Annotated in this window: 52 protein-coding genes (1 of these 52 cut by a window edge); 26 read left to right on the top strand and 26 right to left on the bottom strand. The window is 36.1% G+C overall.

Annotation, left to right across the window (positions count from 1 at the left end; all coding sequences use genetic code 11):
- Positions 1-954, bottom strand: the 5' portion of a protein-coding gene (locus ABN763_RS03200) for a TonB-dependent receptor (RefSeq protein WP_410483970.1). Its footprint begins 498 nt before the window's first position; only the first 954 of its 1,452 coding nucleotides appear in the window; its start codon is at positions 952-954; its stop codon lies beyond the left edge, outside the window.
- An 88-nt stretch (positions 955-1,042) separates the two neighbouring features.
- Here ABN763_RS03200 and ABN763_RS03195 point away from each other — a divergent pair, with 88 nt between their 5' ends.
- The 3 genes from ABN763_RS03195 (at position 1,043) to ABN763_RS03185 (ending at position 3,254) form a co-directional block, all read left to right on the top strand.
- Positions 1,043-1,804 (top strand): MBL fold metallo-hydrolase, encoded by a 762-nt coding sequence (locus tag ABN763_RS03195; protein WP_410483969.1) that lies wholly within the window; start codon positions 1,043-1,045, stop codon positions 1,802-1,804.
- The gene (locus ABN763_RS03190; RefSeq protein WP_410483968.1) at positions 1,805-2,296 is read left to right on the top strand and encodes a hydrolase; all 492 of its coding nucleotides are present in this window, start codon (positions 1,805-1,807) and stop codon (positions 2,294-2,296) included.
- A gap of 160 nt (positions 2,297-2,456) precedes the next feature.
- Entirely contained in the window at positions 2,457-3,254 is a 798-nt protein-coding gene (locus tag ABN763_RS03185; protein ID WP_410483967.1) for a type II CAAX prenyl endopeptidase Rce1 family protein, read from the top strand.
- Between the two features lie 88 nt (positions 3,255-3,342).
- On the opposite strand, the gene ABN763_RS03180 is transcribed toward ABN763_RS03185, so the two are convergent.
- From ABN763_RS03180 to ABN763_RS03120, 13 genes are all read right to left on the bottom strand, one after another.
- Positions 3,343-3,690, bottom strand: coding sequence for a hypothetical protein (locus tag ABN763_RS03180; protein WP_410483966.1), 348 nt, complete (start codon positions 3,688-3,690; stop codon positions 3,343-3,345).
- A 68-nt stretch (positions 3,691-3,758) separates the two neighbouring features.
- Entirely contained in the window at positions 3,759-4,415 is a 657-nt protein-coding gene (locus tag ABN763_RS03175; RefSeq protein ID WP_410483965.1) for an alpha/beta hydrolase, read from the bottom strand.
- A 77-nt stretch (positions 4,416-4,492) separates the two neighbouring features.
- Positions 4,493-5,749, bottom strand: coding sequence for a dihydroorotase (locus ABN763_RS03170; RefSeq protein ID WP_410483964.1), 1,257 nt, complete (start codon positions 5,747-5,749; stop codon positions 4,493-4,495).
- A complete protein-coding gene (locus tag ABN763_RS03165; RefSeq protein ID WP_410483963.1) occupies positions 5,746-7,671 on the bottom strand; it encodes a BatA domain-containing protein in 1,926 nt (641 codons plus the stop codon). Before ABN763_RS03165 ends, ABN763_RS03170 begins: the two co-directional genes overlap by 4 nt.
- Positions 7,672-7,892: 221 nt before the next feature.
- Complete coding sequence (locus ABN763_RS03160) at positions 7,893-8,897, bottom strand: glycosyltransferase family 2 protein (RefSeq protein ID WP_410483962.1); 1,005 nt, start codon at positions 8,895-8,897, stop codon at positions 7,893-7,895.
- On the bottom strand, positions 8,887-9,366 hold the full coding sequence (locus ABN763_RS03155) for a GNAT family N-acetyltransferase (protein ID WP_410483961.1): 480 nt from the start codon (positions 9,364-9,366) through the stop codon (positions 8,887-8,889). Before ABN763_RS03155 ends, ABN763_RS03160 begins: the two co-directional genes overlap by 11 nt.
- Positions 9,353-9,727 (bottom strand): DoxX family protein, encoded by a 375-nt coding sequence (locus ABN763_RS03150; RefSeq protein WP_410483960.1) that lies wholly within the window; start codon positions 9,725-9,727, stop codon positions 9,353-9,355. Before ABN763_RS03150 ends, ABN763_RS03155 begins: the two co-directional genes overlap by 14 nt.
- A gap of 20 nt (positions 9,728-9,747) precedes the next feature.
- The gene (locus tag ABN763_RS03145) at positions 9,748-11,238 is read right to left on the bottom strand and encodes a S10 family peptidase (protein WP_410483959.1); all 1,491 of its coding nucleotides are present in this window, start codon (positions 11,236-11,238) and stop codon (positions 9,748-9,750) included.
- Between the two features lie 125 nt (positions 11,239-11,363).
- Positions 11,364-13,073 (bottom strand): cytochrome-c peroxidase, encoded by a 1,710-nt coding sequence (locus ABN763_RS03140; protein WP_410483958.1) that lies wholly within the window; start codon positions 13,071-13,073, stop codon positions 11,364-11,366.
- A gap of 98 nt (positions 13,074-13,171) precedes the next feature.
- Positions 13,172-14,668: an alkaline phosphatase PhoX gene (locus tag ABN763_RS03135; RefSeq protein WP_410483957.1), complete on the bottom strand. Its 1,497-nt coding sequence runs from the start codon at positions 14,666-14,668 to the stop codon at positions 13,172-13,174.
- Between the two features lie 186 nt (positions 14,669-14,854).
- Positions 14,855-15,619: a TIGR02757 family protein gene (locus tag ABN763_RS03130; protein ID WP_410483956.1), complete on the bottom strand. Its 765-nt coding sequence runs from the start codon at positions 15,617-15,619 to the stop codon at positions 14,855-14,857.
- On the bottom strand, positions 15,616-16,173 hold the full coding sequence (locus ABN763_RS03125; RefSeq protein ID WP_410483955.1) for a type II CAAX prenyl endopeptidase Rce1 family protein: 558 nt from the start codon (positions 16,171-16,173) through the stop codon (positions 15,616-15,618). Before ABN763_RS03125 ends, ABN763_RS03130 begins: the two co-directional genes overlap by 4 nt.
- Positions 16,173-16,835 carry an ABC transporter ATP-binding protein gene (locus ABN763_RS03120; protein ID WP_410483954.1) on the bottom strand — a complete coding sequence of 221 codons (663 nt, stop codon included), beginning with the start codon at positions 16,833-16,835 and terminating at the stop codon, positions 16,173-16,175. Before ABN763_RS03120 ends, ABN763_RS03125 begins: the two co-directional genes overlap by 1 nt.
- 157 nt (positions 16,836-16,992) lie before the next feature.
- On the opposite strand from ABN763_RS03120, the gene msrA reads away from it, so the two are divergent.
- The 3 genes from msrA to ABN763_RS03105 are packed head-to-tail and all read left to right on the top strand — an operon-like array spanning position 16,993 to position 18,501.
- Positions 16,993-17,541 (top strand): peptide-methionine (S)-S-oxide reductase MsrA, encoded by a 549-nt coding sequence (gene msrA, locus ABN763_RS03115; RefSeq protein WP_410483953.1) that lies wholly within the window; start codon positions 16,993-16,995, stop codon positions 17,539-17,541.
- 14 nt (positions 17,542-17,555) lie between these two features.
- Positions 17,556-18,152 carry a GTP cyclohydrolase I FolE gene (gene folE, locus ABN763_RS03110; RefSeq protein ID WP_410483952.1) on the top strand — a complete coding sequence of 199 codons (597 nt, stop codon included), beginning with the start codon at positions 17,556-17,558 and terminating at the stop codon, positions 18,150-18,152.
- A gap of 46 nt (positions 18,153-18,198) precedes the next feature.
- Positions 18,199-18,501, top strand: coding sequence for a hypothetical protein (locus ABN763_RS03105; protein ID WP_410483951.1), 303 nt, complete (start codon positions 18,199-18,201; stop codon positions 18,499-18,501).
- Positions 18,502-18,513: 12 nt separating this feature from the next.
- On the opposite strand, the gene ABN763_RS03100 is transcribed toward ABN763_RS03105, so the two are convergent.
- Positions 18,514-19,407, bottom strand: a complete 894-nt coding sequence (locus ABN763_RS03100) for a lysophospholipid acyltransferase family protein (RefSeq protein WP_410483950.1) — start codon at positions 19,405-19,407, stop codon at positions 18,514-18,516.
- A 55-nt stretch (positions 19,408-19,462) separates the two neighbouring features.
- Here ABN763_RS03100 and ABN763_RS03095 point away from each other — a divergent pair, with 55 nt between their 5' ends.
- Both ABN763_RS03095 and ABN763_RS03090 read left to right on the top strand, forming a co-directional pair.
- Complete coding sequence (locus ABN763_RS03095) at positions 19,463-20,113, top strand: rhomboid family intramembrane serine protease (RefSeq protein ID WP_410483949.1); 651 nt, start codon at positions 19,463-19,465, stop codon at positions 20,111-20,113.
- 82 nt (positions 20,114-20,195) lie between these two features.
- Positions 20,196-20,843, top strand: coding sequence for an SIMPL domain-containing protein (locus ABN763_RS03090; protein WP_410483948.1), 648 nt, complete (start codon positions 20,196-20,198; stop codon positions 20,841-20,843).
- A gap of 150 nt (positions 20,844-20,993) precedes the next feature.
- Here ABN763_RS03090 and ABN763_RS03085 read toward each other — a convergent pair whose 3' ends face one another.
- From ABN763_RS03085 to ABN763_RS03075, 3 genes are all read right to left on the bottom strand, one after another.
- The gene (locus ABN763_RS03085; RefSeq protein WP_410483947.1) at positions 20,994-22,115 is read right to left on the bottom strand and encodes a redoxin domain-containing protein; all 1,122 of its coding nucleotides are present in this window, start codon (positions 22,113-22,115) and stop codon (positions 20,994-20,996) included.
- Positions 22,116-22,203: 88 nt separating this feature from the next.
- Entirely contained in the window at positions 22,204-22,698 is a 495-nt protein-coding gene (locus ABN763_RS03080; protein ID WP_410483946.1) for a hypothetical protein, read from the bottom strand.
- A 94-nt stretch (positions 22,699-22,792) separates the two neighbouring features.
- Complete coding sequence (locus tag ABN763_RS03075; protein ID WP_410483945.1) at positions 22,793-23,320, bottom strand: hypothetical protein; 528 nt, start codon at positions 23,318-23,320, stop codon at positions 22,793-22,795.
- Positions 23,321-23,454: 134 nt separating this feature from the next.
- Between ABN763_RS03075 and ABN763_RS03070 the strand changes: the two genes are divergently transcribed.
- Positions 23,455-26,373: an FAD-binding and (Fe-S)-binding domain-containing protein gene (locus tag ABN763_RS03070; protein WP_410483944.1), complete on the top strand. Its 2,919-nt coding sequence runs from the start codon at positions 23,455-23,457 to the stop codon at positions 26,371-26,373.
- Here ABN763_RS03070 and ABN763_RS03065 read toward each other — a convergent pair.
- Both ABN763_RS03065 and ABN763_RS03060 read right to left on the bottom strand, forming a co-directional pair.
- Positions 26,370-27,677 (bottom strand): hypothetical protein, encoded by a 1,308-nt coding sequence (locus ABN763_RS03065; RefSeq protein WP_410483943.1) that lies wholly within the window; start codon positions 27,675-27,677, stop codon positions 26,370-26,372. The two genes, ABN763_RS03070 and ABN763_RS03065, sit on opposite strands and share 4 nt — an antisense overlap.
- Positions 27,678-27,727: 50 nt before the next feature.
- Positions 27,728-28,561 (bottom strand): UDP-2,3-diacylglucosamine diphosphatase, encoded by an 834-nt coding sequence (locus tag ABN763_RS03060; RefSeq protein WP_410484171.1) that lies wholly within the window; start codon positions 28,559-28,561, stop codon positions 27,728-27,730.
- Positions 28,562-28,790: 229 nt separating this feature from the next.
- On the opposite strand from ABN763_RS03060, the gene aroC reads away from it, so the two are divergent.
- The 5 genes from aroC to ABN763_RS03035 all read left to right on the top strand — a co-directional run bounded on the left by aroC (position 28,791) and on the right by ABN763_RS03035 (position 34,403).
- Positions 28,791-29,855: a chorismate synthase gene (gene aroC / locus ABN763_RS03055; RefSeq protein WP_410483942.1), complete on the top strand. Its 1,065-nt coding sequence runs from the start codon at positions 28,791-28,793 to the stop codon at positions 29,853-29,855.
- A 66-nt stretch (positions 29,856-29,921) separates the two neighbouring features.
- Positions 29,922-31,244 carry a dicarboxylate/amino acid:cation symporter gene (locus ABN763_RS03050; RefSeq protein ID WP_410483941.1) on the top strand — a complete coding sequence of 441 codons (1,323 nt, stop codon included), beginning with the start codon at positions 29,922-29,924 and terminating at the stop codon, positions 31,242-31,244.
- 138 nt (positions 31,245-31,382) lie between these two features.
- Positions 31,383-32,414, top strand: coding sequence for a glutathione synthase (gene gshB, locus ABN763_RS03045; protein WP_410483940.1), 1,032 nt, complete (start codon positions 31,383-31,385; stop codon positions 32,412-32,414).
- Positions 32,407-33,234 (top strand): N-formylglutamate amidohydrolase, encoded by an 828-nt coding sequence (locus ABN763_RS03040; protein ID WP_410483939.1) that lies wholly within the window; start codon positions 32,407-32,409, stop codon positions 33,232-33,234. The genes gshB and ABN763_RS03040 overlap by 8 nt, the downstream gene beginning before the upstream one ends.
- Before the next feature lie 8 nt (positions 33,235-33,242).
- Positions 33,243-34,403 (top strand): flavohemoglobin expression-modulating QEGLA motif protein, encoded by a 1,161-nt coding sequence (locus tag ABN763_RS03035; protein WP_410483938.1) that lies wholly within the window; start codon positions 33,243-33,245, stop codon positions 34,401-34,403.
- 30 nt (positions 34,404-34,433) lie between these two features.
- Here the strand turns inward: ABN763_RS03035 and ABN763_RS03030 are convergent, their stop codons facing one another.
- The 4 genes from ABN763_RS03030 to ABN763_RS03015 all read right to left on the bottom strand — a co-directional run bounded on the left by ABN763_RS03030 (position 34,434) and on the right by ABN763_RS03015 (position 38,689).
- A complete protein-coding gene (locus ABN763_RS03030) occupies positions 34,434-35,339 on the bottom strand; it encodes a hydroxypyruvate isomerase family protein (RefSeq protein ID WP_410483937.1) in 906 nt (301 codons plus the stop codon).
- A 64-nt stretch (positions 35,340-35,403) separates the two neighbouring features.
- Entirely contained in the window at positions 35,404-36,453 is a 1,050-nt protein-coding gene (gene mltG, locus ABN763_RS03025; protein WP_410483936.1) for an endolytic transglycosylase MltG, read from the bottom strand.
- 12 nt (positions 36,454-36,465) lie between these two features.
- On the bottom strand, positions 36,466-37,353 hold the full coding sequence (locus ABN763_RS03020) for a carbohydrate kinase family protein (RefSeq protein ID WP_410483935.1): 888 nt from the start codon (positions 37,351-37,353) through the stop codon (positions 36,466-36,468).
- Entirely contained in the window at positions 37,343-38,689 is a 1,347-nt protein-coding gene (locus ABN763_RS03015; RefSeq protein ID WP_410483934.1) for a sugar porter family MFS transporter, read from the bottom strand. Before ABN763_RS03015 ends, ABN763_RS03020 begins: the two co-directional genes overlap by 11 nt.
- 263 nt (positions 38,690-38,952) lie before the next feature.
- On the opposite strand from ABN763_RS03015, the gene ABN763_RS03010 reads away from it, so the two are divergent.
- Positions 38,953-40,275, top strand: a complete 1,323-nt coding sequence (locus tag ABN763_RS03010) for a hypothetical protein (protein ID WP_410483933.1) — start codon at positions 38,953-38,955, stop codon at positions 40,273-40,275.
- Between the two features lie 8 nt (positions 40,276-40,283).
- Here ABN763_RS03010 and ABN763_RS03005 read toward each other — a convergent pair whose 3' ends face one another.
- Positions 40,284-41,525: a mechanosensitive ion channel family protein gene (locus ABN763_RS03005; protein ID WP_410483932.1), complete on the bottom strand. Its 1,242-nt coding sequence runs from the start codon at positions 41,523-41,525 to the stop codon at positions 40,284-40,286.
- A 152-nt stretch (positions 41,526-41,677) separates the two neighbouring features.
- Between ABN763_RS03005 and ABN763_RS03000 the strand changes: the two genes are divergently transcribed.
- From ABN763_RS03000 to ABN763_RS02990, 3 genes are all read left to right on the top strand, one after another.
- Complete coding sequence (locus ABN763_RS03000; RefSeq protein ID WP_410483931.1) at positions 41,678-42,793, top strand: hypothetical protein; 1,116 nt, start codon at positions 41,678-41,680, stop codon at positions 42,791-42,793.
- A gap of 38 nt (positions 42,794-42,831) precedes the next feature.
- A complete protein-coding gene (locus tag ABN763_RS02995) occupies positions 42,832-43,875 on the top strand; it encodes an Ig-like domain-containing protein (RefSeq protein WP_410483930.1) in 1,044 nt (347 codons plus the stop codon).
- Between the two features lie 123 nt (positions 43,876-43,998).
- Positions 43,999-44,352 (top strand): Dabb family protein, encoded by a 354-nt coding sequence (locus ABN763_RS02990; protein ID WP_410484170.1) that lies wholly within the window; start codon positions 43,999-44,001, stop codon positions 44,350-44,352.
- 9 nt (positions 44,353-44,361) lie between these two features.
- Here the strand turns inward: ABN763_RS02990 and ABN763_RS02985 are convergent, their stop codons facing one another.
- Positions 44,362-45,567 (bottom strand): multidrug effflux MFS transporter, encoded by a 1,206-nt coding sequence (locus ABN763_RS02985; RefSeq protein WP_410483929.1) that lies wholly within the window; start codon positions 45,565-45,567, stop codon positions 44,362-44,364.
- Positions 45,568-45,719: 152 nt separating this feature from the next.
- Here ABN763_RS02985 and ABN763_RS02980 point away from each other — a divergent pair, with 152 nt between their 5' ends.
- The 8 genes from ABN763_RS02980 (at position 45,720) to ABN763_RS02945 (ending at position 56,976) form a co-directional block, all read left to right on the top strand.
- Positions 45,720-46,175, top strand: a complete 456-nt coding sequence (locus ABN763_RS02980) for a hypothetical protein (RefSeq protein WP_410483928.1) — start codon at positions 45,720-45,722, stop codon at positions 46,173-46,175.
- 10 nt (positions 46,176-46,185) lie between these two features.
- Positions 46,186-47,595: a phage tail sheath family protein gene (locus tag ABN763_RS02975; protein ID WP_410483927.1), complete on the top strand. Its 1,410-nt coding sequence runs from the start codon at positions 46,186-46,188 to the stop codon at positions 47,593-47,595.
- Positions 47,596-47,745: 150 nt separating this feature from the next.
- Positions 47,746-48,117: a BlaI/MecI/CopY family transcriptional regulator gene (locus tag ABN763_RS02970; RefSeq protein WP_410483926.1), complete on the top strand. Its 372-nt coding sequence runs from the start codon at positions 47,746-47,748 to the stop codon at positions 48,115-48,117.
- Complete coding sequence (locus ABN763_RS02965) at positions 48,114-50,747, top strand: ankyrin repeat domain-containing protein (protein WP_410483925.1); 2,634 nt, start codon at positions 48,114-48,116, stop codon at positions 50,745-50,747. Before ABN763_RS02970 ends, ABN763_RS02965 begins: the two co-directional genes overlap by 4 nt.
- Before the next feature lie 31 nt (positions 50,748-50,778).
- A complete protein-coding gene (locus ABN763_RS02960; RefSeq protein WP_410483924.1) occupies positions 50,779-52,845 on the top strand; it encodes an amidohydrolase family protein in 2,067 nt (688 codons plus the stop codon).
- A gap of 213 nt (positions 52,846-53,058) precedes the next feature.
- Positions 53,059-54,720, top strand: coding sequence for a tetratricopeptide repeat protein (locus ABN763_RS02955; RefSeq protein WP_410483923.1), 1,662 nt, complete (start codon positions 53,059-53,061; stop codon positions 54,718-54,720).
- Between the two features lie 79 nt (positions 54,721-54,799).
- Positions 54,800-56,167 carry a CotH kinase family protein gene (locus tag ABN763_RS02950; protein ID WP_410483922.1) on the top strand — a complete coding sequence of 456 codons (1,368 nt, stop codon included), beginning with the start codon at positions 54,800-54,802 and terminating at the stop codon, positions 56,165-56,167.
- Between the two features lie 86 nt (positions 56,168-56,253).
- Positions 56,254-56,976: a hypothetical protein gene (locus ABN763_RS02945; protein WP_410483921.1), complete on the top strand. Its 723-nt coding sequence runs from the start codon at positions 56,254-56,256 to the stop codon at positions 56,974-56,976.
- The last annotated feature ends 695 nt before the right edge of the window (positions 56,977-57,671 follow it).

Below are 57,671 nucleotides of genomic sequence, written 5' to 3'. Positions count from 1 at the left end.
TAGGCGAGCACGGTCCATAAAATCCTGTTCGTCAATTTCACCCTCCGCACGTAAGTTGGATAAGGTAATTTCAAAAATAACTTCCGTTTTTGCCTCGTCAACCTTACTTTCTTGAATAAACATTTCGTATGATTTTTGGTACATATCCATGTTTACTTTGGTAACAGGTCTAAAACTACCTCGTAACGCCAGTATATTCTTTTTGTAAAGTAAACTAGCCGGCAAAATATTGTTCCCGTCGGGACCAAACATGACAGCTTCAGTAAATCCATTCTTTACTAGCTGTAAACTCATTAATCTATTGTCGACGGTCTCAAAACGTGGACCTGAAAAGTTGATGGTGTCAATTTCTAATTGATCTTTGTCTAAGTGATCATAAAGATATTTAAGCAGCTTTTTTGGACTGTTGTATTTGTAGAACGCGCCATAAATAAGATTAACACCTAACTTACCTAATGTTTCCTGCTGTAACTTCGCATCTTTCTCTTTAAAACGTATGTGAAGTACTATTTCATTATAATCTTCTTTAGAATCGACTTGATATCGAATACCAACCCAACCATGGCCCATATATTTTTTTGCGAAATCAATGGTCGCTACAGTATTAGCATAGGTAAAAAACATTTTGTCAGGATGCTTTTCTCTAACAATTCTGTTTTCGATAAGCATCGTTTCATGAGCAAGCATTTTCTTAAGACGCTTTTCAGTTACATAACGTCTATCGTCTTCGATTCCATAAATAGCATCACTAAAATCTTTATCATATGCAGACATTGCCTTTGCAATTGTTCCGGAAGCACCACCTGCTCTAAAAAAGCTCCTTACCGTTTCCTGGCCTGCACCAATCTCTGCAAAGGTGCCGTAAATATGTTCGTTTAGGTTGATTCTTAGTGCTTTATCCTTAATAGAGGGGATCATGTCTATGGACTTATCTCCCTTTAACGTAATTGCCATTTTCTAAAGAATTAGTGTGTTACAAAAATAATTATTTGTGCAACCAAAAAGAAAAAATCAACCTATTTTTGTGTTAAACAATTTCTACTTGAAAGTTACTTTTTTAGGTACAGGAACCTCTCAAGGAATTCCCATTATCGGGAGTACGCACCCCGTATGTTTAAGTGATGATTTTCGTGATAAAAGACTTCGTGTATCAGTCATGATTGAATGGGATTCATACCGTTATGTTATTGATTGTGGTCCTGATTTTCGTCAACAAATGTTGGCCAATAACGTAAGGAATATTGATGGCATCATCTTCACTCATGAACATAGTGATCATGTTGCTGGACTAGATGATATCCGACCTTTTGTTTTTATGCAAGGTGATCTTCCTATTTATGGGAACAAAAAGGTGTTGCAAGCACTTAAAAGAAGATTTGACTACGTTTTTGCAACTGAGAATCGATATCCTGGCGCACCCGCTGTGAGCGAAAATGAGATTGGAAACTACCCCTTCTTGCTAGATGGAATGACAGTGATTCCAGTTATAGTTAATCATGCTAACCTTAAAGTATTTGGCTATCGTTTTGATAATTTTGCCTATTTAACAGATGTCAAAACCGTTGATAAAAACGAAAAAGAAAAGCTACATGGCTTGGATGTTTTGGTTGTGAATGCCTTAAGAATTGAAGAACATCCATCTCATTTTAATTTAAAAGAGGCATTGGCTTTTATTGAAGAAATAAAGCCCAAGAAGGCGTATTTAACTCATATAAGTCATTTGTTAGGTTTCCATGCAGAAGTAGAACAGCAATTACCTAAAAATGTTTTTTTAGCATACGATAATCTTTCAATTACTATTTAAATGAAAAGTAAAATTTTTCTCTATCTTTTTGTATTTACAGCCTTGCTGGCACTGTTTCTATTTGTTAATGGTAACAATGCAATGAAGAGTCAGCAAAAAAAACTTTTAAATGCAGCTGAACGCTCTTATGTTTTAAAAGATTCTATTCAAAAACTACTTAACCAAAACGAGGAGTTAATCAGGTTCACTTTAAAAGGGAATACAGATGCGCAAGAGTATTTTGACGATTTATATATTGACAGTTTAGAGTTATACCTAAAAGACAAGGTCTATGAATACAATGAGGTTAAAGGAGATAATCCGCTGATTCCTTACGAAGGGATGGAAGGGGATATGAAAATCAATTCAATCAATATACTAAATCATCGGTGGATGATCGCCGAATTTAGTGACGGTAAATATTGGGGAGAAGTACTACTACGCTATTTTTATGATAATGATACTCGTAAAGTTGACATTGAGCGTATCGATGAGATACTTTTTACTTTTTAGTTCCTCTTTTCCTTTTCAAAATTGACTTAAGCTTAAACTTTATGCAGTAATTTGTTTCGTTGAACGAATTATGTTCGAATTCAACCAAAGTCTCGTGTTTTTAAAAATTATTATATGAACTTTCTTGCATAATTATCAAACAATTATCAATAGAAAATATATGAAGGATTTTATAAAGAAAAATGAGATTTGGATATTCTTGGTTCTGGCTCCTATTACACATACCCTTTTTGTTCTTATTAGAAGGGAAGGATATATTCAAGGTTTTGTATATACTCATGGCAGATTCTTTCTTCTTTTATTTCTATTAATTGGTATCGTTTTATACACCAGAGGTAGTCGAGGAGTTAAGGATATGTTCCGGCCAATGTTGCAATGGAAAATTAATCCGTTTTGGTATTTGTTTAGTCTGTTATTTGCCTTGACAATTGCAGTTTTGACCCTTGTGATAAAAACGTACTACAACGATATTGAATTACTTTCTGTGTTACAATTAGACTTTGCGGCGACATCACTTTGGGGTAGCTTTATAATATTGATATGGGCCTTTATGGGCGAGGTTGTCTGGGTAAGTTATTGTCTTCGTGAACTTGCTAAAACAGTGAATCCTTTTTTTGCAATTCTAATTGTTGGCCTGGTATGGACTTTATGGTGGATACCTGCTGTATATCTTGATGAGGGTGTTATTCCGGATTTTCCTCTATGGCCACTATTGCTAGGCATGACCGGCGCCGCCGGCATGTGTGCTGTAGTTTATAGCGAGACCAAAAGCGGAATTTGTGTTTGGATATTGCAATTTATGATGAATATGTCTCTTATTTTATTGCCAGTATCTCCGAAAATAGGTGGAATATTTACTTATAAGATTTATGCGGTACTTTATTTTACGGTCATGTTATTGTTTGTTTATTCAACAAGAACAATTCAAAAACTAAAAGTTATACCGCTGCCAAAATAAAACTAATGAGCCAGGACTAAGCTGAAATCATTAGTTTCCGAAGCTGAATAGTATTAGGCCGCTGGATAGATTACGTTATGTTTTTTGACTATTCTTGCTTGGTAAAACTAACTTTTGCTTTGGTTTTACGTTTACTATCAAAGTACACCTGATACTCTTTTTTTAGATTGATTTCTTTCGTTTCTTCTGGTTTGATAGTGATTTCTTTGATTACTTCCTTTTCTATTTGAATGCGAATGGAAAAATCATTTTCGCCAATATTTTCAACTATCACGGTACTTTTAGTATTCACAAATGGGTTTATAGCTGCATCCTGACCAGGTCCTTTTCCGGTTATTGACATACTTTGCAAAGGATCCAGCTCAATGATATCCTGACTATAGACATAGAAGCTTGTTAATAGAAGAAAGGGAAATAAGAATATTGCTTTTTTCATGACGTATTCATTTTCTATTATATACCCCGAAAATAATACGTTGGATGAGTTTAGAGGAAATGTAATTGTTACAGCCGTTTTTGTAACCAATCTCTAAATTCGTAAAAATTTTGAGGAGCCACGCCATGTCCAACAGGAAATTCAGAAAAACTATTATTTATACCGAGTTTGTTAAGAAATCCTGGAGTTCGTCTCGCCCAATCCACAGGGATTACCTGATCAACACTACCATGAGAGCAATAAAAGTCCAAATGTGTATAATTTTCTGATGCACGTTCTTTTGGAAGAATATCAACATTTACATAGCCACTTAAAGCAATTATGTTTTTTATCTTTTCTGGATAGGTCAGTGCTACGGCATAGCTTAGTATCGCCCCTTGACTAAAGCCCAATAAATTAACGTTTGTTGCCTCTACAGGGTATTTATCAATACATTCGTCAATAAATTTTGCAATTAGATCTCGAGAATTAATCGCTTGATCATCATCTGAAAATTTGCCTCCATTTGTATCAAAGTTAATAGTGTACCATGCGTTTCCAAAAGGAGGAAGGGAATACGGTGCTCGTACGGATACTATGAAGAGCTCGTCAGGTAGTTCACTAGCAAATGAAAACAAATCTTCTTCGTTACTACCGTATCCATGTAACAAAATTAATAAAGGTGCTTTTTCAATTTCACGTTTGGGCTTTCTAATTAAATGATCTAGAGAGAGTGATGTTTCCATTTAGCTTATTAACGTTATAATCCCTAAATCAAACTGATCAGGGCAATTTTTTTTAAATAGGATAAAAATGTAATGACTTATTTATTTTGAACAAGTTTATTATTGGAAACTATTCCATAAACAGTTCCTTTTAACTCATGACCAATAAAAGCGCTATTTTTTGAAGTAGAGTAGATGTTATCTTCATTAAAAATATAAGCCCCATCAGGATTAAAAAGACTTAAATTTGCAGTACTTCCTATTTCTAAAGAAGGGGTTTCGATACCAAAACGCTCTCGCCCTTTTGTTAGTAGTGTAATGGCTATGTTAAAGCCAAAGAGCATATTGAGTGCACCAAAGGCAGATTCTAATCCGATAGTTCCATTTTTAGCATGTTCAAATGCTACCTTCTTATCTTCGATATCAATAGGGTTGTGATCACTAGTTACCATATCGATCGCTCCTTCTTTGACAGCTTTAATTAAAGCTTTATTGTTGTCTTTTGTACGAAGCGGAGGGGAAACGCGCAAGTTTCCGTCAAACTCAGCTAGCAAACTGTCATCTAAGAAAAGGTTGTGAATCGCTACGCTACAACTTATATCAATCCCCTTTTTTTTGGCATTCTTGATTTGTGTTACTGCCTCTTGGGTAGATATTGTAGGAAGGTGTAATTTACCTTTGGTGTATTCGGTTAAATAAATATTTCTTCCCACCTGTATCTCTTCAGCCAAAGCTGGAATGCCTTTTAAACCTAAGTGGGTACTTGACGCTGCTTCGTTTGCAACACCGGTGCCTGCTATTTTTTCATCTTCAGAGAATACACAAACTAATGTGTTGCAGGTTTGACTATATTGGATAGCAATCTTTACTAAATTGGCATTTTCGATCGATTTTTTGTAGTCATAGAATCCGACAGCACCCGATTTCTTCATGTCATACATTTCAGCAAGATCAATCCCTTTGGCACTTTTTGTTAGACTTCCTAGCGGATGTACATTAACAGCATGATTAGCCGTGGAGGTATTGATAAAATTAATGTCGGTTGCACTATCTATTACCGGGTTCGTATTCGGGTTTAAGATGATGTCGGTAAAACCGGAAAAAGCCGCTGTTTTTAATCCGTTTTCAAGTGTTTCGCGTTCTTCATAACCTGGCTCACCAAAACTAACGCTACTATCAAACCACCCTAAAGAGACATGAAGATTATCTCTATTAAACTCTTTATAGTTATGAGAATTTTGAATCTGGGATTTAATCGAACTAATAATCCCTTTTTCAATTAAAATATCTACTTTTTTACCGTTGTATTTACTGTTTTGATCAACAATTGTAGCCGATTTTATAAGTAGATTCATTTAAAGTACTTTAAAATTATCATTTCTAACAATAAGCAGAACGCCGCAAAAATAGCAAACCATTTCCAAAGTGAGTTGACCTCATACTTATTTTGTATTTCTTGAAGTGCTTCTGTAACAGAATTAGAGACGGTGAATTGGTTTTCATCAATATCCACATATCTTAATAAACTTTCAGCACGGTCGTAATTATAACTTACATCTTGTAACGGAGTTCTCCGATTTGTTAGTTGATAAATACCAGCAACACTGGGTTGAGCCGTCGTTGTTATTGACACTTTGTTAGTAAAAACCCTTTGTAAAGGTATCATTGTTTCATTTTGTCGCTCTAAGTTTACGATTTGGTCCTGAGAAATTGTTGTGAGTACATCATAATTGTTGTTCTTGCCAATTGTATAGTATAAATCTGATAGCTGCAGGCTTTGTTTTCCCATTTTGTAAAAAATAGGAGCGATCAGCGGAGCATTTTTGAAGTTTCCATTTTCTGAATTCAGCCCAGCCGTAAATAAGTATCCTGAATTACCAAGTGTTGTTAAAAATGCATTTTTATTGTCTAACGAGAGTAGTGCATTGTTTGTACTGAGCTTATAATGCGTATTGATCGTAGGATATTGAAAATTCGTTACTTTTTTATCAAAAATACTATTCATGAAAGGGTGATCAAAAGCGATGGTTGTTAGCTTTCTTGATTGTCGATAAAAACTTTCAAACTCAATGGGTGAAATCTGCTCTAAGAAATTGTTATAGTTCGTTAGGTTTATATTAGCAGATGGAATCACTATAATTTTACCACCATCCTTAATAAACTGATTAATTGCTGTAGTTAATGAGTTCGGAATTAGATCAAGTTCGTTTAAAACTATCAAGTTTTGATCTGTTATTACGTTATAATTAAGCTGATCTAAATCGGTAGATAGTAATGTAAATTCATCTGCTGTAAAAATACGTTTCAAAAAATTATCATCAGCTTGGTTAATAGCAAGTACCTTAATTTTCATTGGCTCATTGATACTAAAAAAAAGCTCATTGTCAAACGAAATGTTAGTATCTTCTAAACTGATTTTCCCCTTTATGTTTTTGTTGTTGGGAATGCTGAATTCAGTGATTGCAGTATCATTGTTTCCAATTGAAACGGCCGTTTTGGCTAACAACTTATCCGCGTCGAATAATGAAACCGGGATGTTTTCAATTGCATCTCCTTGATTGATAACTTTAACGGCTAATGTATAAGAATTTGAACTAACACCCTTTACAAAAACAGTGTCTATTGCTAAATTATTGGTGTTTACGGGCTCCAAAAGGACAAGGCTCATAGGATTTAAGCTATCATTTGCAACATCAAAGTTCTTATCCTTTTCTTGAAAATCTGAAATTAAAATAAGATTATTATCCTTTTGAGTTGATCTATTGACGAGTGTTTTACCCTTTGAAACCACATTATTATAGTCGAGTTGCGAACTACTGAATTTTCTTGATAAAAGTTGATCTCTTATGTCTTTTATACTGACATCTCTATAAGTATCGGTATTGGTGAATAAGGTAAAGATTTCTTCTTCTGGAATGTTTCGTAATAACTCTTGAACGGCTTGGTCATATAAAGGGCCATTCGCACCTTTAGCTTGCATGCTAAAGGAATTATCTAAATAAATTACCTGATTTTTAGCGTTAGTTGTAGAAAGACTATTTGCAATAAACGGTTGAGCGAAAGCAAAAATTAACAAAGCCATCGCCAACAAACGTGTGGTGAGCACTAACCACTTTTTAAGTTGTGAGCTTTTTCGGGTTTGTGAGGTAACTTCCTTTAAAAACTGAACATTTGTAAAGGGTACTTTCTGAAACCTTCTAAGTTGAAATAGATGAACAATAATTGGGATAATCAGCAGAAAAAGTGCGTAAAGAAGGTCCGGGTTTTTAAACTGCATACAGATTAATGGTCTTAAAACAAATATAATGAATGGGAATATAAATTGAATAGGTAGGTTGGGATTTACAATAATTTTGGGAAATAGATCTCTCGTTATATGGTCGGGGTAGGGAATCGAGTATAAGTAGAAAAGGTTCAAAGAAAAGGATACAAAGTTTTGCGAAATGTAAACTCGATAAATGTATCAAATCTAACATTTAACAGCGCAAATTATATGCATTAGCAAAACATGAAATAATCCTGCATCGGTTTCATATGTTGCTTGGTCATATACATTCTAATTTCTTCTTGTGCTAACTCATTAGCTACCGTAATGATACTTTGAGGGTTGTTTAGTTTTTCTAAATATTGAAAAGGTAACATTTTTTGCCCATAAATATGCTTGCCAATTTTCTTTGGATTATCGCATATCCAATAAAAAGGAATGGAACGTTCAATTAATTTCTTTGCTACAGTTTTCCCCTTGAATCCTGCACCCCAAATAGCTAAAGGTCGATTCTGTTGATAATCTAACTCAACAAAATATTTAAGCTTAATACCTAAAAAATAGTTTTGGGCATAATGCTCATGTGTTCGTGAGGTTCTCGTAGGGTAATCACGCCAATAATGCAGTATTCGATTACTAGGAATGCATTTTATTTGGTTTTTATAAAACCGAAAGGTAAGATCGTAGTCTTCAGGATAATCATCCGGTTCGAAAGCTTTACATACAACCAAATCGTCTTTGTAGACCATCCAACAAGGCGAAGCAATAGAACACTCCTTGTATATTTCAGAGTAATTACTTCCTTCTCTGGTTAGCTTATTTAACCATTTTTCATAGCGATCGTAACCATCACTTATACCATCTTTAGAAAAGTATTTCACCAATCCTAGTGATACATGACCTCTGCCATGATTCTTAAGATCATTTATCATGCAATCTAATTTCTGAGTGGCCATAATATCATCAGAATCCATTCTCGTAATCAATTCTCCTTTCGATACTAAAAAAGCCTTTCTGAGCGCTTGTATAATACCGTCTCCAGGGCTGTCAATTACTCTTATCCGGGTATCGTTAAGAGCAAATTGTTTGCAAATTTCTTTACTATTGTCAATAGAATGATCATTAATTAGCAGCAGTTCCCATTCTTGATATGTTTGATCTATGACTGATTGAATACACTCACTGATAAAATCCTCCGTATTCTTAAAAGGAGTCAGTATGGAAACCTTAGTGTTCATCAAGATTCATTCGCATCTCAATTAAATGCTTTTTAAAACCAGCTTTTTCATAGGCTCGAATAGCCGGTGAATTTTTGTCGTATACCGTTAGCCTAACTTCGCTAATTTTTCTTTCAGCAAACCAGATGTTGATGTAGTCAATAATCATTTTGGCAACTCCTTGGCTTCGATGGGTGACCTTGGTGAACATAAAACCGATATAACCATAATATGGGTATTTAAAGTAGTCTTTATTCCTTCTAATCTGGCCATAGCCACTTCCAACAATTTCACCTTCCGTTTCAACCACTACTACGTACGTATCATTTTGATCGATATAGGATTCGAGGTCGTAATAAATGATATGATCGTCTTTTAGCGTTGGGTCCATAGGGCGTTCGGCTTCTATAATTCCCTGTAAAAAGGCGTCTAAAACCGGCAAATCAGTATCGACAGCCGGTCTTGCTTTGTATGTATTACTTTTTGTCAATACCGTATTTTCCTGGTCCAGCAAGTAAAATGGTCAAGAAACCGAATAAATACAGCAGTGCCTTTTCTTTCACATCAATAGGATCAGCTGCATGAATCACAAAAGCGGCAACAGCCATAACAATTACCGGAGCAATACTGGCAATTCTAGCCCGTAAGCCGATAATAATAAGGATCGGGGCGACAACTTCAGCAATTACGGTAATTATTAAGCCAACAATAGGTGGTAATCCAAAGACCTCTCCAAATTTGATTTCACCACTGATTAAGTTTTGTAATTTGGGAATACCATGCGTTAACATAAGGCCTGAAATGCCAACACGTAAAATTAATAATCCTAAATCGGGATATTTAGATTTCATAAAATATAAAGTTTGGTTATTTAATATTTAGCTGATTCGCCATTGGTTGTTGTTTTCAGAATAAAGGAACGAATATCATCATTTGCGTTTTTAAGATCTTCCGCTCTTAAATACATCATATGTCCTGAACGGTATCCCTTAAAACTCAAACGATCTTTCATTTTTCCACTTGGGTCCAATTGCCACATGGTATATTTTGCATTAAAGTACGTGGTGGCACCATCATAATAACCCGATTGAAACAGAACATGCAAGTATGGATTTTGTGCCATAGCCTGCCTTAGATTCTCTCTAGTTTCATCATTATCAAAATTCCATGGTCGCACAGGACCAAACATATTGTATTTTAAATCGGTTTTGAATTTTAAAACTTCTCTGGTATAGTAGTTAATAGCTGGGGTAAACGAATGTAACCAAGAAGTTAGTTCTGAATTAAAATCAGGTCGTACGCCAGCATCCATTTTATCTAGACCTTTATATCTAGAATCTAATCGGCCGACAGTAAAGCCTTTATCCCGCATTAACTCTTTCCAGTAAAAACTTGTTGGAACGACTAGATTATGCTGCAAAATTGATTTTTCTGATAAACCCGAATAGGTAGCCATTTGTTTTGCAACAGCATTCTTTTCGGTTTCGCCAATAAAGCCTCCTTTAGCAATTGCTGGAATCAAGGTGTTAATGGTGTAGTCTTCAACCGCGGGTAATATATCGTTAAGGTCTTTTTGTTGCAATGAAGGGTCTAACATTTTTTGATGCCAAGCAGCAGCTGTGTAATATGGTAAGTTTAACGCTGCGGACACGGGACCACCAACACGCAATACCTTGTAATCGGCCGGGGATACCATGATCACCCCATTCAAATACATCCATTGACGATTTTGGAGTTCAAGAGACAATCCGGCAACGCGCGTACCTCCATAACTTTCACCAATAATATATTTAGGAGATCGCCAGCGATTATTTCTACTTACAAAGGTGTCAATCCAATCTGCTAGGTACTTGATATCTTCGTTGACACCAAAGAAGATTTTTTTGTCTGGCATTTTTCCTTCTTTGTCAGGAATCATTCTTGAATAACCTGTATTCACAGGGTTTACAAAAACAATGTCAGCTACATCTAGAATAGAGTGTGGGTTGTCTTTAACACCATATGGTTGAATAGGAAAGCCTTCGTCATCAATTTTCAATATTTTTGGTCCGGTATACGCTAAATGCATCCAGACAGAGGCTGAACCTGGTCCGCCATTAAATGAAATAAGTAATGGTCGGCTCGTATTGTTTTTAATCCCAGAACGCTGGTAATACGTGTAGTATAAGCTAGCAATCGGCATACCATGCTCATCCCAAACAGGCTGGGTACCTGTGATAGCTTTGTAAGAGATTGCCTTACCTTTAATAGTAACTGTATTGCTGGTTACGATGGTTGTATCAACTGGTAATTGACGAGACTGAGATAAAGCAAAGCAACAGACTGTACTTATAAGTAATGCTGCTATTTTTAATTTTAACATAGAAATTGCATTTGATTATGCATTTAAAAGTACTACAATCAAAGGCAACTTAAAAATCATCTTATCTTCAATACTCTTATAAGTGGTAGCAGAATAATAAAGAAAATGGCTTCTAAAGTTATGAGTTAATACACTATAGGGTCACTAAGTGCTTTCATAAAAGCTACTAAATCATTCATCTCAGCATCACTTAAGTTTAGTTGATCTGATGGAAGTGTTTGTGTACCTAATTGAATACCAATACCTGCACCACCACCACGGTTATAAAAGGCAACAACTTCTTCTAGTGTTTTGTAAACGCCATTATGCATGTAGGGAGAGGTTATTTCAATATTTCGTACCGTTGAAGTTTTGAAGAAATATTTTCGTTCTTCGGTTTTGTAAACATTGTAAGCTCCTAAATCGCTGTCAATTATAGCGTTGACAGTATCATTTAATCTTGGCACCCCTATTAGTTCCATTTCAGATTCTTTATATAGGGTGGGTACGGTGCCATTATAAGTAGGAGGGAAGTGACAAGTAGCACATTTTGCTTTCCCGTGAAATAGATTAAAACCATTAATTTCTGACTTTGTTAAAGTGTTTTCAATGCCATTTATATTCCGATCTATTTTAGAATTGAATGGGGTCAAACTTCGAATGAATGTTGCAATCGCGTTTCTTATGTTTAGGTCGTTAACACCCTGCTTGTAAATGTTATTAAATTGATCAGCATATTGCCTATTTGCATTAACTTCCCTTTCAATATATTTCAAATTACTATGAAATTCATTTTCATTTTCAACAACTGATATAATTTGACCTTCTAAACTTCCTGAGCGATTATCGTAAAAAAAGCCTTTTTGCAAGGAGGCGTATAAAAGTGTAGGAGTATTTCGTACTACCCCTTTGCCAATTTTTAGTCCGTCAGTATATTGTCTTTGTGGGTCGTGACAGGTGGCACAACTCATTGTTTTTCCTCGAGATAGTCTTGTGTCGTGAAATAGTTGTTTGCCTAATGCTATTTTATTTTGATTTAATGAATCGAATTTTTCTCCTGAGAAATAACTTAAATCAAAAGTTTCTTTGCTATACAGAGAAGTGATATCATTTTTTAAAGCCCTATTAAATGGAAAAGATACTTTCCAGTCCTCAACTGTTTTATTAAATAGTTCTAGGCCTTTGAAAGTATGTTTTTTCATAAAGTTATATCGATTAAAGCTATTAAAATCTCCAGATAGGTTTTTTAGCGTATGATCAAAATGTGAATCCCATTCAGTTTTTAAGTTTTTATCAATAAAGCGGTTATCATAAATTGAGATGATATTTTTTAAACTTTGATATACCCATTGCCCTTCACTTAAAGAATTTTCAAGTACCGGAGAATCAAAACCCGTAACTCCAGTTAAGGAAACCCTAATGAGCGCGTCTCTAATAATCCAAAGTAGATGATAGTCTTTTAAAAATGATAAATCAGCATTGTCTCTAGTAAAAACTAGCCTGTTTTTTGTTTTGCTTGCATGAGAATGAATCTCGGTGAATGATGGTTCATCTGTAAATATATTTTCCTCTAAAACTTGGAATCCCGACGGCTTTTTTATCTTAATATCAGTAAAATCGTCTTCCTCAACCTTTGTGATATTTGGCTGGTTTAAAAACTTATAGTTTTCTGAGTCTACATAGGCTAAAATGGGTTCTACATGCTTAAATTCTTTTCTGGCCCTTTTGTAATAAATACTGGCACTATCAATATCATCTGTTGCCTCAATCAAAGTCAGAGCATTAATACATTTTACTAAATGTATATCGTAGTACTCATGCAATTCTTGATTGGCATGCGCTTTAACGGTAGGCATTTCCGTAGCTTTTTTGCAACTAATACAATAGATGAAGAGGCTTATGATAACACAAGCCCCTTTAAATTTTCCTAACAACATAAATTATAGAATATTAATTATCTGGGCAGCCCTTTTAATACGTACAACATACTACCTTCTTTACGTGTTTCATTTAATTGCGCTTCATCTAAATCCGGAAATGCAGTAGGGTCGGTAAAAGCCGTGCCATCTGACGGTTCCCATCCATGATTTTGGGTTATAAGCACAAAACTTCTGTCTTTACCAACAGTATCAGAAATATCGATCATGCCTGTAATTTCCCAAGTGCGGTCTATGGTGCCATATCCTTGCGCTGCTGCAGCTTCTTGGTCACATTCAAGCACGACTTTTAAAGTTCCGAAACGAAGGTCATATTGATATAAATACGCAAAATGAGTCTTGTCTGCTGTATCAAAATATCCATTAGGATCTTCTTGAATATAAGCGTAGTTTTCAGTGACTAAAATATTATCTGGACTGTGAAATTGTCTGGCAACACCGTTTAAATTATCACCATCTAAAATAGGTGTGATTGTCGCTTTTTTGGGATCATCTTTATCTAATACTATTTTGTAAATACGACCATATAAAGTTCCTTTTCCAACTAAGCCGTCTTTTTTTCTGCCGGTTACTACTACATATACTTCTCTTTGGTTTGAAGCAGAACCTCGTCGCCAATCGATGTCTTCAACGCGAGAAAAGCCCATGACACCTTTCGCCTTCGCTTCAGCATCAAGCTCAGCTAAAGTACGTTCTTCAAGCTCTACGAATTCCGCCTCATAAGTCTTGCCTTCTTCCATGTCCATTTCAAAATCAATTCCTTTATTGAGTACTTTTAAGCCATGTAGTTTCCCTCCATAAAGGTCGCCTCTATCTGCCATGTACATTCCTATTTGACCTGAAGGGATTTCGTTGTTGCTGTTATCATCACCTATGAAGATGATTGTTTTATCAGGAAAAGCATCCTTACCAATCGCTACGGCATTTTCAGTAGACCATTGCCCCATGGATGCAGTTAAGATTTCAGCAGACCCAGCATCAGTGACGTCTTTTCTGGGATCTGCAAGGTATACACCTTTGGAGTCACCTCCCCATTCGCCACCGGAAAGATACCAAGGCCCGAATCCATGTTCTTCAGGAGTTATTAATGAACCAGAACACTGAGCCGTATTTGCGGATGCATTAGCATTCATTATATACTCTCCACTGACGGGTTTAAATGTTTCATCAAAGTTGATTCTGGCAATTGAATAATCGGCTTCAATATTGTTTATTAGGCTATATGTGCCATCATCATTCTTTAAAAGACCTGCACCATCAGCCATACTACCGTAAACAAATTTTGGTGATTCCGGTAACACATCTTCTGATGAGAGCATCGAGTATACTTGCAACTTCGGAAAAGAAGGAGTGACTTTTAAAAATGATGGTGTGGTAGAATGACTTTCGAATTTTACCGAAGGAGCGGGGTTATCATTATCATCTCCTCCCGGTAATGGTAAATCATCAATTAGTTGACATGAAGTGGTGACCAACAGCGTAGCGCCAAGTACTAGTTTTGAAAGCGTTTTCATTTGTTTTTTTGTTTGGTTTAAAATGTTGCTTAAAATTACCCCATGCGCTATTGTTCTATATTATAGAAATATGGTAAGATTATTAAGAAAAAGTAATCTAAAGGTTAGCTATATTTCTTAATTGTAATCCGGTATTTAGATTTAGCAATACGCTTTTTTAGGAAGGAATAAGCGCGCTGGGAAGACTTAAAATTTTTCGAAAACCCCAAGTCCAAATAGGGCAAAATCATATTTTACGGGGTCATCAGCATCCATTTTCCTTAAACTTTGATCCAGTTCTAATAATGCTTTGGCGTCATTTTGTTTCCGTTTTAGTAGTCCTAATTTTCTAGCTACATTACCGGAATGTACATCTAGTGGGCAGGAGAGTAGGGCCGGTGATATTTCTTTCCATAACCCAAAATCAACTCCTGAGTCGTTTGGTCGTATCATCCAACGTAAAAACATATTAATGCGTTTTGCTGCTGAACCTCGTTCAGGATCCGAAACATGTTTTTTTGTTCGTTCTAGATGGGGAATATCAAAGAATATTGTTTTTAGATAATGAATACGGTGTTGAAGAGTTACCCCATTTTCTTGATTTCCAAAAACTGCTTCCAGTCCGTCGTAATTGGTATAAATATGTTTTAATGACCGTATAAACTGGATAAGATCGTCACCATTGAATGTTCGATGTACAAAGCTCTTTAACGAATCTAGTTCGTCTTCTTCATGATTTAAAATGAAGTTGTACGGACTATTATCCATCAAATCCATGAGGCGTTTTGCATTATTAATAATGCTTTTTCGATTCCCCCAAGCAATAGTAGCCGTTAAAAAAGCTGCAATTTCAATATCCTCTTTTACCGTAAATTGATGGGGTATTTGAATGGGATCATCTTCAATAAACTTCGGATGCTCATAAAACGAAGCTTTTTCATTGAGAAAATCCTTTAATTCACCTTTATTCATACAATATCAGGAAAGAATGGTTTTAAGAGGTACACACTACCTAACAATATAAAATTGTAACTACCATGAAGCAATACCGCCCAAAAGTATCCGAATCGCACACATATATAAGAAGCAAAAATACCAAGGTTAATTTGTGGTAATACTAATAAAGGAGATAATAGTAATATGGTTGGTGTCATATTAAAATTAGTGATGTGCACAAAACCAAATGCAGCCACAAATACATACACCCAAATTTTAAAGTGTTTTGAGTTTCGTAAACCTAATAAAGGCGCTCTAAAAATAAGTTCTTCAAGTAATGGTGCAATAATTGCTGCTGCAAATAGCACAATTAAAGGCGACATGTTTTCGAACAAATCATTAACCGCATGATCACTTAAATCAATTATTTCCAGCTCCTCTAAAACTGCGGAAATAGGTGTCAATGCAATACTTATGAATATTGACCAAAAAAGTAATTTGAAAAAGATACCAAGCTTTTCTCCAGAAGAGAGTTCTTCATCCCATTTAGATTTAGGACTTTTAATAAATTGAATAATTTCTTTTATCATTATTGTGCTATTAAACCATCGACCATGGTCAGTTTTCTATCAGCCATATTAGCTAACTCTTTATTATGCGTTACAATTACGAATGTATGATTAAAAGTGTCACGAAGATCAAAGAATAATTGGTGCAATTTTTCTGCAGATTCAGAATCTAGGTTACCGCTAGGTTCATCAGCGAATATTAACCCCGGATTATTAATTAACGCTCTGGCAACCGATACTCTTTGTTGTTCACCGCCAGACATTTCATCTGGCTTATGGTGATACCGATTTGTGAGGCCTAAAAAATCAAGATATTTTTTGGCTGCGGCCTCAACAGTTTCTCTGTCTGTACCTTTAATATATGCGGGAATACATACGTTTTCTAAAGCAGTAAACTCAGGTAAAAGCTGATGAAACTGAAAAATAAATCCCAAATTGGTATTTCTAAAATGAGCCATTTCTTGGTCACTTAAGGTCAATACATTAGTCCCATTGATGATCAAACTACTATCATTAGGGTTAGACACAGAATCTAGCGTACCAAGAATTTGTAATAGCGTGGTTTTACCAGCTCCCGAAGCCCCAACAATAGAAACAATTTCTCCTTTCTTTATAGACACATCTACGCCTTTTAGTACTTCTAAGGTGCCAAATGACTTTCTGATGTTAGTTGCTTCAATCATACACGACAAAATAAAAACGTGAAAATAAATCAATCTTTTCAAATCGTTGGATGTTCATTTCAATTTCTATGGGAAAAGACTGATGAAATGTTAATTAATTAAATCACTTTTATTATTGTTTAATAAATATTAAATTTGATTAAACAAAATGAAATTTATGGATAGTATTAAAATTGCCACCTTCGCAGGTGGATGTTTTTGGTGCACGGAAGCAGTTTTTAATGAGATTAAAGGGGTACAAAAAGTAGTTTCTGGATATACAGGTGGTCATATTAAGAACCCTGCCTATAGGGAGATTTGCACCGGCAGAACAGGCCATGCTGAAGGCGTTCAGATATTTTATGACCCCAATATTGTAAATTACACGGATTTGCTTCACATATTTTTTGCTACTCATGATCCGACAACTTTAAACCGTCAGGGTAATGATGTTGGCAGCCAATACCGATCAGCAATTTATTATAGTGACGAAATACAAAAATCGATAGCAGAAAAGTTTGTCAATACCTTAAATGAAAGCAATATTTATGACAAACCTGTTGTCACCGAAATCACCCAATTAGGGGTTTTTTATGATGCTGAGGAATATCATCAAAATTACTATAAGAGTCATAGTCAACAGCCATATTGCCAGGTGATCATTAATCCTAAATTACGTAAGTTAGCAACAGAATTTTCTGATAAACTGAAAAAAGAAGCTGTTTAAGCTAGAAGCAACACATGCCTTATAAAAAATTTGAAGAGTACAATATCCACGTTACGGATGATGTAAAAGATCGTTATAAAAGTATTATTACAGATCTTGGAGAAAATGTTGATCGAGAAGGACTTCTTAAAACACCAGAACGTGCAGCTAAGGCAATGCAGTTCTTAACGCAAGGTTATTATCAGGATGCTTCCGAAATTTTAAAAAGTGCCATGTTCAAGGAAGACTATGATGATATGGTGATTGTAAAAGATATTGAATTGTACTCTTTATGTGAACATCATATTTTGCCTTTTTTTGGCAAAGCTCATATTGCTTATATACCTAACGGTTATATCGTGGGTTTAAGTAAATTACCTAGAATTGTAGATGTTTTTTCAAGACGTTTGCAGGTTCAGGAACGCCTAACGCATGATATCCTAGAATGTATTAATGAAACCCTGAAGCCCAAAGGAGTGGCTGTTGTTATTGAGGCCAGTCATATGTGCATGATGATGCGAGGTGTCCAAAAACAGAATTCAGTTACAACTACTTCCGGATTCCGAGGGCAATTTGAAAAAATTGAAACCCGGAATGAGTTTTTGAAACTTATCAGTGAAAAACTATCATAAATTATTTATTGTTGCTTTTTAAATTGCTTACGCCTATTTTGGGTGTATGAAAAAAAAGTATAAACTATTATTGCTGGGATTGGCCATAGACGGCATTGGACTATTGTCTTCGAGCTGGGTATTTCCTGTGATTGGCGATTTTACGGATATTGTATGGGCTCCACTTACAGGATATCTTATGATCAAAATGTACAAAGGGCGAACGGGTAAAATTGCCGGAACCGTATCTGTAATTGAGGAGTTGTTGCCGGGCTTAGATGTAGTTCCTACTTTTACTTTGACATGGCTATATACCTATGTTTTTTCTGGCAAGAAAAATCATGAACGCACGAAGAAGCTAAAAAAATAAGATTTTTGGCACTTATTTTACGATCCCGGGTCGGTGTTTATCCCGATGTTTAAATCGCTTATGCGTCCATAAATAATATTCAGGTGCTTCCCGGATTTGTTTCTCTAGTATTTCAGTAAAAATGTCGGTAATCTCATAGTCCGAATAGTCATTCGGACTATCCGTAATCTCCTTAAATGTAGCGGTGTAATAACCACGCTTTACTTTTTGAATGTCAATAAATACAACAGCTTGGTTAAATTTTTTCGCCATGTATTCCACCCCTGTATGAACCGGAACATTGATATTGAAAAAAGAGCGCCAATATTTAGCTTTCATAGGCATTGGTGATTGATCACTCGCCATACCATACATTGCCAAAACTTTGGTGTCATGATGCATTTGTATCGTCTCCATTGAGTGATAGCGACTAATCAGTTCAGCATTATGCCGTTTTCTAATTTTTTGAACCAATTTATCAAAGTACTTATTACCTAAAGGGGTATAAACCGCATAGCCCTTGTGCGCAATATGGTACTCCAATGACATGGCCCACTCATAGCTTGCAAAATGCCCACATATTAATTGCACACTTTGGTGTGCTTTTGTGTACTTATCGATTGCTTCGGCATTCGTCACAAAAAAACGTTTTTTTATCTCTTTTTCACTAATGCGAAGCGACTTGATCATTTCAAGAAAAAGATCGCACATATGCTTGTAAAACTTTTTAGTAATACGTTTTACCTCAATGTCCGATTTTTCAGGAAATGCCATTTTAATATTATCCATTACTACCTTTTTGCGATACCCAAAAACACGATATACTAAAAAATAGACGAAATCAGAAAAAATGTAAAAAAGTCTGAATGGAAGGGATGCAATCACCCATAAAAGGGGGTATGCAATGATATAAATGAGAAGTTGCATTCAATAAAATTCTTCTGCAAATATAGTTATATTTGATGCCAACCTATACAGTTACATGAATATAGATATTACCACAATAGTCATTATCGCAATAACCAGTTTGGTTTCATTTAAAGGCTTTTCTGATTTCTCTTTTTTTGAACGTTATAAATTTAATGTTGGAGCGCTTAGGCGCGGTGAACAGATTAGAATGCTTTCTTCAGGCTTTTTGCATGCAGACACGGTGCATCTTTTTTTTAACATGTTTACCTTGTATTTTTTCGCACCTGTTGTTATCAATAATTTAGGGCGGGTAAATTTCTTATTAATCTACTTTGGGAGTCTAATTGCAGGGAATTTACTTTCGTTCACTTTTCATAAAAATGAATATCATTATAGTGCAATTGGCGCTAGTGGTGCTGTAACTGGTGTTTTATATGCTGCTATTTTATTATGGCCAGATATGCCGCTAATGTTAATACTTATTCCTATACCGATTAAAGGTTGGATATTTGGTATACTATATTTATTATTTTCTATTTACGGCATGAAGAATAGATTAGGTAATATAGGACACTCAGCGCATTTTGGTGGTGCGATTGGAGGATATGTCTTGGCTTTATTTATGAAACCTTCATTGTTAACTGATGACGTGTTTACCGTAGTTGTTCTAGCAATACCAATTATTATTTTATTTGTTCTAGAAAAAACGGGTAAATTGCAATAGTTCAAAATTTATTGAATTTTTTATTTCAATCATTATGAAAAATGTTGCCTATTTATTGTTATTTCTTTTTATCAGCTGCGCTATGACTGCACAAAAAAATGATCATACTCCTTATGTCTCTGTAACCGGCGAAGGAATTGTAAAAGTAATGCCTGACCAAGTAATTATTCGGGTTCGAGTTGAAAATGAAGGTAGCTCTGCAACAGAAGTTAAGGCCGCAAACGATAGCGCAATTGATGCTGTTTTAAAGTATTGTAATCAAAAGAAAATAGCAAATAAAGATATACAAACCGAATATATACGACTTAACAAAAACTACGACTACAACAAGAAAATCTATAAATACAATGCAAACCAATCACTTTCCATAAAGCTCAGAAAGCTATCGGATTACGAATCGTTAATGCAAGGGTTATTAGATTCGGGAATCAATCGAATAGATGGGGTGAATTTTAAATCGTCTAAAATGGATGTTTATTTAAGTGATGCTAGAAAGAAAGCAGTAGAAAATGCCAAGAAAAAAGCAATGGAATATGCCGGAGTTCTAGGTCAATCGGTTGGGAAGGCGATAAGTATCAGCGAAACGAATTATAATGCGCCAAGTCCTGTTGATTTTAGAAATAAGGCTGAGTTGCGATCCATGGCGGCTTCAGATGGTGCAGCAGAAACTATTTCGGTAGGAGAGATGTTGATAACGGCTAAAGTAAACATTACTTTTATTTTGAATTGATTAAAAAGGTAGGGTTTTTGGCTAACAGGTTGTTTTATAATTAAATAGCCTAAAACAAAGTCCCTTAACATATACCTAGCAGCTTAATTGCTATGAAAAACCCTGACAAGAACGTTGTCAGGGTTTTGTTTTTTACCTTGTTAGGAGTACCTATTCAGTTACTCCCAGTAACTCTTTTACTTTTCGCTGTAAAGCCTCGCCACGAAGATCTTTAGCGACAATTGCTCCGTTTTCATCTAAAATGAAAGTCTGTGGTATTGCACTCACATTATATTTTTTTGCAATGGGGTCTTTCCACGATTGCAGGTTTGAGATGTGACTCCAAGTAAGTTGGTCTTCCTCAATGGCTTTTGTCCACTTTTCTTGATTATTATCTAGACTAACACCTAAAATATTTAGCCCTTGTTCGTGATACTCATTATACATTTTAACAATGCTTGGGTTCTCAACACGACAGGGTTTACACCAGGATGCCCAAAAGTCAACCACAGTTACTTTGTCGCCTATGACATCATTCAAAGCAATATCTTTTCCATCAGGAGTTTTGCCAGTAAAATTAGGTGCAATCATACCAACATCAGTAGCGCCAAGTGCGGCAAACTTATCACTTAGGCTTTTTCCGTTTTGAGATGCTTTCAAACGGTCAGGAACACGCTCATAAAGTTCTTTTAAGCGAGCAGTGGGCTGTGCTTTTGTATCTAAAATACGTTCAAGAATTAATAAGGCAACATAGGAGTTCGGGTTTTGCTCTACAAAGTTAAGATCTGCATTTTTGCCACGATCTTGCACTTCTTTAAATTGCTGCCTAATACTATTAACAGCATCCATATCCTTGCGTTGTGACGCTGCTGCAAAAGCATTTTGTAAGTCTTGTAGTTCTTTATACAACTTGCGTGTATTTGTTGTATAATCAGTAAGCTCATCATTCGAAATGCTTCCACTTACTTTAGACAATGCAATACTATCTTTATATGCTTCAACAGTAATGCTCCCTTCTTCTAAAACAACAGGAATGTTACCTTTGACACCATCTACAACTATATAGTGCAATTCTGGGGTTGCAGAAATCCCTTCAAAAAAAACACTTTCGAACTCAATTGCGGAAGTATCTACGTTTACAAAGCGACTATTTTTATCAAATTTTTTGAGAAATACTTTTTTCCCATCCGCCATTCCAGCTAACGAAACGTTTACAAAGTACCCGTCTTTTTTAGTTTCACTGCAACCTATAATAACAAGTGCTGCCGCAAATACCCATACAATTTTTTTCATGCTTGTTTATTGAGTTAAACAACCACAAATCTAATTAATACTTATAAAAAACTACCTAAAGTAGGCGCGGAAGTTGGTGTCTAATGTGTTAAAATTGATATCTAATTCCCAGCCCGATATCAAACTCGATACCATCGTTGAACTCATTAAAGCCAATTTCCGGTTTAAAGTCGAGCGAAATTACCAGCGGTATCGAAAAATTATATTCAATACCAACATCGCCTGCAACAAAAATAAAAAACTCATTTTCGTCATTGGCAAATTGACCATCACTATTAAAGTTTACATTGCCTAAACCACCACCGGCTCCGGCGAACCAGTTAAAACCTTCATCAATATTTAACGGAAAAACCCATTGATATAGACCTGTTAGTCTAAATGCATCAAAATTTTTATTGTCCCTCCATCCAAGATTCGCTTCAATTCGATTGGTTCTCCCAATTGCTCTTTGGTATGATATTTCTGTTCCAAAACCATTACTGGCGCCTAATCTCAGCCCTAGTGCATTATCTGATATGGTTTGCGCACTTGTGGTTACAACGGCAAAAAGGCAAATAATGCCTAAAAAAGTTTTGTGTATCATTGGTTTTATCTTGTTAGCAATACTAACGCATGGAAAACTACGATCATTGCATAAAACATGTAAAAAGAAGAATTTTAACGTGAAGTTAAGATTTCTAAAAACTCAGTAAATTCATGAAAAAAGAAGGGCGTTTATTTGAAGATATTTCAACTTCTTTTTTCAAAGCCTTCAGCAAATCGATTAAACTATTTTCGTTGGCTGTTAAAGACCTTATTAACATAAGAATAATGCTGCCGCTTAAATACCAAACATTCAAGCGTTGGTTTTTAGAAAGAGCGTTACTACTTTCAATAAGCTTTAAAAAGCTAAGATGTTCTACACCGTAAATTGCATGTACAAAATACTTACCATTTCTTACAAGTTTATCAATTGCAAGATCTGTATCATCTAAAATTGAAGGAGTATCAATGTAAGGTGTGTCATTTAATAATTCCTGCAACAGTTTAAAAATATCCTTGTCATGATTAAAAACAGATAGTTCTTTAATAAGATGAAATGCGCAATTTTCTGCGTATTCATTTACCTCTTCAAACGAGGTGGGGAGGTTTAAAAACTTTGCAATTTTATGACCAATCATATCGGTAAATTGCATCTTAAAAAGATCTAATAGGTGTACTTTCATTTAAAGGACGTAAAGCTACAGCGCAAAGGGAGCCATTTTAATCTTATTTGACTAGTAAAAACTTTTAATTTTATGGTAAATTCGATTATCAGGGATTTAAGATCGACCAAAACTAACACAATGTTACCATTACTATGAATGAATTAAAAAATGAATTACAAGGCCTTCAATCCAGACTTGAGGGAAGTCTTCATTTTGATAAGCTTCATAAAACCATATATGCTACTGATGCATCAGTATATCGCAAAATTCCCCTTGCCGTCTCCTATCCTAAATCAGTCAATGATATTAAACACATCGTAGCGTTTGCAAAAAAAAATAATACTTCGCTCATACCAAGAACAGCAGGCACTTCATTAGCAGGACAATGCGTTGGCGATGGTATTATTGTCGATGTAAGCAAATACTTCACCCGAATAATTCATTTTGATAAAGAAAACAAAACGATCACTGTAGAACCTGGAATAATACGGGATGAACTCAATAGGTTTCTAAAAGAATACGGTTTATTTTTTGGCCCTAATACATCGACTTCTAATCGTTGTATGATCGGTGGAATGGTGGGGAATAATTCGTCTGGATCTACATCAATTAAGTATGGAGTGACCCGTGATAAAGTACTTGCTATTAAAGCAATATTGGCAGATGGTAGCGAGGTGGTATTTGAACAACTGGATAATATTGGGTTTAAACAAAAAAAGATTTTAAACACCTTAGAGGGTGATATCTATAAAAAAATTGACCTGTGGTTTGGTGATGAAAGTATTCAAACTGAAATAAAAAATGAGTTTCCAAAGGATAGTATTCATCGAAGAAATACAGGGTATGCGATTGATGAGCTTTTAAAAGCGAATCGATACGGCGGCTCCGAGGAGTATTTTACCATCTGCAAGTTATTGTGCGGAAGTGAAGGTACTTTAGCATTTAGTACAGAAATTACCTTACAGTTAGATGATCTGCCGCCTGAAGAAGCTTTTATGGTTGCTGCACATTTTAATAGTATTGATGATTGTATGCAGTCAATAACTCAGGTGATGAAACATGACTTATACACCTGCGAGATGATGGATAAGGTAATTTTAGATTGCACAAAAAACAACAGTCTACAAATTAAGAATCGGTTTTTTGTTGACGGTGACCCCAAAGCAATTTTGTTATTGGAAGTGAGAGGAAATACCAAGTTACAATGCGAGGCCAAGGTTGAAAAGCTATTAGTAACGCTTAACAAACGGACCAAAAGCTATGCGAATCCAGTTTTATATGCTCATCAAATAGATCAGGCATTAGCGTTGAGAAAAGCTGGGTTAGGGCTCCTTGGAAATATGGTAGGTGATAAAAAAGCGGTCGCTTGTATTGAAGACACAGCGGTTGCCATTGAGGACCTAGCTGATTATATCTATGAATTTGGTCAAATCATGAAAAGATATAAACAAGAAGCTGTTTATTATGCACATGCAGGGGCAGGTGAGATACATTTGCGACCCATTTTAGATCTTAAAAAGTCATCAGACGTTACATTATTCAGAAAAATCACTTCTGATGTAGCAGATCTTGTTAAAAAATATCAAGGTTCGATGAGTGGTGAACACGGCGATGGTATTGTTCGAGCAGAGTTAATTGAACGAATGATTGGTGAGAAGAACTACAATTTGCTAAGGGATATAAAACAGCTTTTTGATCCAGAAAATATTTTTAATCCAGGTAAAATTATTGACCCTTTTAAAATGGATGAGAATTTACGGTATGACACGGATAAACGAACACCGGATTTTGATACCGTATTAGACTTTTCTGATTCTGAAGGAATTGTTCGGCTTGCAGAAAAATGCAATGGATCGGGAGATTGTCGCAAGTTGCCTAGCGCAGGAGGAAGCATGTGTCCCAGTTATCGAGCAACCTTAGATGAAAAAGATACTACCCGAGCACGGGCGAACACCTTAAGAGATTTTCTTACCAATAGTACGAAATCAAATAGCTTTAATCATGAAGAATTAAAGGAAGTTTTTGATCTCTGTTTAAGTTGTAAAGCTTGCGCCAGCGAGTGCCCAAGCAATGTTGATGTTTCGTCTTTAAAAGCAGAATTTCAATATCAATATCAAAAAACAAATGGCCGCAGTTTGCGTAGTAAATTATTTGCTTACAACGATAAGATAAACAGAATAGGCGCGTTTATCCCAACCTTGTATAATGCCGGTTTAAAGAGTTCTTTCTTTGGTGGATTGATTAAAAAAACTGTTGGAATTGCTGAAAAAAGGAACCTACCTGTTATTTCAAGTAAAAATTTAAATAAAAGAATACAATCATTTAAAAATAAAAGTATTAAAAACAAAAAAATCTATTTGTTTATTGATGAATTTTCTAACTTTTTAGATACTGACTTAGGGGTTGACACATATCGCTTATTACAAGATCTTGGATATCAAGTGAACACCGTAAAACACCATGAAAGTGGTCGTGCACTCATATCAAAAGGCTTTTTGAAAGAGGCAAAAGCAGTTGCTAATAAAAATGTAGCAGTTTTTAAGGATTTAATCAATGATGATACGCCCTTAATCGGAATTGAACCTTCAGCTATTTTAACGTTTAAAGATGAATACCTTAGACTCGCTGATGATAAAGCTGCGGCGTCTTTAATTGCAAAAAACACTTTTTTAGTAGAAGAATTTTTAGACCAAGAAATACAAAAAGGAAATATTACAAATGATCAATTTACTGACGCCCCTCGAACGATAAAGTTTCATGGACACTGCCACCAAAAAGCGCTAAGTAATCAACTAAGTAGTTTTAACATTTTGAATTTGCCTGTGCACTATAAGGTCACAATTATTCCATCAGGCTGTTGTGGTATGGCTGGCTCTTTTGGTTACGAAAAAGAGCATTATGAGGTGAGCATAAAAATAGGAGAGCAAACACTATTTCCTGCAGTTAGAAAAGCAGATAAAAACACGATAATCGCCGCAAACGGAACCAGTTGCAGGCATCAAATTAAAGATGGTACTGGCCGCGAGGCGCTGCATCCCGTTACTATTTTAAGAAGAGCCCTAAAAAATTAGTTTTCTATAAGCGTTGCCGAGCTAAGTACCTGTGTAGAAAGTACATTTACCGTTTCGTTATAAGGAAGGTTTACTCCAAAAGATGAAAAATCTTCTAATTGATAATCGAGTGTACTGTTTGACGAAATCAGTCCAACAGCATTAGCATACATGTTTTCAATTACCAATACGTCTTTAGGTTTCAAAAGCTCTAAAGTAATAGGAATTCCTGCGACTGTACCAGATGCTGTTATTCTTAAAAACACAGTAAGCGTTGAAGTGATTACATCTTCATAATTTACACCATTGACCATAGCAGTATCAACAAGATTGCCTTGTACAGATTCAACAATATAATCAAACGTTAATGTAATACCACCATCGATAACTTGCTCATAAGTATCACTGAATGTGGAAAGCACTGTACCATTTGCCATGGCTTTGTCGTATAGCATTATATTGGATAGGTTTACCTCAAAATCTTCAAGCCCCTCTGCAGGAAATGTAATGCTGCCATCGATAAATAGTTGATCGTTAGCCATTCGCACACTACTATTGTCAAAAATATTGGTCATAATACCAGATGCTGGCTGGGCTGCGGTAATCGTATAGTAAGGAAGCCCATTAATAGTAGTGGTTCCTGATATGCTATAAGAATCTGATCGATTAAAAGTTTCATTATTCACGGTGTCGTCAAAATCAACGTTATAGTTCCATTGATTACTAGTGGTTAAAGGAAAATAATCCGAAACTGTAGGTTCATTTCCGTCACCCATGCCATCGCCTCCATCATTATTTCCATCTCCTGAACCGTCATTATTTCCATCACCTCCATTTCCATCTCCGGAGCCATCGTTGTTACCATCTCCATTCCCGTCGTTACCACCATCTCCTGAACCATCATTTCCTCCGTCTCCATTACCATCGTTGTTGCCGTCGCCTGAGCCATCGTTATTTCCGTCTCCAGAACCATCATTTCCTCCATCTCCATTACCATCGTTGTTGCCGTCGCCTGAGCCATCGTTATTTCCGTCTCCAGAACCATCATTTCCTCCATCTCCATTACCATCGTTGTTTCCGTCGCCAGAGCCGTCGTTTCCTCCATCTCCATTTTCGTCATTATTTCCATCACCCGACCCATCTGAACCGCCTTCATCATCATTACCTGAACCTTCTTCTTCGCCTTCAGGTTCTTCATCAGATTCATTATCTAATGGATTTTCAATCGATTCTTCTAATAAGGGGTCTATTCGTTCGTTTTCGCATGCGGTAAATCCGATAAGTATAAAAAGACACACGAAGAATACAATGGTTGGTGTTTTCATTGGAACAAAAATGTTTTAAACAATATACGTACGAAAACAATGAACAGATTTTAAGACGGCTTGCTGGTAATTGTTATCGCTGCCAAGAGTTCTTTATAATCCATATCCTTAAGTTCCTGATCAGCATAAAATGGTTGCACCTTATCCTCATGATAGTAGTATAACTTCCAACGTTTGTTTTTGTATTCTAAGGCGGATAAGTTTTCAACCCAATCACCTGAATTTAAATACATACAATAACCATTTTCATTGACTTTATTAACTAATCGTGGCTGATGTATGTGACCGCAAATTACCGTTTTATACCCTTGTTCAATTGCTAGATTCACTACGGTTTGTTCAAAATCACTTATGAACTTTATTGCCTTTTTTACACTGTTTTTAATTCTTTTAGACAGCGAATATTTCTCTCGGCCTATTCTTAACAAAAACCAATTAATGATTTTATTCAATACAATTAAAATATCATAACCCCAACCACCCAATTTAGCGATCCATTTTGAATGTTGAATTGAAGCATCAAAAACATCACCATGAAATACCCAGGTTTTTTTGCCGTCCAAGTCAAAAACCAATTTATTGGTTATTGAAATGTTACCTATGGTCAAATTGGCAAACTTTCGCAACATCTCATCATGATTCCCCGTGATATAAATAACTTCAGTACCCTTTATTGACAGATCTATTATTTTCTTTAGGACGAGCAAATGTGATTTTGGAAAATACCACTTTCTAAACTGCCAAATATCAATAATATCCCCATTTAAAATTAGTTTTTTGGGTTTTATACTATTTAAATAAGATAATACTTCTTCGGCATGACATCCATAGGTTCCTAGATGAATATCGGAGAGTACAACCAGCTCTAACTTACGTTTCTTCAGATGCATCAGTTTTGAAAACAAATGTCTAATACGATTGGAACAAAATTGTTATCACAGTTTTATCTGTCAATTAACCTTTGTAAGTTATTAAGTGCCAAATGTTACCAAATATTTAAGAAAAGTTGTTGTAAACATCTTTTTTCCCAAACGCTTGTAAGAATCGTAAAATGCATACATTTTGTTTTTATTGTTTAATAGAAGATTTACATTTGTTGTAAAACCTATTTTAATGGCAGGAAATTCTTTCGGGACTCTTTTTAAACTTGTATCGTTCGGAGAATCACATGGAAAAGCAATCGGAGGCGTTATTGACGGTTGTCCGGCGGGAATTGAGCTCAACCTTGAGCATATTCAGAAAGAGCTTGATAGAAGAAAACCTGGTCAATCTAAGATTGTAACCCAAAGAAAAGAGCCAGACGTTGTTGAGTTCTATTCAGGAATTTTTGAGGGCCAAACTACCGGAACCCCAATTGGCTTTGCCATACATAACACTAACCAAAAATCCCACGATTACAGTCATATTAAAGATCAATATCGGCCGTCGCATGCTGATTACACCTATGATAAAAAATATGGAGTACGCGATTACCGTGGTGGTGGGCGTAGTTCGGCAAGAGAAACAGCGAGTAGGGTAGTAGCAGGCGCAATTGCTAAGCAATTTTTAAAAGGAGTTACGATTCAGGCTTATGTATCTGCAGTTGGTAATATTGTGCTAAACAAACCTTATCAGGAATTAGATTTAAGTCTTTCAGAAACTAATATAGTTCGTTGTCCTGATCCTGAAATGGCAAAAACAATGGAAGACTATATTAAACAAATTCGTAAAGAAGGGGATACCGTTGGCGGGGTGATTAGCTGTGTGATTAAAAATGTTCCGGTCGGACTTGGAGAGCCGGCTTTTGATAAATTACATGCTGAACTTGGTAAAGCTATGCTTTCTATTAACGCTGTTAAAGGCTTTGAATATGGTAGCGGATTTGAAGGTAGTAAACTAAAAGGCAGCCAACACAACGATCTTTTTAATGAAGATGGCAGCACTCAAACCAATATGTCCGGTGGTATTCAAGGTGGTATTAGCAATGGCATGGATATTTACTTTAATGTAGCTTTTAAGCCTGTAGCGACCATCATGCAAAAACAGGAAACCATAAATGATAAAGGCGAAAAGGTAGAAATGCAAGGTAAAGGCAGACATGACCCTTGTGTAGTGCCAAGAGCAGTAGTGATAGTAGAGGCGATGGCGGCGATGGTGTTGGCGGATTACTTGTTAATGGCGAGAACCAATAAAATGTGATAACCCAATAATTTGAAGATATGTCCTTTCGAACCTAGTTGAGAGGCTTAATTCTGAATGAAAAATATGAAAAAAATAGCATTACACTGGCAAATTTTGATAGGTATGTTATTAGGAATCGGATTTGGTTTCTTAATGACATCTTTTGATTGGGGAAAGGAATTTACTTCTGACTGGATCGGTCCTTTTGGTAAAATATTTGTCAATCTTCTAAAGCTAATTGCGATACCTTTAATCTTGGCATCCTTGATTAAAGGAATATCAGACTTAAAGGATATATCTAAATTCCGAAATATTGGTTTACGAACTATTGGTATTTATATTGGTACTACCATTATTGCAATTACCATTGGTCTTCTTCTTGTCAACATTATTAAACCCGGAGAAGGAATCTCTGAGGCTACGGTAGCAAAGTTATCAGAAACCTATGCCGATAATTCTAGCCTTCAGTCTAAGATTGCTGAAGCGTCTAAAGATCGCGGACCACTACAATTCTTAGTAGACATGGTTCCCGATAATGCCATTAAGGCTATGAGTGATAATCGGTCGATGCTACAAGTTATTTTCTTTACTATTTTCTTAGGGATATCAATGTTACTCGTAGGAGAGAAGCGTGCAAAACCCTTAAAAGACTTTTTCGATAGTTTGAATGATGTCGTTTTAAAAATGGTAGATTTGATTATGCTTTCTGCACCAGTTGCTGTATTTGCATTATTAGCACAAGTAGTGGTTACGGCAGATGACCCGGAAATACTCGCGAAATTAGTTTCGTATTCGCTAGTTGTTGTTACTGGTCTTATACTGATGGTAGTTTTTTACGCATTAGTGGTATCAATATATACAAAGAAAAATCCTATATGGTTTTTAAAGCAACTAAGTCCGGCTCAATTGCTTGCGTTTTCTACCAGTTCAAGTGCTGCCACCTTACCCGTTACTATGGAAAGGGTTGAAGAGCATATAGGTGTAGATAAAGAAGTGTCCAGTTTTGTTTTACCTGTTGGTGCAACCATCAATATGGATGGTACTAGTTTATATCAGGCCGTAGCTGCGGTATTTATTATGCAGGTCTTGTGGCCAGAAGGACTAACGTTTAGCAATCAAATTTATATAGTCCTAACGGCATTATTGGCTTCAATAGGATCGGCGGCAGTACCTGGTGCAGGTATGGTTATGTTAGTAATTGTTTTGGAGGCAATAGGCTTTCCCAAAGATTTGTATCCTGTAGCACTGGCATTAATATTTGCGGTAGATAGACCATTGGATATGTGTCGTACTGTAATCAATGTCACTGGAGATGCAACTGTTTCTACTGTGGTGGCCAAGTCGGTTGGAAAATTAGGCGAGCCTCAACCTAAAGAGTGGGATGATCATTATGATGAAGTAAAGTAGATTATCTTAGGCAAGTTACCCGAGCCGTTTACCGGAAACAAAATTTTAATTTTGAGGCAAGCTTCTAGGCATTTAAATCTCGATTGTCGAGTAATAAGCTTTTTTCGTATTTTTAGTTGCTATCATTAACCATAACAAATGAACGTTTGCTTTTTAATGTATCCTTGGGAAAGTATTGAACCCGATGGAGACTCTACCTTGACACTAATTCATGAATGCCTTAAAAGAAATCATAAAGTAGCGGTTGCCACACCAGCAAACTTGACGATACGTAACAGTGTTGCTTATGCATTCTGTAAACTGGTTGGCAAGGGTGAAAAATTTTCTAATACTCCAAGACTGTTTTATAAAACAGCAAAACTCAGAGAAAAAATGCTTCCGCTAGCGGGTTTTGATGTGATTTTTATGAGAGCAAACCCACCTTTGGATCCAATTGTTCTAAACTTTTTAGATTCGGTTAAAGAAGATGCATTTATCGTAAATGATATCGAAGGGCTCCGTGAAGCAAACAATAAAATATATACAGCCGCTTTTGATGATCCGAATAATGAGATCATTCCGGTAACGCATGTTTCTAAAAACAAGGAATATTTAAAGCAAACTATTAAAGAAAGTGAACATGAACGAATGATTATGAAGCCATTAAATGGTTTTGGCGGTAGTGGTGTTATTTTATTAGAAAAAAGCGCACTGAGCAATATTAGCTCCTTGCTTGATTTTTATATCGATAATAAAGACGGTAGTTCTAATTACGTGATCCTGCAAGATTATATTCCTGGTGCCGATCAGGGGGATGTTCGAATTCTTTTGTTAGGGGGTGATCCGATTGGCGCAATACGCAGGGTTCCTGGAGATGGCGACCATCGTTCGAATCTAAGTGCCGGCGGTTCATTTAAGAAGCATTCGCTCACAAAACAAGAAAAAGCACTTTGTAAAAAAATAGCTCCTAAGTTGCGCAAAGATGGACTTCATTTTGTAGGCATTGACGTGATCAATGGGATGTTAGTAGAGGTAAACGTAATGAGCCCAGGAGGTATCAACTATATAAATAAAGTACACAAAGTACGCCTTCAAGAAAAAGTTATTGATTATATCGAGGAAGAAGTATCCGTGCGTCAAAAGGCATTTGATCGTCGTGCCCGTTTAAGAAGTAGTATGACTGATGCTTAAATTATCGGTTGAAGATATTATTGAAAAGATCAGGCAGCAGCAAACCTTTGAAGCTGTCTCAGATGACTATTCGTTTACGTTAAAAATAGCCGATTATTCTCATTATATATGTGGGGCGGTGCATGATGGGCATCAGTTTAGAAGTTCATTGTGGAACAACTGTCTGCATACAACATATGAGCGTTGGTATGAAGAAGACCCTTGTACAAAGCAAATGGTGCAATCACACCCTATTGTTATAGCTGGTTTAGATTCGAGATTTGAATACGATCTTAACCGCGCGCCAGAAAGTGCTATTTACACGGATGCTTGGGGCAAGCAACTTTGGAAAAATCCGCTTTCTGACGAAGAAAAAAACCTAAGCCTACAAAAGCATTATAATTTTTATAAGGTAGTGCAAGCACTTGTTGAAACTATTGAGAATAAATATGGTTTAGCATTGGTCTATGACATGCATTCGTATAATTGGAAACGATGGGATAGGGAAGTACCTACTTGGAATTTAGGTACTGCTAATATTGATAATGGTCGTTTTGGAAAAACCACGCAAGACTGGAGTGGAACATTGGGTGAAATGCGTTTACCAAATGGGATAAAAAGTTCGTCAGATATTAATAATACGTTCCAAGGAAACGGTTATTTTCTGAAGTATATTACGCAAAACTTTGATAATACTCTAGTATTGGCAACAGAAATTGCAAAGGTGTATTGTGATGAGGAAAAGTATGTTATTTATCCAGATGTAGTTCATTCGGTCGAGGCACATTTAAAGGAAATGATTCCTACATTTGCACATTCCTTTTATAAAGAATTTCAATAGGTAGAATTATGAAGCGTGATTATGATGTAGCCACAAATTCCGATCTTTTTGATATTGATAATGGCATTCATCGATTGGTTCAAAAAATTGAACTACTCAACTATGTCAATCCCATTAATATTGAACAAGAAAAAAGAGCATTTTTTGCTTCAAAATACAGGACAAATCCTGTTTTTAAATATCCAAAGCTCAAGTTTGATGCTTATAAATTACAGCGATTGCTATTCTCCATGCGGCTTGAGCGAATAGATGATGATGACATTCGTGCTTTATACCGTGATATTATTTATGATTATTCTGCACTTATAGAATGTATTGATACCATTGGGAAGGGAAAGGATTTTTATTATAACTCCCTTAAATCTTTCGGGACACCTACGGAACGTGATGTAGAGAATGCACGATTTATTCTTCACTTTGAAGATGATGGTGATGATCCTACTATGATTCCGGCTTACGATGCTATAGAAGCAGAAGCTTTTTTCAGGCAGTATGGTAAAGAGTATGGTTTTGATTTTAATATAAAACTATCCACAAAACTTAGCGCATCTGCAATGGTGCTTAACAATACACAAACATTGGTGTTAAAAAAGAATGCCATGTTTAGTGCAAATATGCTTAACGTGCTCGCTAATCATGAGATTGGCGTTCATATGGTGACCACCTTTAACGGCTTAAATCAACCATTAAAGATTTTTTCAAACGGACTTCCAAAAAATGTGGAAACCCAAGAGGGATTAGCTGTTTTTAGCGAGTATATGTCAGGAAGTTTAACCATGCATCGATTAAAAGAACTGGCGTATCGTGTATTAGCAGCCGATAGTTTACTAAAGGGTTATAATTTTTGTGAAACCTTCGATCTATTGCATAGTCAATATAAAGTAAATAAGGAAGAGGCATTTACTATTACCTTAAGAGTCCATCGTGGAGGGGGATTTACAAAAGATTATCTCTACCTAACCGGCCTTAAAAAAGTATATGACCACTACCATAGCGGAAAAGATTTGAATAATCTCTTAACTGGAAAGGTTACCTTAGCATATTTGCCGGTGATCGAAAAGCTACAAGCACGAGGTTTGGCGAATCCATCAAAATACCTTTCAAATGCCTTTAAACACAATGACAATCTAAACAAACAGCTGGATTTTATTTTAAAGAGTTTGAAGTAAAAACCCTCGTTCGTTTGTGCTTTACCTTAGTTATATATCACAAATAAGTACTCCTTCTTTTAAAGCAGCTAACTTATCTTCATAGGTCGGGATAAATTCTTGTGCTACATACCCCTTAAATCCTGTAGCCACAATAGCTTTCATAATTGCGGGATAATTTAACTCCTGAGAATCATTAATCTCATTTCTCCCGGGAACACCGCCGGTGTGATAATGCGCAATATATTGGTGATATTTACGAATGGTAGCTATTACATCGCCTTCCATGATCTGCATGTGATAGATGTCATATAACAATCTAAAATGATCTGAACCTATTTTTTCAACTAATTGAACTCCCCACGGTGTACGGTCGCATTGATAATCCCGATGATCGACCTTACTGTTCAATAATTCCATTATCACGGTTATCCCTTTTTTAGAGGCATAATTCACTAAAGGGTCAAGACCGATAGCACAGTTTTCAAGACCTTGATCATCACTCATTCCATTTCTATTACCGGAAAAAACAATGACCTGTTTTACATCATTGTCTGAAGCTTTATCAATTAGGCGCATATATTTTTGTTGTAACGAAGCATGATTTTCAGATGTATTGAATCCGTTTTGAATATCAGCAAAAACATCAGTTCCTAATGAGCTTTTCAATCCGTATTTGGCAACCATAGGCCATTCCTCAGGTGTTAATAGATCGATAGCTTTAAGACCAATTTCTGCAGATTTTTCGGCAAAGGTTTCTAAGGGGATATCTTGGTAGCACCAGCGACAAGCAGTATGGTTAATATTGCCTTTTAATTCAGTCTCTGTTTTAGGTTTTTTTTCTTCCTTATCATCAACAGATATTACGCAGGAAGCACTTACTCCAGCAAGTCCTAATGTTCCAGCCGTAATAGATAAGTTTTTGATTACTGTTCTCCGATCTATTGTATTGCTCATGATTGGTTAAAGTTTAAGTGTTTAAGTTACAAAATGTTGTAATTGGTATTTCAAATAGATCAATTTACTTATCTCGTTGACTTTTTAGCCATTTCTGATAGGCCGCTTTACCTTTTCTAAACTCAGCATTACTTACGTAAAAATGGTGTGAACCGTCATTTGCTTCTACATTTAGAACGTAATAAAGATTATCTGTCTTAGCCGGATGGAGTGCAGCCTCAATGGCGGACTTACTTGGCGAACTGATTGGACCTGGTGGCAGACCAAGAACCTTTCTAGTATTATAGGGGTGATCTACCTCGACATCACTTTTATGAATTACACCATCCCAACGGTCGAGTAGTTTTGCAATGTATACATTGGTTGCATCGATTCCTAATGGAATGCCCTGCTCTAGGCGATTGTAAATTACGGAAGCAACTAAATCACGTTCTGAAGCTATTTTTGATTCATTTTCAATTAAGCTGGCAATAATGACAATTTCTCGTGGAGTTTTTCCCATTTGTATAGCTAACGCTTCCCATTCGGGTTTCCAAATTATTTTAAATTCTTGTACCATTTTAGCAATAACTTCCTTCGGATGGGCACCCAATTCTATCTCATAAGTAGCAGGATAAAGATAACCTTCAAGATTTTGTGCTGTAGGATCAATCTCTTGGATGAGGCTAGTGTCATTCATCAATTCAAAAACCCCTTTTTCAGTTAGTAGAGAATCTAAGTGGAACTCTTTTGCAATACGTTTTGCAATTTCAAAGCGGGTCCATCCCTCTGGAATAGTGATTGTTTTTGTTCGCTTTGTCCCGTGTTCAAGCTGTTTTATTAGCTCGATCGGGCTGATGGGAGATGGAAATTTGTAATCTCCAGCTTGCATTTTAGCCTGCTTATTTATAAATCGCAAATAAATCTTGGTTGCAAGAGGCTCTTGTAATATATCATATTCTTCCAGTTCTTTTAAAATACTATTCGTTGATGCACCTTGTTGGATCGTAATATATTTCGTTGCATTACTATGTGTTACAGGACTATGTACAGCATGATAAAGCCAAAAGGTAAACCCACCTATGATTAGAAGAACTAATAAGAAAACTATAAGTATTGGACGAAAGGATTTCATTAGGTTGTTCTATTATCGTTTTTTCATTTGTTCTAATTCATCTAATGAGAATACAGTATTCGCTCCCGATTTTGAGGCAACCAAAGCCCCAATAGCACAAGCAAAATCTAAAGCTTCTTCAGGACTACATTTTCCTAATAACTTATAAATTAAACCTGCTAAAAAGGAATCGCCGGCACCAACTGTATCTACTACTTTTACTTTATACCCTTCATGTCTATAAAAGTTATTGTTCATATACAAAATAGCACCTTTGTTACCTAAGGTTACACAAATGGTTGGGGTGTTCGTGGCATCTGCAATAAACCTAATTTGATCTTCAAGAATATTAGATGTATTCGTTTGCATACTACATACAAGAGGCAGCTCTTCATCATTAAACTTAATAAGGTCAGCTTCGTTCATAAGATCAAACAATACTTCTTTCTCATAATGTGGTGCTCGTAAGTTGATATCAAAAACCTTAAAATGAGCTTTTGTCAAATAGCGACCCAAGGTAGTTCTTGTCACTTGTTCGCGGCAAGCCAAACTTCCGTAAATAAGTGCGTCTACCTCCCTAATTTTATGATCGGCATACTTGTCATAGGCTATTTGATCCCATGCGACGGGTTTGGCAATTGTGTAACTCGCACTTCCGTTTTTATCTAAAACCACAGGGACATTACCTGTTGATAATTCATTTTGTTGGATGAACAATGTGGTAAGTCCTCGTTCGTCAATAAATTCTAGGGCTTCATTTCCTAGAGCATCCTTGCCAACTGCACTTACTATTGTGGTATTAACACCAAAAGAAGAAAGTCGTAGCGCAACATTCAAAGGTGCGCCTCCAATTTGCTTGCCGCTAGGAAACATATCCCACAAAACTTCGCCAAAACAACAAACGGATCGTTTAGTTTTCATCAACTAGCTGCTTTTCTAATTTCTCTAAAGATACCCCTTTCGTTTCGGGCATTTTAAATAGCGCCCATAGTAATTGCAATACCATCATTCCAGCAAAGAAGTAATAAATAAGCTGCAAATTGTCCTTAAATATTCCTTCTTTATCATCGATAAAAAATGGAGTTACTAATGTGATGATTGCTGCAAAAACCCAGTGCGTTCCTGTACCCCATGATTGACCGTATGCTCGAACCCTATTCGGAAATATTTCTGATATAAATACCCAGATAACAGCACCTTGGCCAATAGCGTGGGAAGCAATAAATACGCAAATAAAAGTAATGAGTATCGTAGGACTCAGTTCCGCCTGAAAGCAGTAGCCAACCATTAACAAACTAATAATGTAGCCAATAGAACCGATAATGATTAATTGTCTTCTTCCTAATTTATCTATTAACCGAATACCGACATAGGTAAATATCAAATTAACTACACCAATAGCGATGGCATTGAAAAGTGAATCTTGCCCGCCTAAACCCGCTTGCTCTAATATTCTGGGCGCGTAATATAAAACAAAATTAATCCCTGAAAGCTGATTGAAAAATGCGATTAAAAACCCTAGCCATATTATTTTGTTGTATTTCTTTTGAAACAAGCGTTCACTAGTTTTAGGTTGATTCAAATCTTCCTTTATATTATTCAATTCGCCTATAGCTTCTTCCTCGGGATAAATCACTTTTAAGACTTCTAATGCCTTTTGATCATCTTTTCGTTGTAGGGCCAACCATCTTGGGCTATTCGGTACTTTAAGCACCATAATTGTATATAGTAATGCCGGAATGGCCTCAATGCCAAGCATCAAACGCCAGTCATTTTCTCCACCTATTCCTTTTAAAAGCCAATTAGAAACAAAAGCCACGAGAATACCAAAAACTAAATTAAACTGATACAAGGCTACTAATCTTCCACGATTATTCGCTCCCGTTATTTCTGAGATATAAATAGGTGCCGCCACGGAGGAGGCACCAACACCAACGCCACCAATAAACCTAAAAAATGAAAAGGTATACGGATCAGGGGCAAAAGCGCTTCCTATAGCCGAAGTGAAAAATAAGATGCCAATCCAAAAAAGCGTTTTCTTTCTCCCTATTTTTTTCGTGGGGATGCCGCCAAAAATAGAACCTAGTACAGTACCCCATAATGCCATACTCATAATAAACGTTCCGTGAAAAAGGGGAGTGGTGTTCCAAAGTTTTTGAATGGGTTGATCGGCGCCGCTGATGACTATGGTGTCAAAGCCAAATAAAAAGCCGGCGAGGGCAACCGTAATTGCCCAGATGGTTAGTTTTTTATTCATAGCTCAATTTAATTATAATTTGCAAAAGTGATGATAGGAGATAATGGATATGGACTTATTCAAAAATAAAATACCCTGTTTAGGTAGGAAAATCAATTTCTGAGTTGTTATCGAAGTAAAAGGATATAAAAATAAAATTCTTTTTAAAAGGCAGTCCGTTTGTAGATAAAGTGTTAGGTGTTAAGCAAACGGGCTGTTTTTTGTTATCTAGCTTTGGTAAAAAATTGTATTTTTAAATCGGCTAGACAACATAGAAAAGCAATTTGAATTCTTCCAAAAACGACTTACCGGAGTTTATAAAAGGGTACCAAGATCAGAAATGGCAACTTGAATTATTAATTGCCGGAGGTATTATTTTTACCCTATACACTAGTACCGACTTTTTTCAGGAATTTTATTTTTTAAAATACCCGATAATCGATTTTGATTATTGGCAGTCCCTCATACTTTTTGGCAGCTATACGCTTACTAGGGCACTATTAATCGGTTTTGGGGCAACACTTTTTCTAAGAACCATTTGGTTGGGATACACCGCAATAACATACTGGTATCCTAAGGGTATTAATTATGAAAAATTGTCGGGTTCAACCCACTACAAAAATAGGTTGCAAAAACGTGAGACCGCTAGAGAACGCTTGATAAGGCTTGATAAATGGGCAAACCTGAGTTTTTCGTTCGCTATTATTTTTGGATTTATTGTTTTAATTGGTTTGATCGTAACACTTTTGGCTTTTGTTGTTTTGGCGGAAGTTTTTGGTTTATTTGATCTTGTTTATAGTCCTACCTTTAATTATGTGTTTGCATCCTTCGTTTTGCTGCTATTGCTTGGTGGGTTCGATTTTTTGCGAATTGGATGGAAGCGAAAAGGTTTCTTTGGAAGGATGTTTAATGTGGTTACTTCGTTTTTTTATTATGCCACGGGTGTTTTTCTGTTTCGACCTGAACTACATGTATTACTAACAAATGGTAATAAATGGGTTTTTAGAGGCTTCGCCGTCCTGTATCTTGCTTTATCACTTTTGTTTTCTATTAACCAAATAGGAGAGTTCTATTCCGAAGGAACCATCAATGTTGATTTGTTTGATGATCGTACTACCTATGATCTCCCCAGATTTTATAATCTTAATTCAAATCGATATGAGGAACATTTGAAAGAAGGAGATGTATTTTTTCAAGGTGGTATTCAGAGCGAACTCATTGAGAGTAATTACTTGAAACTGTTTTTGGTTCATTGGACACGATATGATGATTATTTAAGTTTCGGAATAGATAGTTTAAAACTACAAAAGAAAATTCCGAGATTTAAAACTATCAAAGAACGGCAAGTTTTTGACTCAATAAGAACAGGAAAGTATCAAACGTTATTAAATACGATGTTCACCGTTGAAATTGATGATCAACCCATAGATTCTATTAAATGGATTCGATATAAACATCCGAAAACAAAAGAAGAGGGATACCTTACCTACTTACGAGTAGATACGATGAATTTTAAGCGACATGTTATTAATGTTTCTCATAAAACAAGATGGAATGGTAAAACAGGTGATCGTTTTTATTTATCTATTCCATTTTGGAAAGACTAGCCAATATTTTATATATAAGTCTTTGAAGGGAGCTCAAATAACTCTAAATCAAAATAGGTAATAGACGCAATCAAGTGATCAAAAATATCAGCTATGATATATTCATAGTTTTTCCAACGTTTATCGCTGCTAAAAGCATAGATTTCTATTGGAATCCCTTGAGTAGATGGAGGTAATTGCCTGACCATTACCGTCATGTCCTTATTGATGGCAGAGTGATTTTCAACATAGGTCTCGACATACTTTCTAAAAACACCAAGATTGGTTAAGTTTTTACCATTAATTGCGATTGATTTGTCAATTTGATGCGCCGCGTTGTATTCCGAAATTTTGGCCCCTCGACTTTCCAAATACGATGAGATCAAATGAATTTTTTTAAGCTCGTTAATCTGCTCGTCGGTTAAAAAAGCTACTGATTCTTGTTTAATGATTAAGGCTCTCTTAATACGCCTGCCACCTGATTCGTTCATACCACGCCAATTCTTAAAAGAGTCTGATATTAAAGCATATGTAGGAATGGTGGTAATGGTTTTATCAAAGTTTTGAACTTTTACCGTAGCCAGATTGATTTCAACCACATCGCCATCAGCACCATATTTTTCAAAAGTGATCCAATCACCAATTCGTACCATATCATTAATTGATACTTGAATACTGGCTACAAACCCCAGTATAGTATCTTTAAAAATGAGTAAGATAATTGCCGAAGCCGCCCCAAGTGCAGTGAAAAACTTCCAGATGGTTGTTTCTGTTATAATGGCAAAAACGGTCATGATGCCCGCAACCCAAGCGAATATCATGAATACTTGTATGTAGCTGTCTATTGGCTTGTCTTTAAACGATGATAGCGTTTTAAGATGATCTTTTATGGTATTTAATAGGCTTCTAACAATTTTAAGTACCAAAACAACTCCTAGTATGTAGGCAATCTTGATCATGACATTTTCTACATATTGAAAATCGATAAATACCCATGGAATCATTTCAATAGCTAATAACAACGGGAAAATATGAGCTAGAAAACGGGGGAGTTTATTGGCGATCAATAAATCATCAAAGTTAGTCTTAGATCTTTTTGCAATGCGAGAAGAAATAAATCTTAATAGCTTCCAAATAACATAATCACATATAAAAACCAACAATAGCATCGACAAAAACAGTGCAGCCATATTGAAATAAGAAGCGGTCGATTCATTTGCTCCAATTTTAATTAGATAGTCATAGAGAATATGAGATAGCTTTTTTTCCATAAAATAAAATTACGCGAAAGTATTACTTTTTCAATGCTTAATTGTTGATATCGATCATCCTTTTGAGTTTTAAGATTTATTTATAATAATCTACTCGTTGAATCTTGTAAATTGTGCATTGCAACTATCCTTGTTCATTTAAAACTACAACCATGAAAAAACTACATTTGGGTATAATGTTATGCATACTTGCATTCACTACTACCTCACTGATTAAAAAAGATGACAAGACCCTTACTGCAAATTTCGTAACTGGTAATCCCGAAATTGCATCGATTAACACCATGAGTTTTGGACCAGAAGGAATTTTATTTATTGGAGATTCGAAAAACGCAACTATTTATGCCCTCGATACCAAAGATGTTGATAAAAAGCAACAGGGCACCAAGGCTAATATAGGAGAGTTTGATAAAAAAATTGCCGCTTCATTAGGTACCGATGTTAGTAATATCAAGATTACTGATATGGCCGTCAATCCAATATCAAAATCAGTGTATTTTTCTGTGAACACAGCCGATGGAACTCCCGTTTTATTGAAACTTAATGGAGAAAATTTTGAAAGCATATCGCTTACGAATGCAAGCTTTTCAAAAATCGGTTTGACGAATGCGGTAGCCACAGATAAAAAAGATAGAAGAGGCCGCTCTCAACGCGTATGGGCCATTTCAGACCTTAAATATCATGACGGAAAAGTGATGGTAAGTGGACTTTCGAATAAGGAGTTTAGTTCTACTTTTAGGAGCATTCCTTTTCCATTTAAGGATACGCAAGACTTCGCTTCTTTAGAGATTTATCACGCCGCGCACGGAAAATATGAAACGCATGCGCCAATTAAAACATTCAGTATTATCAACATGGACAATACCGATTATGTTTTGGCAAGTTATACTTGTACGCCATTAGTGTTATTTCCGTTGAATGATCTTAAAAATGGAAAGCATACTAAGGGACGTACTGTTGCTGAATTGGGTGCTGGCAATTCCCCTATAGATATGATATCTTTAGAAAAAGAAGGGAAGCCTTATTTTGTTATGACTAATACCAATCGTTCAGCAATGCGAATTGATTATGAAACTATTGCCAATTTCAAAGAATCATTAACTGAACCGGTAACGGAATTTGCTGTTGCGACTGGGGTTAATTACGTGTCCTTGCCCATGGTAAATGTGTTACAAATTGATAATTTAGATAAAGAGAATGTGATTTATATGCAACGTACCGCTTCGGGGGAGTTAATCTTAAGAAGTCGACCTACTAGATGGATGTAAAGCGTCACAATATATTTAATAAAAAGATCAGGCTTGTCTTGATCTTTTTTTGTTTAAACCTTCTTTTTGGCTGCTCTAATAGTTCAGAAAAAGTTGCGGTCGATATAAGGTATGATGATCAAAAAGCCATCGGCATAGATTTTAAACATGGTGACGATATTTCTGATCTAAGCGTTTATCGAAATGATAATTTGAAAATTGCTGTTCTAGGCGATTTCACCAAAAGTAATGGCAATATCAGTTTTACGCCCATAGTGCCATTCTCGTCAGGAAAAGAATATGTATTGTATAAGGAGGATCAGCTGATAAGTACCTTTATCATTGATACTTTTAGCAATGAGTCAAATAAACTGCTGGCTTTATATCCCGCTACTGAGAGAGTGCCGGAGAATTTATTAAAAATATACTTGGTTTTTTCACAACCAATGGAAGAAGTAGGGAGTGCCCTAGATCATATTACCGTAAAAAATACAACAACCAATAAAGAAGTTGATATTTTTCTCGATTTGCAAACTGAATTATGGAATAAAGAACATACTGGACTTACTTTATGGCTGGATCCTGGTCGTATTAAAACAGGATTAGTACCAAATAAGCAAAAGGGACTTCCTATTTTAAAGGGAAATAGCTACGAAGTTTATATCGATAAAAATTGGAAGGCTGCTAATGGGATGCCTTTAGACAGGAACTATACAAGAAGGTTTATTGTTGGAGATCGGGATACACAAAAACCAGATTGGAATTCCTGGAAACTAATACTGCCAGAAGCAAATACCCAAGAACCTGTTGTAATTAAACTAAACGAAACCTTGGACGCTATGCTCCTTCAAGAAAGTTTTGCCTTCTTCAATAGTCAAGATGTTTTAATAAAGGGGCAATACGCAATTAGTCACGATAAAAATGAACTAATATTTACTCCTGACGAAAACTGGATTTCCGGTGGTTATTTTATTGAAATAGCGTCAAAACTTGAAGATTTAGCCGGGAACAATCTAAATCATTTGTTTGATGAACCGATTTCCCAAAAAGGAGATTCGGCTGAATCTAAATCAGCCTTTAAAAAACGCAGGTTTTCTTTGTAAAGAACTGATTGTATTCATTCTTTAATAAAAAATGGATTTTGTAATTTCCGTGAATACTAACAAAAACTACTTTTTATCGTGTTGAGAAAACTTATTGGCTTTGCATTACTACTTTTATTAGCCATGGGGTGCAACAATCAAAATGATAAAGCAATGAACTTTGATCCTAATTATGCACATGTTGTGTATTTCTGGCTTAAAAATCCGGATAGTGAACAAGACAGAACTGACTTCGAAACATCGCTTCGTAAATTTCTTGATAACTCTAAGTTCGCCAAAACTAATTTTATAGGCACACCACCAAAAGCGACCCGCGAAGTTGTAGACGACTCATTTACCTATAATCTGATTGTTTCTTTTGAATCTGCTGAAGCACAGGATGAGTATCAAAAAGAAGAAGCGCATTTACAATTTATTGAAGAATCGAAAAACCTCTGGACAAAAGTAGTTGTTTATGATGCATCAAGTATCGATTAGAAAAGTGATTTAAGAAGAAGAAACTTGGCTTTTGTTCGAATTTTGCATCCAAAGAATAATAAAAACAGAAAGCATACTACATACAGAAAATCCAATAAATAATGGGAGGGAAGAGGTTACCACATAGTGCCCGATCAAGATACCAATTGGTACAGCCATTAAGGTTGAAATAAGTCCGGTTATGGCGGAAGCCATACCTGCAATATGACCAAGCGGTTCCATAGCTAACGCCCTAAGATTGCCAAATAAAAATCCGATTGCTGCGAACTGTACACAAAAAAAAGTGACCAATACAATTACATTTGGATTCGCTCCATTATGAAATAACACGACATAGCATGCGGAAACTAATAAGAAAATAACCAGGGCAGTATGCACCAATTTTTTCATCCCAAATCGCAATACTAATGATCCGTTAAGATAGATCGCTGCACCAATTGCTATAGCGGTTACGGCGAAAATATAGGGGAACTCTTCTTTCATTCCATACTGCACTTCATATATCTGTTGTGATGTGCTCAAATACACCAGGAATGATCCCACAACAAAACCAGAAATTAAGGTATACCCTATCGTTTGTTTTTGACTAAAAACTTCTTTAAAACCAACAAGAAACGCTTGATGATCCAACGGTTTTTTGTGCGCTGGTTTTAAAGTTTCCGGTTGTCTTCTCCAAAACCAAATTCCAACCAAAATGGCAAAAAATATCTGCACGTAAAAAATGGCTTGCCAATTATAATAGTTCATTACCAGCTTTCCGATCGTAGGAGCAACTACAGGTACAAGAATAAAAACTACCACAATAAATGACATGATACGGGCCATATAGTCGCCACTATATCGATCGCGTACAATAGCGACCGCAATTGTTCTTGGTGCTGACAACCCTACACCTTGAAAAAAGCGACCCATAAGCATTATTTCAAGGTTTTTGGTATAAATACAAATAAAACTAGACGCTATAAACGCCAAAAATCCAAAATAAACCATTGGTTTTCTCCCAACTGCATCAGAAAGAGGTCCGAATAACAATGGACCCACACCTAAGCCCAAGAAAAAAACAACCACTAATAACTGATTGTCAACAGCGTCTTTAATGCCAATGTCCAAGCCAATAACATCAAGTGCGGGCAATAACGCATCTAATGCAAGAGGGGCAATAGACATTAAAAAAGCCATTAAGGCTATAAATTCGAGTTGTGATTTTCTTTTCAAGCTGCAAAAATAGACTAATTAAAATCGAGAATACAGCTTATTGATCTAAAATTGGATAGGGTTAAAATCCCTGCTTAAAAGGTAGAAATACCTTGCTAAATAATTGACGATAAGCACTATATTGAAACATGCCAATTTAAAAATGAGTCGTCATGCCAGATCAAGATCAACCAAAAAAAACAAGTTTTCCGTACAAAACCCTAATATGGGCAGTTTTAGCTTTAATAGCTTTATTTCTATTTAAACCCGAATTGAAAAGCTTATTAAGTAGCGCCGAAGAGGTGTCTTTATTTGGGATGGAGTTTAAAGTAGGGAAGGAGAAAGCCGCCAAGTTAGAAATAGCTATTCAGCGTTATAAGAAAGAAATAGATGACTTTAATATTCAAATGGAGGAACAACAAAAACATATTGTTAAACTAGAGGAGATTAAAACCAATCTTGAAAATAGTATTGCGGAATGTCCAAGTACAAGAGAGAATGCCCAACAACTCAATACAGAATTGGGCATCATTATGAGAACTAATAAAGTATTACAGCAAAAATCAGATGTGCTTAAAAATACTCAGATATTAAAGAGATCCACAGGCAAAATTCAAATGCCAAAATAAGATTTCCACAATGCCAAAGTTCAAAACTCCAGGGGTCTATATTGAAGAAACCAGTACCAAAATACCTGCCATTGCACAAGTTGAAACCGCGGTGCCGGTTTTTATAGGGCATACAGAAAAAACAACCGCTAGTTTACTACTGAAACCTAAAAGAATAAATTCCTTAGTAGCGTATGAAAGCTTTTTTGGTGGTCCCGTTAATGAAGCGGTAACCGTTGACATAAAAGACAGCTTTGATGTTGATAGCAAGCTTGTTAATCGGGTTTTGGATGCCAAATTCACCAACTCACAATCTAATTACTTTTTGTTTCATTGCATTAAGCACTATTTTGATAATGGAGGTGGGTCATGTTACATTATTTCTATTGGCGATTATCAAAGAGATTTAATAGTGGGCGATTCGTCAAGCGGATTTCTAGGTGGGCTCGAAGTCGTAAAAAAAGAAAGAGAACCAACACTTTTATTGTTTCCGGAAGCGGTAAATTTAGAATTGGCTGAGTATACAACTATTGTAAAAACCGCATTAAATCAATGTGCCGATTTAAATCGATTTGTCTTAGTAGACTTTAAAGGTGATATTTCTAACGCTAAGGTCGTTCAGGATTTTCGATCACATATGGTTGGAGACAACCTAAATTATGGAGCGGCGTACGCCCCAGATCTTACAACAATATTTCAATGCGGATACGCGGAACACACTATTACAATCAACCATTTTCAAGATGTTGCTGGTACTGCTAACCCATTACCTACAGGTGTGGAGAATCATAGCGGATCTGGAACCGATTTAAAAAATCAGCAACCGGCGCTATTTATTCAAGCAGAAAAAGCGATAAAACAGCTTAAAGTAGTGTTGCCACCTTCTGCGGCAATAGCAGGTATTTACACAAGAATTGACAGTAGTGAAGGTGTCTGGAAAGCACCAGCGAACACATCCGTTACTTCAGTAATGGGGTTAACAGCTGAAATCTCAAATGCATTACAAGAGGACCTAAATGTTAGTCTTTCGGGAATTTCTATTAATGCCATTAGATCTTTTGTGGGAAGAGGCATATTAGTATGGGGTGCACGAACAATGTCTAGTAACGACTTGGATTTTAGATATATCAATGTCAGGCGTTTTGTTTCATGGGTGGAGGAATCTGTTAAATCTTTTCTTGAGCAACTAGTATTTGAACCTAATGATAATAATACATGGGCTACTGTAAAAGCTGGACTACAAAATTTTTTAACTCTATTATATCGAGATGGCGCATTGGCTGGGGCGACTATGCGCGATGCATTCTTTGTCAATATTGGTTTAGGAGTTACAATGACCCAGACTGATATTGATGACGGTACAATGATTGTTGAAATCGGGATGGCGGTAATGCACCCAGCTGAGTTCACTATTATTAGAATTCTTCAAAGAATGGAGTAAAAAGGCATCTATTTTCTTCTTCTACTAACTAATTTGTATCATTTTTAATGATTTAAACCCGTATGAATACTGGGTTTTTTAAAATTATCTACTAAAAAATTAGTAGATATACTAAAAAGTTAGTAGTTTTGAGCCTGTAAAGTTGTAGGTATGGAAAAATTGACTAAGAGAGAAGATCAGATCATGCAAATCGTATGGGAGCTAAAAACTGCTTTTATTCGCGATATTATTGAACGATTACCGGAGCCCAAGCCACATTACAATTCGGTTGCAACTATCGTAAAAATTTTAGTTAAGAAAGGAGTGTTGAAATCGGAGTTGATCGGTAATACGCACCAATATAGTCCGGTATTAGATTTTGAATCATATCGGGACAAGAACTTGACTAATATTAAGAAGAAGTTTTTTGGGAATTCGTTCCCAAAAATGATGGCCTATTTTGCCAAAGAAGAGAACCTGTCGGAAGAGGAGCTTTCTGATTTAGTTGAATTAATCAAATCAAATAAATCGAAGAAATCATGATTGTACTTCTTATAAAAGCCTCGCTAATTATTGGGGTCGTACTCTTATTTTACAAGTTAGTTATTGAGAAAGAGAGTTTTTTTGCTACCAATAGGGTTTATCTTATTCTTGGATTGTTACTAGCATTTTCAATTCCTTTTATCAGCATTCCTAAACTAGTAGAAAACCAAGGTGTTGTGGCCAGCTTGATTGAACCCGAAACTGCTTCTCAGCCTTTGGTAACAGGAACAAAACCAACGACAATACAACAAGAAGAATCTGTTGATGCGATTCCTCCAAAAAAACCTTCTAAGGAATCTAGTTTACTAGAAACCGACAACATATCAGGATCAGAAAGAAGTTTAATGGATTGGATATGGATCATTTACATATTCGGCGTAGGAGTACTTTGTCTCAACTTAATAGCCCAAATAGTTGGTTTACTTGTTAAGGTGATTCAAAGCAATGACAAAATTAAAGACCTTGATGGAATCATTGTAAATTCGACTAAAATTAAAGAACCGTGTTCGTTCTTCAACTATATTTTCATCAATCCCGAACAGTATGAATTTGAAATTTATGAGCAAATCATCGCTCATGAGAAAATTCATGTTAAAAAGCGTCATAGCATTGATCTTTTACTTGCAGAAATTGCGGTAATCTTGCTATGGTTCAATCCTTTCATTTGGTTATTCAGAAAGGAAGTAGAAAAAAATGTCGAATATCAAACTGATCACTTGGTGTTGGATACCAAAAAGGCTGAAAGAGATAGCTATCAGATGAATCTTTTAAAGATAGCAACCTTCAATAAGCCACTTGCAATAACCACAAATTACAATCAGTCATTAATCAAAAAACGAATTTTAAAAATGAATAGTAAAAAATCAAATCCGTACAGCTACTGGAAATATGCATTTACAATGCCTTTATTTTTCGCAGTACTATTATTCTTGAACAAACCTTTAGTAGCAGCTTCTCAAAATACAATTGAGTCCGATTTTGTAGAAGAAACCAATGCTAAAACAGCCCCAGGGGTAGACATAGCGGAAAAGCAAGAAACCAATCCAATTGTTAACCAAGATACTGATAACCCAAACATCGCTGCTGCAACAGCCACATCAGAATGCAAAGAACTCTTAGAAGCGATTAGAACGGATGATATGTTAAGGGTGAAGGCATTGATTAATACCAATTTGGTGAATTGTATTGAAGAAAATCCAGGCTATGAAAACATGGTAATCAATGGCCACTCTTGGAGATTATCAAGACCAAAATCGCCCTTATTCGCAGCAGCAAAGAATGGGAACTTAGAAATTGCCAAGCTGCTGGTTGCCAATGGCGCTGATGTTAGTTTAATTGTCCCAGGAGATGGAACCGCCCTAATCACAGCTGCCGAGTACGGACATTTAGACTTTATAAAATATTTAGTATCTAAAGGAGCTGATATTAATAAAACATTTCCAAATCAAGGTAATGCGCTTATCACCGCTTCAGGAAGGGGACATCTAGATGTTATGAAATACCTAGTTTCAGAAGGAGCGGATGTTAATTATTATTCTCCTAATCAGGGAAATGCACTGATCGCAGCCGCCCGATGTAGTAACGTAGATGCCGTGAAATTTTTAGTTTCTAAAGGCTTAGATGTCAGTTTTATTTCGCCCAGCCAAGGAAATGCCTTGATTGTGGCCTCTGGTCATGGTAGATCAGAAACAGTGAAATATCTGGTTTCACAAGGAGTCGAGATTGATAAAATCTCACCAAATCAAGGAACTGCACTGATTGCAGCATCCAATAATGGCCAGCTTGAAACTGTAAAATTTTTGATAGATCAAGGCGCAGAGATAGACAAGATATCTTCAAATCAAGGTACTGCTTTAATAGCTGCAGCAAATAACGGTCATTTACAAACAGTAGCATATTTGGTGGCAAAAGGGGCCGATATTAACAAATATGCGCCTAATCAGGGTAGTGCGGTTAATGCCGCCGCTAATAATGGTCATATGACCACTATGAAGTTCCTGATAAAACAAGGTGCATCAGTAAACGTAAATACGGACAGCCATGGATCGGCCTTAATATCAGCAGCTAAAAATGGGATAAATGAAACCGTAAGCTATCTTATTGATCAGGGTGCTGACGTAAATGCCCAAACTCATGGTAGTGGCTCAGCTTTAATTGCAGCCTCAAAAAATGGTCATAATCACACGATTGAATTACTATTGTCAAAAGGCGCTAACATCAATGGAGCAACTGACGGAAGCGGCTCTGCGCTGACCGCAGCGGCCAATAACGGCTTGATCGATACAGTTAAATTTCTATTAGACAAAGGTGCCGATATTGATGGACAAACCGATGGTAGCGGATCTGCATTAAGTAATGCCGCTAAAAACGGAATGAATGATGTCATAATACTTCTTATAGATAGGGGTGCAAACATTGACCTTCAAAATGATGGCAGTGGTTCCGCTTTAAACAATGCTGCAAAAAATGGACACCTAGAGACTGTAAAGCTATTAGTTGAAAAAGGGGCTAATGTAAATCTGTATAGCGCAGGTCAGGGCACTGCTTTAGCTCAGGCTTCTAAGAATGGTTATAAAAAGGTTGTTGATTATCTGCTGTCTAAAGGAGCACAGCATATTTACGGAAACTAGCCTTTAGGACAAACACCTTAAAAATAAAATTATGAAAAAATGCATACTGCTGCTATGCCTAGCATGCTGCGCCCTAAATTGTAGCCAATCAACAGATTATGATCTGGCAATAACCAATGTAAAGGTTTTCGATAGTAAGACATTAACGGTTAAGGAGAATCAAACAGTATTGATCAATGCTGACACGATTGCTGCTATTGTCAATTCAAATAGAAAGGTAAATGCGGCAACCATAATAGAGGGAAGAGACCGACTGCTTACGCCTGGTTTCATTGATACTCATGTTCATTTAATTGGAAACTACGGAGTAGACGCCGCTTTACCAGAAGAATACGAGGCTGATGGTGGGCTCGAAATGCTACGAGATTTAACGACCTATCACTACCTGAATCATGGTGTGACAACAATTATTGACATGGGCCAACCGGAAGAGTGGATGGATATCACGCTTGGCTGGCAAAAGAACCCTTCTCCAAAATACTCCGACCTCTATATTAATGGTGGATCAATTGTTTCTGATGCCGATAGGCAACAGCCCGCACATCATATAGAAGTAATGAGCCCAGAAGACGGCCGTAAAAAGGTTCGAAATTATGTAGCCAAGGGATTAAAATACATGAAGTTTTACAGCAAGCTTCGTAAGCCTGATTATGAAGCCATGGCCGACGAAGCAAAAAAGCAGGGTATTATAGTGAATTCGCATGTAGATAATAATGTGGTTACCATTGCAGAAGCGATGGACTATGGCGTGTCGAATTTTGAACACTTTTTTACGCTTACACCGAGTATTTTAGACTATGATACCCATTGGCCGGCGATGAACGAGCAGTATGGCATTCGAATGAATTCGAGCATTGATGAGTTCGCTGCGCAAATGGTATATTTCTTCGGCTACATCAAATCGCATCCAGAAATGGAAGCGAAGTTAATGGCGTTATTTGATAGTATGGCCACCAATGGAGCGACCCTTAGCACTGCATTAAATGTAGTTGCTTCATCAGCAGGTCAATCTGATTTTTTCACTTCCTTCGAGTATTATCCCATTCGTAAAACACCGATGGTCAATTATTCTGAAGCCCAGCAACAAGAACTAGATAAAGCCTACAACGCCATGATGGCCTATTATCGAATAGCTCACGACAAAGGAGTGAAAATACGAATAGGTACCGATTGCCGATTCGGAGGAAGAGCGTTATTATCTGAGTTGCTATTATTGAACAATGCAGGCTTTTCAATAGGAGAGGTGCTACAAATAGCGACGATAAACGGTTACGAATCGATGCAATTGGATCACACACATGGGAGCATTGAAGTAGGGAAGGCCGCCGATCTTATAGTATTCGAGAAAAATCCATTTGATGATGCCCAACATTTTCTGGGTGAAAAAACGATCATTAAGGATGGGAAAATTGTTGATGTGAAGCGTTCAGTTGCATATGATTACATGCAAGATATACTGAATAGCGGAGTTGATGCAGCAAAAAAATCATTTAAAGTAAATATTGATAATAAAGAATATAAAAAATTAAATATCAGTGAATTAAAACAAGTAACAAAAGAATTATTTAACGGCAATAAGATCGAAGAAGCAATGGCGTCCTATGCGCTATACAAATCTCATTTTCCCGAAGCAAAATTTGAATTAGATGCTGCTTCCATCACCAATACGTCCTACGGTTTGATCAGAGATAATAAGCTTGATGTATTAAACACCTATTATGAATTTTGTTTAAAGAACTTTCCGAGTACTAAAAAGTACCTGGGATTATCATTGTACTATGAAATCTTGAATAACGGAATAGCGGCAGGAAAAACGCATTTTGAAAAGAATAAAGATAATGCTGATTACATTGTAGATGAAAATGAAATAAACGGACTGGGTTATCTGTATTTGCAATCAGGAAAAACAGATGAGGCCATTGCTGTATTTAGGTTAAATGTAACCGCATTTCCGAATAGTTGGAATGTGTACGATAGTTTAGGTGAAGCATTAGCAATAATAGGCAAGAAGACAGAGGCCAAGCGTTATTATCTAAAATCACTGGAATTAAATCCTGAAAGTCCTTCCGGAAAAGCGGCTATTAAGAAATTACAGTAGTTGTTTAAATACTGTTGATACTGTCGATTTGGTTCAAAATGTCAGGTCGTGCGCAGTCGAGACCTTTCTAAAAAACATTTTAAAGTAGAAGTAAAAATGTCGTTTTACAACCCAGCCCTGTAAAACGACATTTCAGTTTGATTTTTTATCGAGTTTTGTTTCTTTAATAGCACCTTTGGGGTCAATAAAACATCAATTAAAAATTAACCAATCATGAAATTTTCATTTGTAAAAAGCATTGCCTTAGTTGCTTTATTTTGTATCTCGACGATTACTTCGCTTCATGCTCAGGACGCTGTCAGTGCAGAAAAGTACCAGAAAGACCTAAGGTATCTTCAAAAAACAATACATACTAACTTTCCATTTTTATTCAAGAAAATAACCCAGGAAAAATGGGACACAGCAGTCGAAAAATTTTACAAAGAGATTCCAAATCTGCAAACTCATGAAATTAAGGTAGGACTCGCCAGAATCGTTTCGCTATTTGAATATGGTCATACCCAAATTACTTTTAGCACTGTGGCTGAAGATCAGGTTCTGCCCATTAATCTATATCAGTTTTCTGATGGCGTTTACATCGAGGGAGGAGATCAACAATACCAAGAAGCTATAGGAGGGAAGGTGTTAGAAATTGAGGGGGTTCCTATTAAAAAAGCCTTGCAAATGATCAGGCCTGTGGTTCCGGTTGAAAATGATCAATACTTCAAGGCCTATGGAATGCGATTTGTAAGCCTGCCCACCGTATTACATGCGCAGGGAATAACGAAACAACTACAAAATAGCATTGAATTTACGGTATCTAAAAATGGAAAAACCTTTAAACAGCAAATCACCGCTCAGCCTTTAGAAAACAGATCAGTTGATTACTGCCTTACCAAACCTAATGAACGATGGGTGAGTGCCAGAGATCAATCGAAGACACCGCTATACTTAAAACATTTAAATGAGAAGTTTTACTTTTTTGAGTACTTGCCAGGATCTAAAACGCTATACGTTCGACAGAGCTCTGTTTTTAATGATGAAAAAGAGCCATTAGCAGATTTTTATAAGCGTATGTTTGATTTTATTGATACTCATAATGTAGAAAAACTGGTTTATGATGTACGATTGAACGGTGGCGGAAATAACTACAATAATAAAACATTAATTAAAGGGCTGATGGCCCGGCCGAAGATCAATCAACAAGGGAAATTCTTTTACATTATTGGCCGAAATACTTTTTCAGCCTGCCAGAATTTGACCAATGAAATTGAGAATTATACCGAAGCTATTAGAATAGGGGAACCCACCGCCGAAAACAAGAACTTTTACGGAGATGCTAAATGGATTACCTTACCCAATTCAAAACTAAGAGCGCTGATATCATACGCATGGTGGCAAGACATGCCTCAATGGGAAAATATGGATTGGACCTTACCCCATATAGCTATAGAAATGAGTTTTGAACAATATGTAAAAAATCAAGACCCGGTTTTACAGGCAGCATTAGATTATACCAATACCGCCTTTATTCTAGACCCGTTAGACCATTTGACAAAATTGTTTATGGAAGGGAAGTTTGATGAACTACGGAGTACTTCAAAAGAAATTGCCTCGAATCCCAAATATCGTTATTATGACTTTGAAGGGGAATTTACCAAGGCGGGAACACGCTTGTTCGAAATAGGGGATACCAAAAGTGGTTTGATGGTACTAGGTTTGGTAACGGAAACCTTTCCAAAATCTCAGAGTGCCTGGTATACTTTTGGATATGCTCAAGAACAAGCTAAAATGCTGGATGCTGCTAAAAAATCATATCAACATATCATTGATCTAGATCCAAAAAGTACATTGGCCACGGCTGCTAAAAACAGAATGAACGCGCTAGGTAAATAGTAAAGGCAATGGCTTTTTCACAAAACGCTCATTAATTGGTATATTTAATACGTTGGTAATCTATTAATTAGAGCGGTATATGTGCAGAAAAAAATGGTGTCTTGTTATCTTATTATCCGGTTTATTATTGAATTGTAGTGATGATCCTGAAAACCCTGCTCAGGAAGTGGAGGAGGAGGTTATTACGGAAGTAGCATTGCCTCAATTTAGGATCAATACCAATGGTAATACTATTGTCGATGAACCCAAAGTAGATGCTCAGCTTACCATTATTGAAGATGGTAATGAGGCCTTTAATGGTCGCATAGGAATCGAAATACGTGGGTCTTCGTCTCAGTTTTTCCCTAAAAAATCATATGGTTTTGAAACATGGGATGAAAACAATGAAGATATCGATGTAGCCTTATTTGGATATCCAGAAGAAGAAGATTGGATTTTATACGCTCCGTATAGTGATAAATCATTGGTTCGGAATCACCTGATTTATGACCTTTCAAGAGATATGGGTCGCTATGCTAGTAGAACGAAGTTTGTTGATGTTTTTATCAATGGCGAATACAATGGCATCTATGTTTTTATGGAAAAACTAAAACGCGATGACAACCGAATTGATATCAATAAGCTTAAAGATGACGAGATAGCAGGGGAAGATCTTACCGGAGGATATATTGTAAAGCTTGATAAAGCTGATGGGGTTGATGAATCGTTATATACCGATAACAATTCATTTATGTCGGCTTTTGATCCGCCGAATGCTGGGAATCAGCAGCAAATACACTTTTTATATGATGATCCTGATTGGGATGAAATTACTCCCGAACAGAGAACGTATATCGCGAGCTATATGAATGATTTTGAATCTGCCTTAAAATCAGATGACTTTACCGATCCTGACCTAGGATATCGTAACTATATTGATACAGCGAGTTTTATTGATTTTTTCTTATTAAATGAACTATCGAACAATGTGGATGGGTATCGTTTGAGTACGTGGATTGTGAAGGACAAAAATGAAAAGCTACAAATGGGTCCGATATGGGATTTTAATTTGGCATTTGGTAATGCTGATTATTGCAGTGGTGGTGAAACGAATGTGTGGGCATATCGCTTTAACGAGCGTTGTCCGTTAGATACATGGGTTGTACCGTTTTGGTGGGAACGCTTATTGGAAGATCCAGCCTTTGTAGTAGCCTTACAATTACGATGGGCTGAATTAAGAGCAGGCACATTCGCAGAGCAATCGATAAATGATACCATTGATGCTTATGTAAGTGGCATACAATCAAACCAATCTTTACAGAATAACTTTGAAAAATGGCCAGTGTTGGGGACCTATGTATGGCCTAATAATTTTGTTGGGCAAACACATAATGAAGAAGTATCGTATTTAAAAGAATGGATACGAGACCGGTTAACATGGTTGGATACGGAAATTAGCGGATTGTAGTAATCTCATCTTTTATCTTCAAAATAGTAGAATTGTATTAAAAATTTGCTGGGTAAAGCATCGTATTTTAGTACTTTCGAAAGCACATGCGATTTTTTAGAAAACTACGAAAAGACGTTTTGACCAACAACAAGATAGGGAAGTACCTTGCATATGCGATTGGGGAGATCATGCTAGTCGTGATCGGAATTCTGATTGCATTGGCGGTCAACAATTTCAGTAATCAAAAACAAAAGGAACAGCAAACAAAGCGTACCGCACAGAACGTATTACGCCAGATAGCGCTCGATACTACTGAAATATCTAATGTGTTTAAAAATTGGGGAGTTGTACAGGAGCAATTAGAAATTGTATTATCCAAATCGAATGTAACCAAGTCGACCACCCCATGTGATTACTGTCCAAATTTAATATTAAACGCCTCGCTGCCGAATTTGGGGGATGATGTAATCAGACTGATAGAAGCGGATGATCCGGTTGATTCGGAACTTGGTTTCAGGCTACGAGAGATATCAAAAAGATATAAAGGATTGGTGCAAGCTGTTTTGATTTTTGATAAAATCACTACCGATGCGCTCACGGAGAACTTAAAGTATTTACAGAATAATAAGGTATGGTTTGCCAATCTGATTTCGAATGAACGATGTGATGACGAATGCCAAGAGTATTTTAATAGCAGTAGTGATTTTAAAAATCGCTCAGCCTATATGGATATCGTATTATATAAAGCGTATTCAAGGGAGCTACAGGATTTTAAGGAAAAGATTCGAAAAGAAATGGTTTTATTAACCGAATTACTGGAAGAGTAGTATATCTTGAAATATTCTATTTTACATAATATAAATTATGATACAAATATGTTGTTTGTGTAAAACGGCGTATACAGCGTATTTGAAATAATATCAGATATAACTTCGCGTAAGCGAATTATATCGACACCAATATTATGTCAAAGCCGTTTTACTGAAAGGCTTTTTAATATTCGTAAGTCATAATTCTATTATGTAAAATATCGCGGAGAAATTCTACAAAGAATAAAATTTGCGTTTGCGCTATACAAGAAACCTTTTTAAGCGGTGTGCTGCGCACTGCATTTATTTGTACTCATAATTTGTCATTATGTTTAATTGCCGCGCGCAATCGCTCGATTGTTTTATAAAATCAAATTGTTGTCACAATTTATTTTACACACAATTTGCCAACGCTTGCCCACAGCATAAAGCAAAGTATTTTTCTTCTGATTAAGCTATGCGCTTTATTTGAAACCTTCAAGAAGAAAAGTTCAGAAACTTTGTTGCCAGCTTGCCGCAAAAGCTTAAAATTTAGCTGAAGCGTAAATTTCTAAGCACTTGCTCACTTCCTCTTCCGAATCAGCTTTTTTTTGTGGGTGCTTCAAATATTATGTCAAATAAGATTGAAGCCTCTGTTATTCTTTCTTTTCTTTTGTCTTTAAACAAAAGAAACAAAAATTCAAGAAGAAAATATGCTTCCACGCTCCCTTTGT

The sequence above is a fragment of the Spongiivirga sp. MCCC 1A20706 genome (genome assembly GCF_046524175.1).
Classification (GTDB): Bacteria; Bacteroidota; Bacteroidia; order Flavobacteriales; family Flavobacteriaceae; genus Spongiivirga.
The sequence above is the reverse complement of the archived record's forward strand: the minus strand, read 5'-3'. Positions and strand labels throughout refer to the sequence as shown.

Coding starts and splice junctions, on each gene's coding strand:
- ABN763_RS03050 (WP_410483941.1), top strand. CDS start 29,922: ATGAAAAAAATAGCATTACACTGGCAAATTTTGATAGGTATGTTATTA.
- ABN763_RS03170 (WP_410483964.1), bottom strand. CDS start 5,749: ATGAATCTACTTATAAAATCGGCTACAATTGTTGATCAAAACAGTAAA.
- ABN763_RS03130 (WP_410483956.1), bottom strand. CDS start 15,619: ATGAATAAAGGTGAATTAAAGGATTTTCTCAATGAAAAAGCTTCGTTT.
- ABN763_RS02980 (WP_410483928.1), top strand. CDS start 45,720: ATGCCAGATCAAGATCAACCAAAAAAAACAAGTTTTCCGTACAAAACC.
- ABN763_RS02960 (WP_410483924.1), top strand. CDS start 50,779: ATGAAAAAATGCATACTGCTGCTATGCCTAGCATGCTGCGCCCTAAAT.
- ABN763_RS03070 (WP_410483944.1), top strand. CDS start 23,455: ATGAATGAATTAAAAAATGAATTACAAGGCCTTCAATCCAGACTTGAG.
- ABN763_RS03120 (WP_410483954.1), bottom strand. CDS start 16,835: ATGATTGAAGCAACTAACATCAGAAAGTCATTTGGCACCTTAGAAGTA.
- ABN763_RS03005 (WP_410483932.1), bottom strand. CDS start 41,525: ATGGAAAAAAAGCTATCTCATATTCTCTATGACTATCTAATTAAAATT.
- ABN763_RS03040 (WP_410483939.1), top strand. CDS start 32,407: ATGCTTAAATTATCGGTTGAAGATATTATTGAAAAGATCAGGCAGCAG.
- ABN763_RS03180 (WP_410483966.1), bottom strand. CDS start 3,690: ATGAAAAAAGCAATATTCTTATTTCCCTTTCTTCTATTAACAAGCTTC.
- ABN763_RS03105 (WP_410483951.1), top strand. CDS start 18,199: ATGAAAAAAAAGTATAAACTATTATTGCTGGGATTGGCCATAGACGGC.
- ABN763_RS03190 (WP_410483968.1), top strand. CDS start 1,805: ATGAAAAGTAAAATTTTTCTCTATCTTTTTGTATTTACAGCCTTGCTG.
- ABN763_RS03150 (WP_410483960.1), bottom strand. CDS start 9,727: ATGAAATCTAAATATCCCGATTTAGGATTATTAATTTTACGTGTTGGC.
- ABN763_RS02975 (WP_410483927.1), top strand. CDS start 46,186: ATGCCAAAGTTCAAAACTCCAGGGGTCTATATTGAAGAAACCAGTACC.
- ABN763_RS03035 (WP_410483938.1), top strand. CDS start 33,243: ATGAAGCGTGATTATGATGTAGCCACAAATTCCGATCTTTTTGATATT.
- ABN763_RS03175 (WP_410483965.1), bottom strand. CDS start 4,415: ATGGAAACATCACTCTCTCTAGATCATTTAATTAGAAAGCCCAAACGT.
- msrA (WP_410483953.1), top strand. CDS start 16,993: ATGGATAGTATTAAAATTGCCACCTTCGCAGGTGGATGTTTTTGGTGC.
- gshB (WP_410483940.1), top strand. CDS start 31,383: ATGAACGTTTGCTTTTTAATGTATCCTTGGGAAAGTATTGAACCCGAT.
- ABN763_RS02965 (WP_410483925.1), top strand. CDS start 48,114: ATGATTGTACTTCTTATAAAAGCCTCGCTAATTATTGGGGTCGTACTC.
- aroC (WP_410483942.1), top strand. CDS start 28,791: ATGGCAGGAAATTCTTTCGGGACTCTTTTTAAACTTGTATCGTTCGGA.
- ABN763_RS02945 (WP_410483921.1), top strand. CDS start 56,254: ATGCGATTTTTTAGAAAACTACGAAAAGACGTTTTGACCAACAACAAG.
- ABN763_RS03165 (WP_410483963.1), bottom strand. CDS start 7,671: ATGCAGTTTAAAAACCCGGACCTTCTTTACGCACTTTTTCTGCTGATT.
- ABN763_RS03125 (WP_410483955.1), bottom strand. CDS start 16,173: ATGATAAAAGAAATTATTCAATTTATTAAAAGTCCTAAATCTAAATGG.
- ABN763_RS03090 (WP_410483948.1), top strand. CDS start 20,196: ATGACTGCACAAAAAAATGATCATACTCCTTATGTCTCTGTAACCGGC.
- folE (WP_410483952.1), top strand. CDS start 17,556: ATGCCTTATAAAAAATTTGAAGAGTACAATATCCACGTTACGGATGAT.
- ABN763_RS03015 (WP_410483934.1), bottom strand. CDS start 38,689: ATGAATAAAAAACTAACCATCTGGGCAATTACGGTTGCCCTCGCCGGC.
- ABN763_RS03160 (WP_410483962.1), bottom strand. CDS start 8,897: ATGAACACTAAGGTTTCCATACTGACTCCTTTTAAGAATACGGAGGAT.
- ABN763_RS02990 (WP_410484170.1), top strand. CDS start 43,999: ATGGGGTGCAACAATCAAAATGATAAAGCAATGAACTTTGATCCTAAT.
- ABN763_RS03000 (WP_410483931.1), top strand. CDS start 41,678: ATGAAAAAACTACATTTGGGTATAATGTTATGCATACTTGCATTCACT.
- ABN763_RS02970 (WP_410483926.1), top strand. CDS start 47,746: ATGGAAAAATTGACTAAGAGAGAAGATCAGATCATGCAAATCGTATGG.
- ABN763_RS02950 (WP_410483922.1), top strand. CDS start 54,800: ATGTGCAGAAAAAAATGGTGTCTTGTTATCTTATTATCCGGTTTATTA.
- ABN763_RS03185 (WP_410483967.1), top strand. CDS start 2,457: ATGAAGGATTTTATAAAGAAAAATGAGATTTGGATATTCTTGGTTCTG.
- ABN763_RS03100 (WP_410483950.1), bottom strand. CDS start 19,407: ATGCAACTTCTCATTTATATCATTGCATACCCCCTTTTATGGGTGATT.
- ABN763_RS03065 (WP_410483943.1), bottom strand. CDS start 27,677: ATGAAAACACCAACCATTGTATTCTTCGTGTGTCTTTTTATACTTATC.
- ABN763_RS03145 (WP_410483959.1), bottom strand. CDS start 11,238: ATGTTAAAATTAAAAATAGCAGCATTACTTATAAGTACAGTCTGTTGC.
- ABN763_RS03080 (WP_410483946.1), bottom strand. CDS start 22,698: ATGATACACAAAACTTTTTTAGGCATTATTTGCCTTTTTGCCGTTGTA.
- ABN763_RS02955 (WP_410483923.1), top strand. CDS start 53,059: ATGAAATTTTCATTTGTAAAAAGCATTGCCTTAGTTGCTTTATTTTGT.
- ABN763_RS03085 (WP_410483947.1), bottom strand. CDS start 22,115: ATGAAAAAAATTGTATGGGTATTTGCGGCAGCACTTGTTATTATAGGT.
- ABN763_RS03095 (WP_410483949.1), top strand. CDS start 19,463: ATGAATATAGATATTACCACAATAGTCATTATCGCAATAACCAGTTTG.
- ABN763_RS03030 (WP_410483937.1), bottom strand. CDS start 35,339: ATGAGCAATACAATAGATCGGAGAACAGTAATCAAAAACTTATCTATT.
- ABN763_RS03135 (WP_410483957.1), bottom strand. CDS start 14,668: ATGAAAACGCTTTCAAAACTAGTACTTGGCGCTACGCTGTTGGTCACC.
- mltG (WP_410483936.1), bottom strand. CDS start 36,453: ATGAAATCCTTTCGTCCAATACTTATAGTTTTCTTATTAGTTCTTCTA.
- ABN763_RS03140 (WP_410483958.1), bottom strand. CDS start 13,073: ATGCCTACCGTTAAAGCGCATGCCAATCAAGAATTGCATGAGTACTAC.
- ABN763_RS03075 (WP_410483945.1), bottom strand. CDS start 23,320: ATGAAAGTACACCTATTAGATCTTTTTAAGATGCAATTTACCGATATG.
- ABN763_RS03020 (WP_410483935.1), bottom strand. CDS start 37,353: ATGAAAACTAAACGATCCGTTTGTTGTTTTGGCGAAGTTTTGTGGGAT.